General features: G+C 60.2%; 56 protein-coding genes and 1 tRNA gene (1 of these 57 only partly in view). 26 read left to right on the top strand and 31 right to left on the bottom strand.

The genetic code is table 11. The features are described from left to right. Positions 1-101: 101 nt before the first annotated feature. Positions 102-308, bottom strand: coding sequence for a cold-shock protein (locus DWA01_RS14665; RefSeq protein ID WP_114286550.1), 207 nt, complete (start codon positions 306-308; stop codon positions 102-104). A 218-nt stretch (positions 309-526) separates the two neighbouring features. Between DWA01_RS14665 and DWA01_RS14660 the strand changes: the two genes are divergently transcribed. From DWA01_RS14660 to DWA01_RS14650, 3 genes are all read left to right on the top strand, one after another. Then, positions 527-1069, top strand: coding sequence for a PhnA domain-containing protein (locus tag DWA01_RS14660; RefSeq protein ID WP_235008563.1), 543 nt, complete (start codon positions 527-529; stop codon positions 1067-1069). A gap of 236 nt (positions 1070-1305) precedes the next feature. Beyond that, positions 1306-1596, top strand: coding sequence for a hypothetical protein (locus DWA01_RS14655; protein WP_114286548.1), 291 nt, complete (start codon positions 1306-1308; stop codon positions 1594-1596). Positions 1597-2043: 447 nt separating this feature from the next. Then, complete coding sequence (locus DWA01_RS14650) at positions 2044-2565, top strand: hypothetical protein (protein WP_136057760.1); 522 nt, start codon at positions 2044-2046, stop codon at positions 2563-2565. 506 nt (positions 2566-3071) lie between these two features. On the opposite strand, the gene ettA is transcribed toward DWA01_RS14650, so the two are convergent. Further along, entirely contained in the window at positions 3072-4727 is a 1656-nt protein-coding gene (gene ettA / locus DWA01_RS14645; RefSeq protein WP_114286546.1) for an energy-dependent translational throttle protein EttA, read from the bottom strand. Positions 4728-5371: 644 nt separating this feature from the next. Between ettA and DWA01_RS14635 the strand changes: the two genes are divergently transcribed. Next, a complete protein-coding gene (locus DWA01_RS14635; protein ID WP_114286573.1) occupies positions 5372-5968 on the top strand; it encodes a nicotinate-nucleotide adenylyltransferase in 597 nt (198 codons plus the stop codon). Positions 5969-6096: 128 nt separating this feature from the next. Beyond that, positions 6097-7623, top strand: a complete 1527-nt coding sequence (gene dacB / locus DWA01_RS14630) for a D-alanyl-D-alanine carboxypeptidase/D-alanyl-D-alanine endopeptidase (protein WP_114286544.1) — start codon at positions 6097-6099, stop codon at positions 7621-7623. Positions 7624-7816: 193 nt separating this feature from the next. Here the strand turns inward: dacB and DWA01_RS14625 are convergent, their stop codons facing one another. After that, entirely contained in the window at positions 7817-8260 is a 444-nt protein-coding gene (locus DWA01_RS14625; protein ID WP_114286572.1) for a tellurite resistance TerB family protein, read from the bottom strand. Positions 8261-8353: 93 nt separating this feature from the next. Here DWA01_RS14625 and DWA01_RS14620 point away from each other — a divergent pair, with 93 nt between their 5' ends. From DWA01_RS14620 to DWA01_RS14610, 4 genes are all read left to right on the top strand, one after another. Continuing rightward, positions 8354-9931, top strand: coding sequence for a lysine--tRNA ligase (locus DWA01_RS14620; RefSeq protein WP_114286543.1), 1578 nt, complete (start codon positions 8354-8356; stop codon positions 9929-9931). 87 nt (positions 9932-10018) lie between these two features. Beyond that, positions 10019-10441, top strand: a complete 423-nt coding sequence (locus DWA01_RS14615; protein WP_114286542.1) for a DUF4864 domain-containing protein — start codon at positions 10019-10021, stop codon at positions 10439-10441. Positions 10442-10681: 240 nt separating this feature from the next. Beyond that, entirely contained in the window at positions 10682-11035 is a 354-nt protein-coding gene (locus tag DWA01_RS23965) for a hypothetical protein (protein ID WP_336470008.1), read from the top strand. Continuing rightward, positions 11036-12973 (top strand): glycosyl hydrolase family 28-related protein, encoded by a 1938-nt coding sequence (locus tag DWA01_RS14610; protein WP_336470007.1) that lies wholly within the window; start codon positions 11036-11038, stop codon positions 12971-12973. Positions 12974-13135: 162 nt separating this feature from the next. On the opposite strand, the gene DWA01_RS14605 is transcribed toward DWA01_RS14610, so the two are convergent. The 3 genes from DWA01_RS14605 to DWA01_RS14595 form a co-directional block, all read right to left on the bottom strand. Beyond that, positions 13136-13624 carry a HugZ family pyridoxamine 5'-phosphate oxidase gene (locus DWA01_RS14605; protein ID WP_114286541.1) on the bottom strand — a complete coding sequence of 163 codons (489 nt, stop codon included), beginning with the start codon at positions 13622-13624 and terminating at the stop codon, positions 13136-13138. Between the two features lie 169 nt (positions 13625-13793). Next, a complete protein-coding gene (locus DWA01_RS14600; protein ID WP_114286540.1) occupies positions 13794-14621 on the bottom strand; it encodes a hypothetical protein in 828 nt (275 codons plus the stop codon). A gap of 241 nt (positions 14622-14862) precedes the next feature. After that, complete coding sequence (locus tag DWA01_RS14595; protein ID WP_114286539.1) at positions 14863-15735, bottom strand: type IV pili methyl-accepting chemotaxis transducer N-terminal domain-containing protein; 873 nt, start codon at positions 15733-15735, stop codon at positions 14863-14865. A 426-nt stretch (positions 15736-16161) separates the two neighbouring features. Here DWA01_RS14595 and DWA01_RS14590 point away from each other — a divergent pair, with 426 nt between their 5' ends. Then, complete coding sequence (locus tag DWA01_RS14590) at positions 16162-16908, top strand: gamma-glutamyl-gamma-aminobutyrate hydrolase family protein (RefSeq protein WP_114286538.1); 747 nt, start codon at positions 16162-16164, stop codon at positions 16906-16908. 175 nt (positions 16909-17083) lie between these two features. Continuing rightward, a complete protein-coding gene (locus DWA01_RS14585) occupies positions 17084-17401 on the top strand; it encodes an antibiotic biosynthesis monooxygenase family protein (RefSeq protein ID WP_114286537.1) in 318 nt (105 codons plus the stop codon). Between the two features lie 190 nt (positions 17402-17591). Here DWA01_RS14585 and uvrB read toward each other — a convergent pair whose 3' ends face one another. Beyond that, complete coding sequence (gene uvrB, locus DWA01_RS14580) at positions 17592-19769, bottom strand: excinuclease ABC subunit UvrB (RefSeq protein WP_114286536.1); 2178 nt, start codon at positions 19767-19769, stop codon at positions 17592-17594. An 88-nt stretch (positions 19770-19857) separates the two neighbouring features. Between uvrB and DWA01_RS14575 the strand changes: the two genes are divergently transcribed. The 3 genes from DWA01_RS14575 to DWA01_RS14565 all read left to right on the top strand — a co-directional run bounded on the left by DWA01_RS14575 (position 19858) and on the right by DWA01_RS14565 (position 20919). Beyond that, positions 19858-20178, top strand: coding sequence for a DUF1801 domain-containing protein (locus DWA01_RS14575; protein ID WP_235008561.1), 321 nt, complete (start codon positions 19858-19860; stop codon positions 20176-20178). A gap of 201 nt (positions 20179-20379) precedes the next feature. Next, the gene (locus tag DWA01_RS14570) at positions 20380-20691 is read left to right on the top strand and encodes an ETC complex I subunit (RefSeq protein WP_114286534.1); all 312 of its coding nucleotides are present in this window, start codon (positions 20380-20382) and stop codon (positions 20689-20691) included. A 151-nt stretch (positions 20692-20842) separates the two neighbouring features. Continuing rightward, a tRNA-Arg gene (locus DWA01_RS14565) sits at positions 20843-20919 on the top strand. Between the two features lie 446 nt (positions 20920-21365). Here DWA01_RS14565 and aptA read toward each other — a convergent pair. Continuing rightward, the gene (aptA, locus tag DWA01_RS14560) at positions 21366-22688 is read right to left on the bottom strand and encodes an omega-aminotransferase AptA (RefSeq protein WP_114286533.1); all 1323 of its coding nucleotides are present in this window, start codon (positions 22686-22688) and stop codon (positions 21366-21368) included. Positions 22689-23013: 325 nt separating this feature from the next. On the opposite strand from aptA, the gene DWA01_RS14555 reads away from it, so the two are divergent. Beyond that, positions 23014-24084: a GlxA family transcriptional regulator gene (locus DWA01_RS14555; protein WP_160116057.1), complete on the top strand. Its 1071-nt coding sequence runs from the start codon at positions 23014-23016 to the stop codon at positions 24082-24084. A gap of 281 nt (positions 24085-24365) precedes the next feature. On the opposite strand, the gene DWA01_RS14550 is transcribed toward DWA01_RS14555, so the two are convergent. The 6 genes from DWA01_RS14550 to lipA form a co-directional block, all read right to left on the bottom strand. Further along, on the bottom strand, positions 24366-25409 hold the full coding sequence (locus tag DWA01_RS14550) for a helix-turn-helix domain-containing protein (RefSeq protein WP_136057759.1): 1044 nt from the start codon (positions 25407-25409) through the stop codon (positions 24366-24368). 145 nt (positions 25410-25554) lie between these two features. Continuing rightward, a complete protein-coding gene (gene gcvP, locus DWA01_RS14545) occupies positions 25555-28407 on the bottom strand; it encodes an aminomethyl-transferring glycine dehydrogenase (protein WP_114286530.1) in 2853 nt (950 codons plus the stop codon). A 10-nt stretch (positions 28408-28417) separates the two neighbouring features. Beyond that, positions 28418-28783: a glycine cleavage system protein GcvH gene (gene gcvH / locus DWA01_RS14540; protein ID WP_114286529.1), complete on the bottom strand. Its 366-nt coding sequence runs from the start codon at positions 28781-28783 to the stop codon at positions 28418-28420. An 18-nt stretch (positions 28784-28801) separates the two neighbouring features. Continuing rightward, positions 28802-29899 (bottom strand): glycine cleavage system aminomethyltransferase GcvT, encoded by a 1098-nt coding sequence (gene gcvT, locus DWA01_RS14535; RefSeq protein ID WP_114286528.1) that lies wholly within the window; start codon positions 29897-29899, stop codon positions 28802-28804. 79 nt (positions 29900-29978) lie between these two features. Next, positions 29979-31346 (bottom strand): alanine/glycine:cation symporter family protein, encoded by a 1368-nt coding sequence (locus DWA01_RS14530; RefSeq protein WP_114286527.1) that lies wholly within the window; start codon positions 31344-31346, stop codon positions 29979-29981. A 53-nt stretch (positions 31347-31399) separates the two neighbouring features. Continuing rightward, positions 31400-32380, bottom strand: coding sequence for a lipoyl synthase (gene lipA, locus DWA01_RS14525; protein WP_114286526.1), 981 nt, complete (start codon positions 32378-32380; stop codon positions 31400-31402). A 270-nt stretch (positions 32381-32650) separates the two neighbouring features. Between lipA and DWA01_RS14520 the strand changes: the two genes are divergently transcribed. Beyond that, positions 32651-33265, top strand: coding sequence for a helix-turn-helix domain-containing protein (locus tag DWA01_RS14520; protein WP_419187012.1), 615 nt, complete (start codon positions 32651-32653; stop codon positions 33263-33265). A gap of 243 nt (positions 33266-33508) precedes the next feature. Here DWA01_RS14520 and DWA01_RS14515 read toward each other — a convergent pair whose 3' ends face one another. From DWA01_RS14515 to fabA, 10 genes are all read right to left on the bottom strand, one after another. Beyond that, complete coding sequence (locus DWA01_RS14515) at positions 33509-34729, bottom strand: TCR/Tet family MFS transporter (protein ID WP_114286525.1); 1221 nt, start codon at positions 34727-34729, stop codon at positions 33509-33511. 69 nt (positions 34730-34798) lie between these two features. After that, positions 34799-35509, bottom strand: a complete 711-nt coding sequence (locus tag DWA01_RS14510; protein WP_114286524.1) for an alpha/beta fold hydrolase — start codon at positions 35507-35509, stop codon at positions 34799-34801. After that, positions 35502-36296 carry a 3-oxoadipate enol-lactonase gene (gene pcaD, locus DWA01_RS14505; RefSeq protein WP_114286523.1) on the bottom strand — a complete coding sequence of 265 codons (795 nt, stop codon included), beginning with the start codon at positions 36294-36296 and terminating at the stop codon, positions 35502-35504. Before pcaD ends, DWA01_RS14510 begins: the two co-directional genes overlap by 8 nt. 161 nt (positions 36297-36457) lie before the next feature. Continuing rightward, positions 36458-37441, bottom strand: a complete 984-nt coding sequence (locus DWA01_RS14495) for a threonine ammonia-lyase (protein ID WP_114286570.1) — start codon at positions 37439-37441, stop codon at positions 36458-36460. After that, positions 37434-38270, bottom strand: coding sequence for an alpha/beta fold hydrolase (locus DWA01_RS14490; protein ID WP_114286521.1), 837 nt, complete (start codon positions 38268-38270; stop codon positions 37434-37436). The genes DWA01_RS14495 and DWA01_RS14490 overlap by 8 nt, the downstream gene beginning before the upstream one ends. Beyond that, positions 38270-38956: a haloacid dehalogenase type II gene (locus DWA01_RS14485; RefSeq protein ID WP_114286520.1), complete on the bottom strand. Its 687-nt coding sequence runs from the start codon at positions 38954-38956 to the stop codon at positions 38270-38272. Before DWA01_RS14485 ends, DWA01_RS14490 begins: the two co-directional genes overlap by 1 nt. Positions 38957-39221: 265 nt before the next feature. Further along, the gene (locus DWA01_RS14480) at positions 39222-39617 is read right to left on the bottom strand and encodes a DUF1761 domain-containing protein (protein WP_114286519.1); all 396 of its coding nucleotides are present in this window, start codon (positions 39615-39617) and stop codon (positions 39222-39224) included. A 276-nt stretch (positions 39618-39893) separates the two neighbouring features. Further along, a complete protein-coding gene (locus DWA01_RS14475; RefSeq protein ID WP_114286518.1) occupies positions 39894-40682 on the bottom strand; it encodes an enoyl-ACP reductase FabI in 789 nt (262 codons plus the stop codon). A gap of 7 nt (positions 40683-40689) precedes the next feature. Next, the gene (fabB, locus tag DWA01_RS14470) at positions 40690-41919 is read right to left on the bottom strand and encodes a beta-ketoacyl-ACP synthase I (protein ID WP_114286517.1); all 1230 of its coding nucleotides are present in this window, start codon (positions 41917-41919) and stop codon (positions 40690-40692) included. A gap of 40 nt (positions 41920-41959) precedes the next feature. Beyond that, the gene (fabA, locus tag DWA01_RS14465; protein ID WP_114286516.1) at positions 41960-42469 is read right to left on the bottom strand and encodes a bifunctional 3-hydroxydecanoyl-ACP dehydratase/trans-2-decenoyl-ACP isomerase; all 510 of its coding nucleotides are present in this window, start codon (positions 42467-42469) and stop codon (positions 41960-41962) included. A 182-nt stretch (positions 42470-42651) separates the two neighbouring features. Here fabA and irrA point away from each other — a divergent pair, with 182 nt between their 5' ends. After that, positions 42652-43071: an iron response transcriptional regulator IrrA gene (gene irrA / locus DWA01_RS14460; RefSeq protein WP_114286515.1), complete on the top strand. Its 420-nt coding sequence runs from the start codon at positions 42652-42654 to the stop codon at positions 43069-43071. 760 nt (positions 43072-43831) lie between these two features. Here irrA and DWA01_RS14445 read toward each other — a convergent pair. The 3 genes from DWA01_RS14445 to DWA01_RS14435 all read right to left on the bottom strand — a co-directional run bounded on the left by DWA01_RS14445 (position 43832) and on the right by DWA01_RS14435 (position 45178). Beyond that, complete coding sequence (locus DWA01_RS14445; protein ID WP_114286569.1) at positions 43832-44038, bottom strand: cold-shock protein; 207 nt, start codon at positions 44036-44038, stop codon at positions 43832-43834. Positions 44039-44419: 381 nt separating this feature from the next. Then, complete coding sequence (locus tag DWA01_RS14440) at positions 44420-44638, bottom strand: DUF6500 family protein (RefSeq protein ID WP_114286512.1); 219 nt, start codon at positions 44636-44638, stop codon at positions 44420-44422. A 42-nt stretch (positions 44639-44680) separates the two neighbouring features. Continuing rightward, positions 44681-45178, bottom strand: coding sequence for a DUF2867 domain-containing protein (locus DWA01_RS14435; protein ID WP_235008560.1), 498 nt, complete (start codon positions 45176-45178; stop codon positions 44681-44683). A 185-nt stretch (positions 45179-45363) separates the two neighbouring features. Between DWA01_RS14435 and DWA01_RS14430 the strand changes: the two genes are divergently transcribed. Then, positions 45364-45804: a GNAT family N-acetyltransferase gene (locus DWA01_RS14430; protein WP_114286511.1), complete on the top strand. Its 441-nt coding sequence runs from the start codon at positions 45364-45366 to the stop codon at positions 45802-45804. Between the two features lie 191 nt (positions 45805-45995). Here the strand turns inward: DWA01_RS14430 and DWA01_RS14425 are convergent, their stop codons facing one another. The 3 genes from DWA01_RS14425 to DWA01_RS14415 form a co-directional block, all read right to left on the bottom strand. Continuing rightward, positions 45996-46376 (bottom strand): hypothetical protein, encoded by a 381-nt coding sequence (locus DWA01_RS14425; RefSeq protein ID WP_114286510.1) that lies wholly within the window; start codon positions 46374-46376, stop codon positions 45996-45998. A gap of 341 nt (positions 46377-46717) precedes the next feature. After that, positions 46718-47146 (bottom strand): FKBP-type peptidyl-prolyl cis-trans isomerase, encoded by a 429-nt coding sequence (locus tag DWA01_RS14420; RefSeq protein WP_114286509.1) that lies wholly within the window; start codon positions 47144-47146, stop codon positions 46718-46720. Positions 47147-47264: 118 nt separating this feature from the next. Further along, a complete protein-coding gene (locus tag DWA01_RS14415; RefSeq protein WP_114286508.1) occupies positions 47265-48131 on the bottom strand; it encodes a LysR substrate-binding domain-containing protein in 867 nt (288 codons plus the stop codon). Positions 48132-48245: 114 nt separating this feature from the next. Between DWA01_RS14415 and DWA01_RS14410 the strand changes: the two genes are divergently transcribed. Continuing rightward, on the top strand, positions 48246-48950 hold the full coding sequence (locus DWA01_RS14410) for an SDR family oxidoreductase (protein ID WP_114286507.1): 705 nt from the start codon (positions 48246-48248) through the stop codon (positions 48948-48950). 310 nt (positions 48951-49260) lie between these two features. Here the strand turns inward: DWA01_RS14410 and DWA01_RS14405 are convergent, their stop codons facing one another. Further along, positions 49261-50130, bottom strand: coding sequence for a hypothetical protein (locus DWA01_RS14405; protein WP_114286506.1), 870 nt, complete (start codon positions 50128-50130; stop codon positions 49261-49263). A gap of 134 nt (positions 50131-50264) precedes the next feature. On the opposite strand from DWA01_RS14405, the gene miaB reads away from it, so the two are divergent. From miaB to lnt, 7 genes are all read left to right on the top strand, one after another. After that, positions 50265-51587: a tRNA (N6-isopentenyl adenosine(37)-C2)-methylthiotransferase MiaB gene (gene miaB, locus DWA01_RS14400; RefSeq protein ID WP_114286505.1), complete on the top strand. Its 1323-nt coding sequence runs from the start codon at positions 50265-50267 to the stop codon at positions 51585-51587. 222 nt (positions 51588-51809) lie between these two features. Next, the gene (locus DWA01_RS14395) at positions 51810-52388 is read left to right on the top strand and encodes an OmpA family protein (protein WP_419187011.1); all 579 of its coding nucleotides are present in this window, start codon (positions 51810-51812) and stop codon (positions 52386-52388) included. 11 nt (positions 52389-52399) lie between these two features. Next, positions 52400-52708 carry a hypothetical protein gene (locus DWA01_RS14390; RefSeq protein ID WP_114286504.1) on the top strand — a complete coding sequence of 103 codons (309 nt, stop codon included), beginning with the start codon at positions 52400-52402 and terminating at the stop codon, positions 52706-52708. Positions 52709-52888: 180 nt separating this feature from the next. Further along, positions 52889-53947 (top strand): PhoH family protein, encoded by a 1059-nt coding sequence (locus tag DWA01_RS14385; RefSeq protein ID WP_235008559.1) that lies wholly within the window; start codon positions 52889-52891, stop codon positions 53945-53947. Further along, positions 53931-54434 carry an rRNA maturation RNase YbeY gene (gene ybeY / locus DWA01_RS14380; protein WP_114286503.1) on the top strand — a complete coding sequence of 168 codons (504 nt, stop codon included), beginning with the start codon at positions 53931-53933 and terminating at the stop codon, positions 54432-54434. The genes DWA01_RS14385 and ybeY overlap by 17 nt, the downstream gene beginning before the upstream one ends. A 39-nt stretch (positions 54435-54473) precedes the next feature. Next, on the top strand, positions 54474-55358 hold the full coding sequence (locus DWA01_RS14375; protein ID WP_114286502.1) for a hemolysin family protein: 885 nt from the start codon (positions 54474-54476) through the stop codon (positions 55356-55358). 1 nt (position 55359) lies between these two features. Beyond that, positions 55360-55523: the 5' portion of an apolipoprotein N-acyltransferase gene (gene lnt / locus DWA01_RS14370; protein ID WP_114286501.1), read on the top strand. It continues 1414 nt past the right edge of the window; 164 of the gene's 1578 nt are visible here — the first part of the coding sequence; it begins with the start codon at positions 55360-55362; its stop codon lies beyond the right edge, outside the window.

The following is a 55523-nucleotide window of genomic DNA, read 5'->3' as shown; positions in this document are numbered from 1 at the left end:
CCTGGTCACAGCCGGACAATACTGCGGGGAATGGGCGCCATATCGTCACCGGCAGAAAATGCCGGGGTGGGCGGGGCCCCAAGGCCCTGCCCGGAATTCGCTTATTCAACAGCCAGGTTGATCGCAGATTCACGACCGTCACGACCAGCTTCGATATCGAAGGTCACGACGGCGCCATCTGCAAGACCAGTCAGGCCGGAACGCTCGACTGCGGAGATGTGTACGAATACATCTTTGGCGCCGCCCTCAGGAGCGATGAAGCCGTAGCCTTTAGTTGTGTTAAACCATTTTACGGTGCCGTTAGCCATCCGTCTGTTCCTTATAATCATGCTGCCCACAGGGTTGCGGCAGCCTGGCAATGTCAGTGCAAGATCGAGTGCCTGGTCGCCTGTAAGGTTAGACAGAGGTCGATAGAGATAACGTCGCTGAGCCCATATGAGCAGGTAATTTTTGTTTGGCAAGGGTTTTTGGTGGCGCGAATTCCCCGTTGTCGCTAGGACAGGGCGGAATGATTTCGGAGGATATTATGGTTGATTTGGTAGCGCTTGAGACACGTGCAGGTGGCATTTGTGAACTTTGCGGCGGCACTGAAGGCCTTTCGGCGCTGGTGGTTGCCCCAAGGGAAGATGCGGCGTTTTGCTGCGCCATCTGTGCCGCACAAATCGGCGGAGAGACACCCGATCTGAACCACTGGCGTTGCTTGCAAAGCGCGATGTGGTCCGAACATGCTGCGGTTCAGGTTCTGGCCTGGCGCATGCTTACGCGTTTGAAATCAGAGGGTTGGGCGATTGAATCTCTGGATATGCTCTATCTGGAACCCGAGGTGCAGGACTGGGCCGAAGCGGCGGGCATGGAGGTGATCCACCGCGACAGCAACGGCGTGGTGCTTGCCGCCGGCGATACTGTGGTTCTGATCAAAGACCTTCCAGTAAAGGGAGGCGGCTTTACGGCAAAACGCGGCACAGCAGTGCGCGGAATCTCTCTGGTGGCTGACAATGCGGGCCATATTGAGGGCCGGGTCGAAGGTCAGCGCATCGTTATCCTGACCGAGTTTGTGAAAAAGCGCTGAGCCGCGCATATTGTAGCATTTGTACAAAACACAGGCTGGATTTGTACAAATCAGAAAAATTTGAGGAGCGCGCGGCAGTTTTCTGCTTTTGCGCTCCTTTTTTGTGAGCGAAATGCGGGGGTTCCGACGCCAGGGCCGCCGGATCGGGTCTGCAGGCGAAAAAAATAGTATTTTCGACGGAACATGGGTGGCGCACCGTATTAACTCGCATCGGCAACCCGAAACGGAGCTCCCAAATGCGCTTGACCCTTTTAGTGATTCTCTTCAGCGGCACCGCAACTTTTGCCGACGATGACCCCAACCGGCCGACCGGTCTGATCGCGGCTGACCTGGGTATAGAGCAGGCGCAGTTCATTGAATGCTTCCGCCCGGTCCGGCCTGCCGGCGACAAATTCCCCTCAGGTGAGCTGCAGCGCAGAAACAAGGATCTGTTGTTGCCCTGTCTTCAGGCCGCAAATTCCGCGATCACCAATGATGCGCTGGATCGGGTGATGGACAAATATCGCCCGGAAGGTGCCAACGGCTAAGGCCGGCGCATCAGGCTGACAAGCCGCGGAGGCTGCGCGCTGGTCGCCCGTTCGTGGGAACGTCCGGACGGGATCACCAGTGATGCATCTTTTCGGCACTGTTGTAGTCTTTGCCCGCCCCGGCTGTCGCCCGGCAGCCAAAGGACGGCACTGAACAGACCGGATCCGGGTCGGCCGCAAACTCTGTATCATACAAGTGCCTGAAACCTACCCGAACAGATGGGTCAGCCCATCCGGAAGGAGGGAGGACCTCACCGCCAGAGCCTCTGTTATTTCAGCCTGCAATCCCCAGTATAGAGCGATCAGAAACGGCACGACGGGAATGGGGACAGAACTATGATCAAACTGGCATTTGGTAGACTGGCCACCAGGATGAAGTGGCGGGTTCGTGGCTCAGGCGGGGGGCGGTTCCCGCAGGTTTCTGCGAGCAAGATATTGGAGAATACGATGGATGGCGCTGGCTTCCACGACTTAAGCAAAAGCGACAGTGGTCAACCTACAGGTCACCGGCCCTATCCTCCCGTTCAGAAGATGTTGGAAAAATATGACCGGCTGAGCGACCCGGATATTCTGATGAACCGCCCGGTTCTTCTGGTGAGCGCCTGCACTCAGGGGCATCCCGATCTGACAGGCTGGCTCGAGGCGCTGGGATCAGAAGTTGCGGCGACAACCGACCTGGATCTGGCGCTGGACGCCCTTGCCGAAAATCCCAGCGCCTGGGGTCTGCTCGTGGTGGTGATGGATCATCTGGCGTGCGAGGATGCGGTGGTCGAAACACTGCTGCTGGTGCGCACGGTGAAACGTGACCTGCCGGTGATCCTGGCCTCACAGTATTTCTCCCGCAATGATTTTTCCGTCAGTCGCAACTCGATCTGCGACGCGTCCCTGCGCACGCCGCTGAGCAAAACTGCCGTCGAACTGGCGGTCTATGCAGCGATTGAAAACAACCGGTTCCAGGGATTGCCCTAACTCCGAGTTGACCCCGGAATTTGGTTGGTCCGGCCTTCTGAAATGTGATGACAGCCAGGCTGGGGAGACTGGTTTACATCACGGATATTTTCCGTCGCACACAGGCGGAATGAGCAGAAGGCCGGGCAGGCGGCGGGTGTGTCTGGTACGCGCACAAGAAGCGGTTTGCTGAGAAAGGAATATCTGTTTTCGCACTCACGGAACAAGATATCTCCCTCCCCCGCCCCCCGTGGGAATGGAGGGAGCAAGCCACCCGCATCGCGCCAGTTGGCGCAGGATGCGGACGGCTGTTAAAATACCTGAGACCGCGGCGCGCACTTTATCGGGATGGCGCAGGCCTGAAAAATGCGTTCGCCTGGGAACCGGGCAACGTCACAGTCTTGTTGCACCCAGACAGTGACGGGCCTGCGACTATGTCTCTGGTCTCAGCTTAACAATACGAGAGCACGGCACAAAAAAAGGCGCGCAAAATTGCACGCCTTTTTCCGTTTGTCGCTGGTGGTTGCTTACCGCGAAAACTTTTTGAATTTGATGCGTTTGGGTTCCATCGCATCCAGACCAAGACGTTTTTTCTTGTCTTCTTCATAGTCTTCAAAGTTGCCTTCGAACCATTCCACGTGGGCGTCGCCTTCAAAAGCGAGGATGTGGGTGCAGATCCGGTCAAGGAAGAAACGGTCGTGGGAAATCACCACCGCGCAGCCGGCGAAATCCACCAGCGCATCTTCCAGCGCCCGCAGGGTTTCCACGTCCAGATCGTTGGTCGGCTCATCGAGCAGCAGCACGTTGCCGCCGGATTTCAGCAGCCGCGCCATATGAACCCGGTTGCGTTCACCGCCAGAGAGGATGCCGACTTTCTTCTGCTGATCACCGCCCTTGAAATTGAAGGAGGAACAATAGGCACGAGAATTCACCTCGGCGTCGCCCAAAGCGATGATTTCCTGACCTTCGCTGATCGCTTCCCAGACAGTGGCGTTGGCGCTGAGATCGTCGCGCGACTGGTCCACATAAGACAGTTTTACCGTGTCGCCGAATTCAACCGAACCGGCATCGGGCTGTTCCTGGCCGGTGAGCATTTTGAACAGGGTCGATTTGCCGGCGCCGTTGGGACCGATCACACCGACGATGCCGCCCGGCGGCAGCGAGAATTCCAGATCCTCGATCAAGAGCTTGTCGCCCATCGCCTTTTTCAACCCGGCAACTTCGATCACCTTGGAACCCAGCCGCGGCCCGTTGGGGATGACGATCTGGGCGCGGCCCACTTTGTCGCGCTCGGACTGGCCGGCAAGATCATTATAGGCGTTGATCCGGGCTTTGGATTTGGCCTGGCGCGCTTTGGCACCCTGACGCATCCATTCCAGCTCGCGCTCCAGCGTTTTCTGCTTGGATTTGTCTTCGCGCGATTCCTGGGCCAGACGTTTGGATTTCTGTTCCAGCCAGGCGGAATAGTTGCCCTCATAAGGAATGCCGGCGCCGCGGTCGAGTTCCAGAATCCAGCTGGTGATGTCATCGAGGAAATAACGGTCGTGGGTGACGATCAGAATGGTGCCTTTATAGTCCATCAGATGCTGTTGCAGCCAGGCGATGGTTTCCGCGTCCAGGTGGTTGGTCGGCTCATCGAGCAGCAGCATATCGGGCTGTTGCAGCAACAGTTTGCACAAAGCCACGCGGCGGGCTTCACCGCCGGAAAGATCATCCACCGAGGCGTCATCAGCCGGGCAGCGCAGCGCTTCCATGCTGACGTCAATCTGGGCGTCCAGATCCCACAGGTTCTGCGCGTCGATCTCATCCTGGAGCTGCGCCATTTCGTCGGCGGTCTCGTCAGAATAGTTCATCGCCAGCTCGTTGTAGCGCGCCAGAATGTCCATTTTGGCCTGCACGCCCAGCATCACATTGCCACGCACATCAAGGTTTGTATCGAGCACAGGCTCCTGCGGCAGATAGCCCACAGTGGCACCTTCGGCCGCCCAGGCTTCGCCGGTGAACTCTTTGTCGATGCCGGCCATGATGCGCATCAGAGTGGATTTACCAGTGCCGTTGACACCAACCACACCGATTTTTACCCCGGGCAGGAACGAGAGGCGGATGTTTTCAAAGGTTTTCTTGCCGCCGGGATAAGTCTTGGACACACCGTCCATGTGATAGACGTACTGATAAGCTGCCATTGGAGATGCTCCGAAAGGAATGATTTGTTGGAGGCGGTGATAAACAAAAGGCTGGCCGGGGGCAATGCGGCGATGTCTTTGGCCGGAAAAATTGATCGCCCGGATTGCAGTGGCTGCGTCCCGCGGCAGAGGGCTGCGCTCGCATCATATGCTCCGGCGCGCGCAGGGTGAGACAGCGGCCGAAAAACGCAAAGGGCAGCGGCTGGCCGCGGGTGGCAGGCAAGCGCCTGCCCGTGGGGGCGGCCAGGCGCTGCCCGGCGTGCCACCGGGCGGGGTGTTTTCCGGGTGAATCTTTCACCCAACAAATCGGCATGTGCGGGGTGGACCGTTTTTGGACTGCCAACATTGGATATTTCAGGCTCCCGGCAAAATCCCCGGCAATTGAGCGGGCCTTAGCGCCAAACGCTGAGGGCAGCGTCTGGCCGCGGGTGGGAGCAAAGCGCCCGCCCATGGGGGCGGCCAGGCGCTGCCCGGCGTAGTGCCGGGCGGATTTTTCCGGGCGCGATCTTTGCGAAGGCAGTTCGAATGCGTCGGGTTAGTTCGCAATGTTGTCGCATGTAATGATTTCTCATTTTGGGCGCAGAAGAGGCCGAACCGCATTTCTCGATTCCAATTCATCAAAACAATGCGTTATGCAGGTGCACATGCGGCACGAAATTCCATATGCACGGGCGGGGCAGGCCATTGGCCTGTTGGGCGGATCCTTTGATCCGGCGCATGAGGGGCATGTGCATATCACCCGTGAGGCCTTAAAACGGCTGGGGCTGGATCAGGTCTGGTGGCTGGTCAGCCCGCGCAACCCGCTTAAGTCCCGGGGGCCGGCGGTGCTGGGACGGCGTCTGGCGGCAGCAAAAAAACTGATGCAGCATCCAAGGGTAAAGATCAGCGATTTTGAAACGCTGATGGGCACACGCTATACGGCGGACACGCTGCGGGCCTTGCAAAAGAGCTATCCGGGCGTGCGTTTTGTCTGGTTGATGGGCGCGGATAATATGGCCGGACTGCACCGTTGGGGCAACTGGCGCGCGATCATGGAGCAAGTGCCGGTGGCGGTGATTGCACGGCCTGGAGAGCGCACCGGCGCACGCGCCTCCAAAGCGGCGGCTATCTATGCCGGGGCCCGCCTCAAGGGGCGCCGGTCCGCGCTGCTGGCGCAAAGCGACGCCCCGGCCTGGTGTTTTCTCAACATTCCGATGTCAGACTCCTCGTCAACCCGGATCCGGGCCCGCGGCGACTGGTAGCGACCGGTCGCGGCTGTTCGCGATTGACAGCGGTTTCTTGCGACTCGCAGTTCTGAGGGGCAGCGACATGCTTGCCCGCTGCCCGGCCATCCGGCTAGGCTCAGAGTGTGTATTGACGAGGGTATCTGATGGTTTCACGGCGTTCCTTTTTGTCTTCTGTTCTGGCGCTGCCACTGCTGGCCAACGCGCCGGCGGCCTGGGCTGACCTGAAGCGCGCGCCGCGGCCGGTGCTGCGGCCTGGCTCGGCGCTCCCACCCGCGATCCCTGGGCTTGATGAACTGATCCGCGCCGCCGCGCTGGGCGGAGACATCAGCTTTGCCGTGGCGGATGCCGCTACCGGCGCGGTGCTGGAATCCCACGCCGGGCAGAAAACCATGCCGCCGGCCTCGGTCGCCAAAGCGCTGACCGCGCTTTATGCGCTGGACACGCTGGGCGCGGATTTCCGTTTTACCACCCGGTTGCTGGCCACCGGGCCACTAAAAGACGGGGTGATTGAGGGCGATCTGGTGCTGGTGGGCGGCGGTGATCCGACGCTGGACACCGATGCGCTGGGCGATATGGCGGTGGCCCTGAAACGCCTGGGCGTGAACCGGATCAGCGGCCGGTTTCTGGTTGATGCGCGCGCCTTGCCCTGCGTGCATGAAATCGACCCTGATCAAAGCGATTATGCCGGTTACAATCCGGCGATCTGCGGTCTGAATCTGAATTACAATCGGGTGTATTTTGAGTGGAAAAAAACCGGCACAGACTACCGGCTGACGATGGATGCGCGCGGCGTACGTTTTAAACCGGCGGTGAAAATCGCCCGTATCCGCATCGATGAGAGGCGCACGCCGGTGTTCACATGGGCGGATCGCCAGGGCGGCGACGACTGGTCTGTGGCGCGCCGGGCGCTCGGCAAAAAGGGCGGCCGCTGGTTGCCAGTGCGCCGGCCCGAACTGTATTGCGGTGAAGTGTTCGCCAGTCTCGCCCGCGAACAGGGCATTGCTCTGAGCGAAGCGCAGGTCCGGCTTGCCCCGGTTCAGGCACAGGATACGGGCGCCGGTCAGGGGCGCGAATTGCTGGCGCACAGGTCTGAGCCGCTGGCGGTGATCCTGCGCAATATGTTGCGCTATTCTACCAATCTCACCGCCGAAGTGCTGGGGCTGACGGCGACACGCGCCCGGGGCAGAGTGGTGCGCGGATTGAAAGCGTCCTGCCGGGAAATGAACAGCTGGGCGCGGCAAAAATATGCGCTGCGCCAGATCAAATTTGTCGATCATTCAGGGTTGGGCACCGCCTCACGGATTTCGGCGCAGGACATGGTGCGGGTCCTGGCGCTGGGCGGCCCGGAAGGCGCGCTGCGCCCGATGCTGAAACCGCTGGCGTTAAAAGACGCCAAAGGACGACCGGTGAAAGATCACCCGATCCGGGTTGAAGCCAAAACCGGCACACTGGATTTTGTCTCGGCGCTGGCGGGCTATGCCCGTGGGCCGGACGGGCGGGCGCTGGCTTTTGCGATCTTCAGTGGCGATGTTGAGCGGCGGGCAGCGGCGCGGCTGATTTCCCGCGATGCAAGGCCAGAAGGGGCCAGAAGCTGGAACCGGCGCGCCCGCAAGTTGCAGCAGGCACTGATTGTACGCTGGGCCGGGCTGTATGGCGGCAATGCGGGCTGAGAGGAACGCAGACAGCGGACAACGATGGCCGGCTGCAAAACAGGAAAATAGGAAAACAGGAAAGCATGGGAACCGGCGGTCCGTAAATCAGGCAACCGCCACACAGGCGGAGGGCCGAGCGGGCGGCTGCACTCACCAGAGAAGTCACGGCGGGCGGCCGCAAAGCGCCGCAGCCGCCGTTGCACCTGGTTGCTTACAGAGTCGCGCGGCGCGCGCCGGCGGCACGTTCAATCGCGGCGGCCGCCAGCCGGTCGATTTTCAGCTCGTGGCGGATCTCTTCGAGAATACGCAGTTCTGCCACTTTCAGCTGCCCGTCCGCAGCGGCCACATCGCAGGCCAGCACATAGGCGGTTTCATACAAGTGTTCCGGCAGATTGTCCCGCACGAGGCCAAACATCGCATCCAGCCCGTCTTCTTCAGTAAACAGCGCCAGCACGTTCTGCGACACCCGTGAAATGCGGTCGATATCATACTCTGCAAACACCGGCAGGTGATTCACATTCTCATCAATGGTCAGCAGTTCGGCGGTGCGAATGTTCTCATCGGAGGCCGAAACAGCCATCATTACAGCGATCAGACAGTCTTGTGGGGTCCAGGAATGGGGAATTTCGGTCACGGGGGCGCTCCTTGGGCTCATTTCCACCGACATTATTGACCTGAAGCCGCCCCCGCAATAGGTAGCAAGACTTGTTGGGGCACGGGGCCCCGGACCAAAGCGAAAGAAACCGATATGTCTGATCTGACCGACGCCGCAATGAGCTCAAAAGCCTGGCCATTTGAGGAAGCCCGTCGTCTGCTCAAACGTTTTGAAAAACAGCCGCCCGAGAAGGGTTATGTGCTGTTTGAAACCGGTTATGGCCCCTCGGGTCTGCCCCATATCGGCACCTTTGGCGAAGTGGCGCGTACCACGATGGTGCGCCGCGCCTTTGAAGTCATTTCCGATATTCCGACCCGGTTGATCTGTTTTTCCGATGATATGGACGGCATGCGCAAAGTGCCGGGCAATGTGCCTGATTCAGACTCGCTGATGGAGCATATGCAAAAACCACTGTCAGCGGTGCCTGATCCCTTTGGCACCCACGACAGCTTTGGCGACCATAACAATGCCATGCTGCGCCGCTTCCTTGACCGGTTTGGTTTTGACTACGAATTTTATTCGGCGACCGAGTTCTATAAGTCCGGTCAGTTTGATGCGGTTCTGTTGCGCGCTGTCGAGAAATACGACGACATCATGGACGTGATGCTGAAATCCCTGCGTGAAGAACGCCGTGGCACCTATTCGATTTTCCTGCCGATCCATCCTGAAACTGGCCGGGTTCTCTATGTGCCGATGAAATCGGTCAATGCCCAGGACCACACCATTACCTTTGATGATGAAGACGGGCGCGAGTGGACGCTGCCGGTGACCGGCGGCAATGTGAAACTGCAGTGGAAGCCGGATTTTGGTGCCCGTTGGGCGGCGCTGAGTGTGGACTTTGAGATGTATGGCAAAGACCATTCCACCAATACGCCGATCTATGACAAGATCTGCCGCATCCTGGGGCAGCGCGCGCCGGAGCATTTCACCTATGAACTGTTCCTCGATGAAGGCGGCCAGAAGATCTCCAAAACTTCCGGCAACGGTATTTCGATTGATCAGTGGCTGACCTATGCCTCGGCGGAGTCGCTGAGCTATTTCATGTACCAAAAGCCCAAGACCGCGAAACGGATGCATTTTGATGTGATCCCGAAAGCAGTGGATGAGTATCACCAGCAGCTGCGCGCCTATCCAGGCCAGGATGCTAAGGCAAAGCTGAACAACCCGGTGTTCCACATCCATGGCGCAGATGTGCCCGCTTCCAACATGGTGGTGCCGTTCTCGATGCTGCTGAATCTGGCTTCTGTGGCCGGTGCAGAAGAAAAAGACCATCTCTGGGGCTTTATCCAGCGTTACGCGCCGGAGGCTTCGGCCGCGACCCACCCCGATCTCGACCAGGCCGCGGGGTTTGCAATCAGCTACTACAATGATTTCGTGAAACCGGCAAAAACCTACCGCCTCGCCACTGAGCTTGAACGTGAAGCGCTGCAGGACCTTCTGGCGCGGCTGAAAGCGTGGGAAGGTGAGGCTGACGGGGATGCGTTGCAGAGCGAAGTGTTTGCCTGTGGCCGCGAACGGTTTGACCCGATGCGCGACTGGTTCAAGGCGCTGTATGAAGTGCTGCTTGGTGCCAGCCAGGGGCCGCGTTTTGGCGGCTTCATCGCGCTTTACGGCGTGCAGGAAACCGCAGTTCTGATCGAACGTGCACTGGCGGGCGAATTGGTCGCGTAATTATCTTTCGCGACCGATCTGGCCGCGGAACATTGTCTAACTCCTTCTGCGGGCTACCTTTATGGTACGCTCACAGGAGGGGAATATATGAAACATCTGATATTATGTTTTATTCTTGCGTTGGCGCCACTCACCGCCACTGCGCAGGAGAGCACGATCACCACCGCACAAGAGGACACGATCGCTGAGGCGATTATGGGCCAGTTCAATGCGTTTGAAGCCGGAGATATCGACAGCGCCTTTGCCTATGCGTCACCGGGTATTCAGGGTTATTTTTTGACCGCTGAAAACTTTGCCCGCATGGTGCGGACCGGGTACGGGGTGATGTATGAAAATGAAACCGTGCAACTGACGGATCAACGTCAAAGTGGTATTCTGGTGATCCAAAAAGTGTTGGTGATTGACACCCATAGGGTGCCGCATGCCTTTGAATTTGAAATGATCGAAACCCGTCACGGCTGGAAAATTAACGGCGTGCACCGGCTGGCGGCGCCAGCATTCGAACTTTAGAACCGCGCCCGGCCTGACAGATGGACGGCCTGACAGATAGACGGGCTGACAGACTGGCCGGCGTACGGTCAGGTAACGGTGCTTTCAGCGCCCGTATGATAATTTTTTCCGCGTCCGGCACGTTACCGGCGAATTCCAACAGAGAAACAAAGGTTTGAAACGGGACGCCGCAGGGGTCCGGTCCCAGGAAACCGCGGGCCAGGATCAGAGCGGGGGTCCGGGGATGCGGAAAGGGATCGGATGAATAAGGCAATTACCGACGGGTTGGTGTTTATGCCGCCCGCATTTGCACTGGGGTTGACCCAGTGGTCCTCAGAGGATGGCACACCAGGTTCTGCCACATGGGACGGCGCGGGAAACGCAGCGCTTGTGCCGGCGGATACGGATTTCGCCGGGGCGCTGGAGATCCAGAAAAACGACAGTATCACCAGCCTGCGCTATATGGGGGAAACGACGGTGTTGCCGGGCTGTTACCTGCAGGTCACCGCCCGCGTGAAAGCTGTCAGCGGCAATCTGCCATCGGTGCGCATCGCCGCCTGGGCGGGGGACGTTGCCAATGCCAATGTGCCCGGCGTGGTGCAGACCGGGCCTTAGGTGGCGCTGACCACTTACGGTGAGGTGGTCGAGATCCGCGCCATTATTGGCACCGGCAGCCGGGGCGGCGTTGATATGCCCTGGGGGCTTGCGGCGGTTTACGGCCATTTCGGGCTTGATCTGACCGGGGCCAACGGCGGCGTGATCCGCATCGACGATATTGAAATTGAAGACATCACCAGCGCCTTTCTGCGCGACAGTATGGACTGGGTTGATGTGCGCGATTATGGCGCGCTGGGCGACGGCATTTTCGACTGCCACGCGGCCTTTGTTGCCGCCGACAATGAAGCGAACGGGCGCGATATCCTGGTGCCGGCGGGCACGTATCTGATCGGCGACACTATCACGCTGCAAAACCGCCCGCGATTTGAAGGCCAGCTGAGCATGGCCGACAGTGATCAGTTTCTGCTGCGCCAGTCCTATGATCTGGACACCTATATCAACGCCTTTGGGGATGAGGTCACCGGCTTTAAAAAAGCGTTCCAGGCGCTGCTGAACTTCACCGACCATGATGCGCTGGATATGAACGGGCGGCGGCTTGAGCTGGACCAGCCGCTGGACCTGTTCGCCATTGTTGGCAATAAATCCACCTTTGAAGTGCGCCGGGTGCTGCGCAACGGGCAGTTTAACCTGCAGGCGGACAGCGCCTGGGACGACGAGGTCGCCACATCTTCCGGAAGTTATTCCACCAGCAATCCGACCCAGCTGAGCAATGTCAGCAACATCGCCAATGTCCCCGTCGGGGCCCGGGTCAGCGGCACCGGCGTCGGGCGCGAAGTCTTTGTGCGCGCGGTGAATGTCGGGGCGCAGACGCTGACACTGAGCCAGCCGCTTTATGGCGCGGCCTCCTCGCAGAGCTACACGTTCACCCGCTATCAGTATGTGCTGGATTTTTCCGGTTTTGCCAAACTGTCGCAATTCCAGGTCTCAGACGTGGAATTCCTGCTGAACGGCATCGGCTCGGGTATTCTGCTCTGTCCGGACGGGCAGACCTTTCATGTCAAAGACTGCCATTTCAAGAAACCAAAGGACCGCGGCATCAGCAGCCATGGCATCGGCTGCCAGGATCTGCAGATTGACCGCAGCCATTTCACCTCTAATGAATCACCCATTGCCAGCACCGCGCGCACGACGATTGCTTTTAACGTCAACGCCAATGACGCCAAGATTCGTGACAACCGGTTTCAGCATTTTGCCCATACCGGCGTGTTAAAGGGCAATGGCAGTATCTTTGTCGGCAACCACCTGTTTCAGGGCGATGACACCCCGGACGGGCCGCGCCAGGCCGGGCTGATTTTCACCTATCCCAACGTGAATTCCATCATCACCGGCAATTACATCGACAATGCCTCAATTGAATGGACCAACGAACATGACGCCACCCCGGATTTCAGCAGCGAGTTTTCCTTTGGCGGGTTGACGGTGACGGGCAATATATTCACCGCGATTGATGTGGCGTCCTGGTTCAGCTGGCTGGTGATCAAACCCTATGGCAGCGGTCACTTCATTCACGGGCTGTCGGTAACCGGTAATACGTTCAAAGCCATCCAGGGCAATATTGCCCGGGTCGATAAGCTGGACACGGAATACGCCGATCTCGAACACGGCTCCTGCCGCAATCTGGTGTTCAGCGGCAATACGTTTAACGGCGTCGATCAGCTGACCATCAACCCGGTGACGCTGGTGTTCAGCCAAAACAGCGTGGCGCAGAACTGGACGCTGGATGTGTCGGGCTATTTGCCATTCAACGGCTGGGCGCGCACGGTGGACAGTGTCATCAGCAAAGGCGCGGTCACCAATTCAGGCGGGGCGCGGGTGGATGGCATGCCCTATTTCACCGCCAATTATGGCAGCAATAACGACCAGGTTCAGCTCAGCTGGGAAGAGGCCTGCCAGGGCACGGTGGTGGTTACGGCGCGCAGCGACAACCCGGTCTGAGCGGGCCTGCCCGCTGCATTGACCTGACGCAGGGGGGCGCTTTGGCCGGTGCAATAATCCAGCGTATGGACTTGCTGACCAGAGGAGTGGACCTGGCCGCCGCGATGGTCCTGGTGCCGGCCCTGGTCCTGCTTCCGGGCTTCGGCGCATAGAACCGGCGGTTCAGGCGCTGGACAACAGATCATTGCGTGTTAGCTCAAACGCTTTGCCAAAGCCGCCATTCAGGGCGGCTTTGAGCAGGTCAAAACGCACAAAGCTGAAATCGTCAAAGTCCACATAAAGGCGCGATTTCGGGTGCTGTGCCAGATAGAGGTCGCGCAGGCGGGCATGGGCGGGATCATCGCGCGGGATGAAACTTGCCCGCGCCGTGAGCATCAGCCGCGCAAAGGCGAGCGGATCGCCCTTTTGCGCTGGCTCCCCCAGCAAAAGAGAACAGCGCGGCTGCTGGCGCAGCGCGCCGCTGTGAAAGGCCAGTGAAGACATCAGCGACAGCATGCCCGCCTCGGTGGCGGCAAATCCAATGCGCGACACATGGGGCGCACCGCTGCCGTCCACCACGGCGAGCGCGGCGGAACGTGCCTCGCGGATCAGCTTTTGCGCCACGGCGCGGGCGTTGTCATCGGTTGGCAGAATCGTGTTTTGTTTGTCCATATTCACAGCATATCAGCTTGTACGCTGGTACAAATGCGATAATTTCCCTGCGCCCTGCGCCCTGCGCCCTGCGCCCTGCGCCCTGCGCCCTGCGCCCTGCGCCCTGCGCCCTGCGCCCTGCGCCCTGCGCCCTGCGCCCTGCGCCCTGCGCCCTGCGCCCTGCGCCGGCTCAGAGCTGGTGGTACATTTCAATCAATTCGCCCAGCCGGCGCTGCATCGGATCAATGTCTTCTGCAATCTCATTCATTTTTTGCGCAGAGGGGGAGCGGCGCATGGCGATGGCATAATGTATGCCCACCCGGATCCAGTCCTGGGTGACAAAGCGGATCCTGGCATAGATTTCCCATGTCTGCGGATGCGGGATGCCGCTGGATTCCTGGCCAAAGACCAGCACGGTTGAATCGCGCTGAAACGCTTCTGTGGTGCGGCGCAGCGCGTCCTGGTTGGCGCTGCGCTCAATATCTGCGCGGATCAGGCAGGATTGCGTTGCCGCCTGTTCCAGCCGGGCCGACTGGGTCAGCACCAGCGCCACCAGGTTCAGATGTTCCTGCAGTGTCGGCGGCAGGTCATTGCCATGGGTGCTGCTGGTGAAAAAGGCGTTGGTGGCCGCCGTGAGGCGCGCGGCGGTGGCGGTGGCCTCATTCACATCGCCGTTGCTGGCGTTGCCGGCGGCGCTGATCCGGAGCACAAGTGGCTGCATGTCTTGCCAGACCGCGGCGATGCGTTCTGTGGCAGGTTTCTGATCCGGGCTGATGCGCTGCAGCTGCGCAAGTGTGCTGTCAAATTCGGCCCGGGCGCGGACCAGCATGTTCTGATGCTGCTCTGCAAAACTGTCGATGGCCATAAAACAGATCGCCCGGGTCAGGCGGTGGGACAGCGCGTTTTGTCTGCCGGCGAGCTCGGCGCGGGCCAGCCGGGTGTTTGCGTCTTCATTTGCGGTGGCGGCGCCTGGCAGGGCCAGCAGGCCGCACAGGGCGAGTATCAGGTGATGTTTCATTCTGCCGTTCCCTGTCTGAGTTGAAATTCGTCTCATGACCGGCGTGTATCCGTCTGACCGCGCGCAGCATGGGCAAAGTGGGGCTGCTTATCTTAACACATATTGCGTGTATATTCCCGTTTGCACGGGTAGCCCGGTTCTGAGGGCAGGGGCGCAGGGCCTGAAAACGCGGATCAGCCGGGCGCGGGCATAAAAAAACCGGCGCAGACTCTGCACCGGCCGGGATAATGTGTGACCGGGCTTACCGGGCGCGGTACATGGCGATCAGCGCCCGCAGATCCTTCAGCACCGGTTCGGTGTCCTCGGAGATGGAGGCCATCGTTTCCAGGTCCTGGGTGCCGCGCTGCGCCTTGGCAAAATAAATGCCCATCCGCACCCAGTCCTGCGATACTTCGCGCGACAGGGAGGCGATATCAGGGTCGCGCAACAGCGGCACACCCTGGGACTTTTTGCCATAGACCAGCAGATTGGCACCGGTCTGGAAGGCCTTGGCGGTTTCTTTCAGCCCGGTCTGGTTGGTGGTGACATCAATGCCAGCCTGAATCAGACAGGCTTCTTTGGCGGAGCGCTGCAACAACATGGCCTGATTGGTGGCAACCGCGATCAGTTTCAGCACCCCCTTCGCGTCCTCTGCAAGCCCCTCTGCCAGCGCCGGCGAATTGGCCATCGCATCGGAGGCCCGGGCCAGAGACCGGCCGAGCAGCGCCATTTCTGCGATATCGCTTGTGGTCGCATAGCCTTCAATGAGCACCCGGTCGATAATGGGGATCAGCGTGTCCCAGGAGCCGAACATTTCGTCCAGCGCATCCAGTTCATCCAGATCGGTGGCGGCCAGAATGCCAAGGCTGGGATCGCCGACGCTCAGAGTGTCCAGGTTTTCACTGAATTCCAATTTCGCCTGTTTCAGCATCTCAAGATGTTCCTGAGTGTAGCTTTCAATCGAGACAAAACACATGGCGCGGGACATGCGCTGGCTCAAGGCGTTTTGCATTCCGGTAAAGGCGGCCTTCGCATATCGCGACTGAGCTTCCTGTGCCTGTAATGAGCCGGCAAAGATCACGCCGGAAACCAGTGCGCTCAGCCCGGCACGCATGCATATTGAATGTAATTTCATTGTTTGCTTCCCGTTTTCATTCCCGCTGTCAGTCTCAGAGCCAGGGGTTACCAATTGTTTGACGGGGCGGAAGGCCGGTTCAGATCGCGGCTGTGTTTCTTTGTATAATTTAAATGGTTTTCCAATTTTGCATTGATTTTACGGCCTTTTTTCACTGTTCATTCCGACGCCTGATCCCACGGTGAATCCTGTGCCACAGCTGGCGATACGGTGTTTTTTGCCGCTGCGGGCGCTGTCCGGGCCTGGCGGGCGGCAAAAATCACCTCTCTGGCCGGCGTCCATGCACACCCGGCCGGAGTGATTCGCCGCAGGGAACCGGGTGGCTCGCTGGTCTCCGTAGAGTGTTTGCCCCGGCTACAAAATTGCGCTTGTCAGCGGAGGGGTGGCACGTTTAGATCCGGCTCAGCAACAGGGAAGGGCGACCCCATGGCCGCGATCATTGGCATCACCACACATGGCCGCGTTGAAAAAACGCTGCGCTGCGATCACTACGACGAATATTTCACCACCCCGGCGCAATATGTCGATGCGGTGCGCCGCGCCGGTGGTATTCCGGTGTTGCTGCCGCCGGGTGGCGAGGACCAGGACTGGGGTCCGGTGCTGGATATGCTGTCGGGGCTGATTGTCACTGGCGGTGCGGATGTGGACCCGGCGCGCTATGGCGGTGATGGGGATCACCCGGCGCTCTGGCCGCTGGACCTGGAACGTGAAAGAGCTGAATTCGTGCTGCTGCCCCAGGTGCTGGCGCGGCCGGAACTGCCGTCGCTGTGGATCTGTCGTGGCATGCAGGTGCTGAACGTCTCGGCGGGCGGCACGCTGTATGAACATATCCCGGATGTGCGCGATGCGTTTATCCATCAGGACGCCCGCGGCCTCTGGGTGCTGCAAGCAGTGGACGTCTGCCAGGAAAGCCGCATTGCCGGGATTATGGGCAGCCGTCAGATCAGCCCGACATCTGGTCACCATCAGGGACTGCGCGACATCGGGGCAGGGCTGCGCGTCGCGGCCCTGGCACCCGACGGGATTGTTGAAGCCATTGAGCATACAGAGCACCCGTTTTGCATCGGCGTGCAATGGCACCCTGAAGTCACCGCCGCGGGTGATCCGCAGCAACAGGCGTTGTTTGACGCGCTGGTTGCGGCCGCAGGCGGGGGCGACGACCAGCTGACCTGAAGCGCAGGTGTGTAACGGGCGGCGCGCCGGTTCAGACCATTGCTTGGGCGCGCCGAGCGACCAGCTCGCCCGGGCGCATGCCGGCCAGGGGTGGGAAAAATGGCGCAAGCGTTTCACCGGGCGCTGATTTCCGTGTTAGGCTGGGCATATAGCCAGCCGAAATCCGGAGGAGCCCATGTTGAAAATTACCCAGAACGCAGAGTGCCAGACTGTCATAACCACCTTTGAAACCAGCCCCGGCACCGCCCAGGATCTGATGGACGCGCTGCAGGACGCCTATGAGATGTTTGTCTCAAAACAGGCGGGTTTTATCGCCGCCGGGCTGCATATCAACGACGCCCAGACCCGGATCGCCAATTACAGCCAATGGGAGAAGCGCGAAGACTTTCTTGCCATGTTGCGCAGCGACGAGATGCGGGACCGCAACCGCCATATCAACACGCTGTGCAAAAGCTTTGAGCCGGTGATGTATGAGGTCGCCGGGGTGTACTGAGGCCGGGGCCTGGCGGAACGGGCGGGCCGCGGACAGCCTTCTTGTCGCCCGTGCGCTTTGCGCCCACCCTGGGGCAGGCGCAGATATACTTCTTACTGGCCCGCGCACTTGCACGGGCCACGCCCGACCTCCCCCACAAACGACACTGTGGAGGGCGCATCCGCTTCCTCCTGAGGCCGGCAGACAGTCCCTAAAACTTCTTCTCTGACTGCCCCCTGCGCGCCCGCGTGCCGCCTTTGCCTGCGGTGGAGCGCCCGCGTTTCACCGCCGATTTGACCACTGCTTCCACCGCGTATTGCCGCGCCATCGGGTCATCTGAAATCGCCAGATCCACCGCCTCCAGCCGTTTGACTTCGTCACGCAGACGCGCGGCCTCTTCAAATTCCAGGTTCTCCGCCGCTTTGAACATGTCCAGCCGCAGCCCCTCGAGATGCGCGGCCAGGTTGGCGCCGTGCAGCGGTTTCTCGATGGTGGCGGTGACCCGCGCCATATCCACATCGCCTTTGTAGAAGCCGCCCATCACGTCTTCGACGTTCTTTTTCACCGTTGCCGGGGTGATGCCATGTTCCAGATTGTAGGCGTGTTGTTTTTCCCGTCGCCGGTCGGTTTCGCCGATGGCGCGTTCCATCGAGCCGGTGATACGGTCGGCATACATGATCACCTTGCCCTCGGCATTGCGCGCGGCGCGGCCGATGGTCTGGATCAGTGAGGTTTCGGAGCGCAGAAAACCCTCTTTATCCGCATCCAGAATGGCGACCAGGCCACATTCCGGGATATCCAAGCCTTCGCGCAGCAGGTTGATGCCGATCAGCACGTCAAAGGCGCCCAGCCGCAGGTCGCGCAGGATTTCAATGCGTTCCAGCGTGTCGATGTCGCTGTGCATATAGCGCACTTTGATGCCCTGCTCGTGCAGGTACTCGGTCAGATCTTCGGCCATGCGTTTGGTCAGGGTGGTGACAAGCGTGCGGAAACCCAGGGCAGTGACCTTGCGGATTTCATCCATCACATCGTCGACCTGGCTGTCCACCGGGCGGATTTCGATCATCGGATCCAGCAGACCCGTGGGGCGGATCACCTGCTCAGTAAACACACCGCCAGCCTGTTCCAGCTCCCAGGCCGAAGGGGTCGCCGAGACAAACACCGACTGCGACCGCATAGCATCCCATTCTTCAAACTTCAGTGGCCGGTTGTCCATGCAGGACGGCAGCCGGAAGCCGTGCTCGGCCAGCGTGGATTTGCGCCGGTAATCGCCCCGGTACATGCCGCCGATCTGCGGGACGGAGACGTGGCTTTCATCAGCAAATACGATGGCATTATCGGGGATAAATTCAAACAATGTGGGGGGCGGCTCGCCCGGCAAGCGCCCGGTCAGGTAACGCGAATAGTTTTCAATACCGTTGCAGAACCCCTGGGCGTCCATCATTTCCAGGTCAAAATTACAGCGCTGCTCCAGCCGCTGCGCCTCCAGCAGTTTGCCCTCACCGTTCAGCTGCTCCAGCCGCAGGCGCAGCTCCTGGCGGATCGAAATAATCGCCTGCTGCAGGGTGGGTTTTGGCGTCACATAGTGCGAGTTGGCGTAGACCCGGATCTGTTCAAACGTATCGGTTTTTTCGCCCGTAAGTGGGTCGATCTCAGTGATCGCCTCCAGTTCATCACCAAAGAACGACATGCGCCAGGCCCGGTCCTCCAGGTGGGCGGGCCAGAGCTCGACCACATCGCCGCGCACCCGGAAGGTGCCACGCTGGAAGGCCGCGTCATTGCGCTTGTATTGCTGCGCCACCAGGTCGGCGATGATCTGGCGTTGGTTATAATCGCCGCCCACCTTCAGATCCTGGGTCATCGCGCCATATGTTTCCACTGAGCCGATGCCATAGATACAGGACACCGAGGCGATGATGATCACATCGTCGCGCTCCAGCAGTGAGCGGGTGGCCGAATGGCGCATCCGGTCGATCTGCTCGTTGATCTGGCTTTCTTTCTCGATGAATGTATCGGAACGCGCCACATAGGCTTCGGGCTGATAGTAGTCATAGAAAGAAACGAAATATTCGACGGCGTTCTCCGGGAAAAAGCTTTTGAATTCGCCAAAAAGCTGCGCCGCCAGGGTCTTGTTGGGCGCCAGAATGATCGCTGGGCGCTGGGTCTGTTCAATCAGCTTGGCCATGGTGAAGGTCTTGCCGGTGCCGGTGGCGCCCAGCAGAACCTGGTCGCGCTCGCCGGCTTCAATCCCCGCCGTCAGTTCCTTGATCGCGCGCGGCTGATCGCCGGCGGCGGTAAATTCGGTGTGCATCACGAACCGCTTGCCGCCCTCGAGTTTGACACGGGTGGCGACGTCCGGGGCAGGGGCGCTGAGGAAGGGCTGGTCCATTAGATCTCCGATTCTGCTGTATGATGTGTCCCCTTTTTGTTCTAATGCAAGGGCCCATCTGCCGTGGCCGTCAGAGATAGGATAAATGATGGAAATTTCAACCGCTCAGGCGTTGACGCTGCTGATTGAAGAGCTGGTTTGCGACCTGTATCCGGATGCGGCGCGGGTGGATAAATATGGTGGTGTGTTATTTGAAGCCGTCGCTGGCGATGCCAGCACTCAGGTCGGCGGCTATTTCATCTATTCCGCGCATATGTCGGTGGAGTTTTCCCATGGTGCAGGTTTTGACGACCCCGCGGGCGTGCTCGAGGGCAAGGGCAAATACCGCCGCCACATTAAGCTGCGCGAGATCGCAGATTTCCACTCCAAACAGCTGCCATACTACCTGAAACAGGCCTTCGGGAGCTGAGATGCGCGTGGGCGCTGCGTTGCTGCAGCCGTCGGTTCGGGCGGCATTGAACGCAATACGTGCTGGCAGGTGCCCGCTGGCGCGATATTTCCGCGATTTCTGCCCACTTAGCCGGCACAACCGCATGTCACGGTGTCTTTGCCACTTGCGCAACGCGCGCCGATTTCAGATAAACCGCATAGTGATAACAGGAGACAGCCGATGCGCGCCCGTATCTATCAGCCCTCTCGCAATGCGATGCAGTCCGGTGTGGCCAAGACCAAAACATGGATTCTGGATTATGGCCAGGCTTCGTCGCGTGACATTGACCCGCTGATGGGCTGGACCGCGTCCGGCGACACCCAGTCCCAGGTGCGCCTGAGCTTTGACAGCAAAGAAGCCGCACTGGCCTACGCCGAGGCCCATGGCATTGAGGTCACGGTGAGTGAGCCCAACAGCCGCAAGCCCATTGTCCGCGCAGGCGGCTATGGTGAAAACTTCGCCACCAACCGTCGGGTGCCCTGGACCCACTGATCCGCAGGCCTCTGGTTGCAGCGCTATGTCAGTGCTGCCTTCCGTTTTCTGAATGCGCCCGTTGCGCCAACCGGCCCCCGGGCGGTTTCAGCCGCAAGATTTATTTCGCCCTTGATCCCCGCGCTGCTATGGCGCAGAACCGGGGCCAAGCGGTCCCATAGCTCAACTGGATAGAGCACCTGCCTTCTAAGCAGGGGGTTTCAGGTTCGAGTCCTGATGGGATCACCAATTCACTCCTGACATCGCTGGCCGGCCCCGGGCGAACCTGCGCTGCTTTGCGGGATATATGACGTTGTCCGGTATATTGTGGGGTTATGGTAAGTCCGCGGCTGTGTCGCTGTGGTTTTTCTGCAGGAGACAGCGGGGATTTTCCGCTACACCAACGCCTTCAATGCTTTTCTTTTAATGTTAAAATTCCTGAACACACCAAGAGGAGTGCCGCGTACAGCTGATTTTCTGCGCCACGGGCGGGCGCGCCAGAATGTTGGAAAAAGACAATGTCGAAACGGTGGATTGCCGGGTCTCAGGCGCGATCCGGACAGCGCGATGGTGAACAACGGAGGTGATAAACGGGTCTCAAAACCCGCCGCAGTGGAGCTTGTGGGAGGCGCCCTGTCACAGCCGCGCCGGCCCGGTGTGGGGGCCGGCGCGGATCGTAAAGTCTGGCCGCAGGATCAGGCCAGGGTTTTCAGCACATCACCAAGAATACCAAACAGTTTGTCGATGTCGTCTTTGTTGATGATCAGCGGTGGCGACAGCGCGATGGTATCGCCGGTGGTGCGGATCAGCAGACCTTTTTCATAACACTCCAGGAAGGCCTGGAAGGCACGTTTGGTCGGCGCGCCCTCGATGGGAGACAGCTCAATCGCGCCAATCAGCCCCATGTTGCGGATGTCGATCACATTGGGCATGTCGCGCAGCGAATGCAGCGCGTCTTCCCAATAGGATGCCAGACCGGCGGCGTTTTCAAACAACCCGTCCTGTTGATAGGTCTCCAGCGTCGCCAGACCGGCAGCGGCCGCAATCGGGTTGCCGGAATAGGTATAACCGTGGAACAGCTCGATCATGTTTTCCGGGCCCTGCATGAACGCGTCATGGATCGCGGCGGTGGCCAGCACAGCCCCCATCGGAATGACACCGTTGGTCAGGCCTTTGGCGGTGGTGATCATGTCTGGCATCACGTTGAAATGCGCGGCAGCAAAGCTGGAGCCCAGACGGCCAAAGCCGGTGATGACCTCATCAAAGATCAGCAGAATACCGTGTTTGGTGCAAATTTCGCGCAGACGTTCCAGATAACCTTTGGGCGGCATCAGCACGCCGGTGGAGCCGGCCATCGGCTCGACAATCACCGCCGCAATGGTATCGCCGCCATGCAGCGCCACCAGCCGTTCCAGATCTTCGGCCAGATACGCCCCATGTTCGGGCTGACCGCGGGTAAAGGCGTTCTGATCGGGCAAGTGGGTGTGGGGCAGGTGATCGACCCCGGCCAGCAGGGTGCCGAAGTTCTTGCGGTTGGTGACAATGCCGCCGACCGAAATGCCGCCAAAGTTCACCCCGTGATAACCGCGTTCGCGACCAATCAGCCGGGTGCGCTGCCCGTCGCCCCGGGCCCGGTGATAGGCCAGCGCGATTTTCAGCGCGGTTTCGACCGCTTCAGAACCGGAGTTGGTGTAGAACACATGTTCCATCGGTTCCGGCGCCATATCCACCAGACGGTTGGCCAGTTCGAACGCTTTGGGATGGCCCATCTGGAAGGCGGGCGCGTAATCGAGCTCAGCCGCCTGTTTCTGGATCGCTTCTACAATGCGCGGCGAATTGTGGCCGGCATTGCAGCACCACAGCCCGGCGGTGCCGTCCAGCACATCGCGCCCGTCTGAGGTTTTATAATACATGCCGTCCGCCGCCACGAACATACGCGGGTTGGCCTTGAACTGGCGGTTGGCAGTGAATGGCATCCAGAATGCCGACAGATCGTTGGGCGCAGTATGTGCGTTCATGGTTTCACCCCTGGGGTCGTGTGCCGTGTGGCAGTTGTATGTTGATTTCGCCGGATGAATATCCGGCCCCGGAAGCTGCCAGGCGCGCGTGCCCCTGCCGGATCAAACCGCTCCGTTGCTCGGATGATAGCGCCGGTCAGAGGGCGTTGACCCTGCCGAAATCACCCCCATTTACGATCATTCGCGACAGCAGCAGTAATATTGCGACAGGTGCGGGCAGGAAATTTGCTGGACCAGCCGCGTATTAGCTGCGATTGACGGCGGCATGGGTTCATTTGCGACCGAAATGGCGCGAATGAATGGGGTCATCGTACAGGGGGCTGCAATGGGGAAAGTCAAAAAAAACGAGGCAGGTCACGGCGACGTTGCCCCCTATGTGCCGCGCGGCATCGCTCATATCGCTGTCGATTTTGACGGCACAGCCCATGTGTTCATCTTCGCGCTGGCACCGCATTTTTCGATGTTGTCTTTTGTCGCCGCGGTCGAGCCGCTGCGCATGGCAAATCAGCTCTCCGGCAAATCGCTGTTTCGCTGGGAAACCCGCTCCGAGGACGGCGAGGCGGTGAAAAGCTCCAACGGGCTGTCGGTGTCCTCAGACGGGGTTTTTGACGCGGTGCCTGCGGGGGCGACCGTGCTGGCCTGCTCCGGCAATTACCCGGATGAAATGATCACCATGGGGCTCGCCGGATTTCTGCGCGAAAAGTGGCGCAAAGGCCATCAGGTCGGCAGCCTCTGCACCGGGGCCTATGCTTTGGCCAAAGCCGGCATTCTCAAAGGTCATGAATTCACCATGCATTGGGAAAACCAAAAGACTTTTATCGAGGATCAGCCGGGCTTCCGGCCCAGTGACAGGATCTATGTGATTGACCGGCGTATCATGTCCTGCGGCGGCGGCGCGGCCTCGACGGATATGATGCTGGATCTGATCCGCAGCCGGTTTGGCGCCACCCTGGCGCGCGGGGTGGCGGATATGTGTCTGCATCTGGGCTCGCGCAGCTCAGAACAGCGCCAACGCACCCCCGCCAGCCTGATCTACGGCACCCATAACAAGACGCTGCTGGCGGTGCTGGACTATATCGCCGACAACCTGGCCGAAGAGATTGATCTGGAACAGCTGGCAGCAACGCACCAGGTGTCGCGCCGCCATGTGGAGCGGCTGTTTTCCAAACATGTGGGTACCCCGCCAAACCGCTATATCAACGAGCTGCGGCTGGAGCACGGCCGGGCGTTGCTGACCGAGACCGCGCTGAAGGTGACAGATGTGGCGCTGGCGTCGGGTTTTGCCTCGCCCAACCATTTCTCCAAATTGTTCCGGCGGCGCTACGGCATGTCGCCACAGCACTATCAAAGCGGCGCGGGCGGTTCGGGCAAAGACCCTCTGAAACCATTCGGATAAACGGAGAGCCAAATTTGGGTTGAGCTGCCCGGTCCGGTCGACCGGCCTGAGCCCGTTCTGGCCTGAAACAGTCCACCGGACCGGTCCCTGGACGGCGCTCACCTCTCACCCCACGGTGCTCACCCCATTGCTTACCTCACCGGGCGGGCGCAATCGCACCAACCCCGGGACGGGCACAGCGCTTTGTCAGGGGACATTGCAACAAAAGCGTCCGCCTTGATATCAGCTCAAAACGCGGTAACGCGTCCCGGCCCGGGGTGCAGGAGTAACAGGTCCCGACCCTAAGAGGGCTGGCGGCCAAAAGCGGCGCTGCGCGACTGGCTTGGGGTCTGGCCGTATTGATGACGGTACCAGCGCGAGAAATTGGACAGGGTGGCAAACCCGCTGGCGACGCAGATCTCGACAATGCTCATATTAGTCTGCCGGATCAGCTGGTGCGCATGTTCCAGCCGCAGGCCCCGGTAAACCGTGCTTGGGGTGGTGGACAGCTTGTCGCGGAAGCGCCGCTCCAGCTGGCGCGCCGAGACGCCACTGGCCTGGGCCAGGGTTCCAACCGGCACCGGGCTGTCGATATGTTCCGCCATCGCCCCCATGGCGCTGGCAATAAGCGCATCGCCCCTGGACTGGCGCAGCACCTTGCTGAGGAACCGCGACGCCGGTCCGCGCTCGGTGCCGGTCGAAAGCCCCAGATAACCTGCAGTGGCGCGGGCGGTATAATCGCCATGGTCCTGGCCGATCAGATCGCGCAGCAGCTGCAGCGCCGCGAGTCCGCTGATGGCACTGCTGAGACTGTCGCCTCTCTGGTGTGTGTTTCCGGCGCCGCTGCAGGGCAGGTGGCTTTCGCCGGCGCTGGCGGCGAGATTGGGGTGGATCGCCATTTTGGTGTCACAGCGCAGCCGCAGCTGCTGCGGCAGAAACACCGCACCACCGGCCAGAACCACCCGGCCGGCCTGGTGCCAGGCGGCAGCCAGCGCGGCGCGCTCAGTACCGTCAATGCTCCAGGGCGCATCAATGCTGCCGATCATCACCAGGGTCTGGCGGTCGCGCAGCCCGGGGCTGAGACGCAGATCGGCGGTGTCGCGGTGCACTGACCAGTCATACCAGGCATTGTCGTCGACAATTGCATTGGCGGCGCGCAACATGTCGATGCAAATCTCGATCACCGGCAGGCAGGAGACATCCTGGGCAAGAAAGTCAAAGCGGCGGCCCTGGCGGGGGGCCACCAGCGCGGCCGCGTCACAAAACGCTGATGCGGGCGCCGTGGAGGGCGGCGTGGCGGCAGCGACCGGCATGACGGTGCCGGGGTAAAAATATCCATCATGCATGTGCAGGTCCTTTCCAGTGGCAGCCATTCCGGCGGGCGGGCGTCACCTGCTTTGCACAGGGCGCACCCCGCCGGGCCGCATTGGTCGGAAGATGTGGCGGCCCGCGCAAACAGGGGGCCGCCACCGTGGTCTTTGCGCTCAGCGCTTAGGCGTCATCCTCGGCATAGTCTTCCATCGGAGGACAGGTGCAGACCAGGTGACGGTCGCCGTAAACGTTGTCGACCCGGTTGACCGGTGACCAGTATTTGTCGACGCGGAACGCGCCGGCCGGATAACAGGCCACTTCGCGGGAATAAGGACGATCCCAGTCCCCAACCAGGTCTTCCACCGTATGAGGCGCGTTTTTGAGCGGATTGTTCTCCGGATCAACCTTGCCGTCCTCAATGTCCTGGGCTTCCTGACGGATCGACAGCATCGCTTTGATGAAGCGGTCGATCTCAGCTTTGGGCTCAGATTCGGTCGGCTCCACCATCAGCGTTCCGGCCACAGGCCAGCTCATGGTCGGCGCGTGGAAACCATTGTCGATCAGACGTTTGGCAATGTCATCCACTGATACATGGGCGCTGACATCCAGCGGCCGCGTGTCAAGGATACACTCATGCGCAACCCGACCCGTCTCAGACGTGTAGAGGATGTCATAAGCGCCGCTGAGGCTGGTGGCGATATAGTTGGCGTTCAGGATTGCCACTTTGGTCGCCTGGGTCAGACCCGCACCACCCATCAGCAGGATATAGGCCCAGCTGACCGGTAGAATGCTTGGCGAACCAAAAGGCGCAGCCGAAACCGGACCCACATCCGTGCCAAATTCAGGGTGCCCAGGCAGGAACTCTATCAGATGCGCTTTGACACCGATCGGACCCATGCCGGGGCCGCCCCCACCATGGGGAATGCAGAAGGTCTTGTGCAGGTTCAGGTGGCTGACGTCACCGCCTACATCGCCCGGACGGGCCAGACCCACCATCGCATTCATGTTGGCACCGTCAATATAGACCTGGCCGCCATGGGCGTGGGTGATGTCGCAGAGCTCCTGTACCGATTCCTCAAACACACCATGTGTCGAAGGATAGGTGATCATACAGGCGGCCAGCGCGTCGGAATGTTTTTCGGCTTTGGCGCGGAAATCTTCCACGTCGATATTGCCTTTTTCATCCGCTTTCACCGGAACCACTTTCCAGCCGACCATCTGCGCAGAGGCCGGGTTGGTGCCATGCGCCGATGTTGGGATCAGACAGACGTTCCGAGCCCCTTCGCCGCGCGAAATGTGGTAGTTGCGGATGGTCAGAAGACCGGCATATTCGCCCTGTGCCCCGGAGTTTGGCTGCTGGCTGATCGCATCATAACCGGTGATCTGACAAAGCTTGTCGTTCAGATCATCGATCATCTGGTGATAACCGGCCGCCTGATCCAGCGGCACAAACGGGTGCAGGTTGGAAAACTCAGGCCAGGTCACCGGGATCATTTCGATGGTGGCGTTCAGCTTCATGGTGCAGGAGCCCAGCGGAATCATCGCCCGGTCCAGCGCCAGATCGCGGTCAGCCAGACGGCGCATATAGCGGGTGATCTCGGCTTCGGCCCGGTTCTTGTGGAAGATCGGATGGGTCAGATATTCGCTGGTCCGCAGCAGCGCATCTGGCAGCCGGTATTCGCGGTTGGCCTTGCTGTCGTCCTGCTTGTCGATGCCAAAGGCAGCCCAGACCGCTTCAATGGTTTCCGGACGGGTCTGCTCATCAAGCGAAATACCAATGCGGTCGTCACCGACTTTGCGCAGGTTGATACCATGCTCAACAGCGGATTTCATCACCACGTTCTGCATCAGGCCGACGTCGACGGTGATGGTGTCAAAGAACACTGCGGGAGAGACGGTAAAACCGGCTTCTTCCAGGCCTTTGGCCAGGCGTGAGGTTTTACGATGCACCGACTGGGCGATGGCTTTGATGCCGTCAGGCCCGTGATAAACCGCATACATCGACGCGATAACCGCCAGCAAGGCCTGCGCGGTACAGACGTTGGAGTTGGCTTTTTCACGACGGATATGCTGTTCGCGGGTCTGCAGCGACAGGCGGTAGGCTTTGTTGCCACGGGTGTCGATGGACACACCGATGATCCGGCCTGGCATGGAGCGTTTGAACGCGTCGCGTGTCGCCATATAGGCGGCGTGCGGACCACCGTAGCCCATAGGAACACCAAAGCGCTGGGTCGAGCCAATCGCAATGTCGGCGCCCATTTCACCGGGGCTTTTGAGCAGCGCCAGCGCCAGCGGATCAGCCGCCACAACGGCGAGCGCTTTGTTGTCGTGCAGTGCCGTGATCTCAGCGGTGAAATCGCGCACATGGCCGTGGGTGCCGGGGTACTGGAAGATCGCCCCAAACACCGCGGTGGCGTCCAGATCGTCGGGGTTGGCGACGATGACTTCAATGCCCAGAGGCTCGGCCCGGGTCTGAATCAAGGCGATGTTCTGCGGGTGGCAGTTTTCATCAACAAAGAACCCGTTGGCTTTGGATTTAGCTGAGCGTTTCGCCATGGTCATCGCTTCCGCCGCAGCCGTGGACTCATCCAGCAGCGAGGCGTTGGCAATCTCCAGACCGGTCAGGTCTGACACCATGGTCTGGAAGTTCAAAAGCGCTTCCAGACGGCCCTGGGAAATCTCGGGCTGATACGGCGTATAGGCGGTGTACCAGGCGGGATTTTCCAGAATGTTGCGCAGGATCGGCGCCGGGGTGGTGGTGCCGTTATAGCCCTGGCCGATCAGCGAGGTCAGCACTTTGTTTTTGCTGGCAATTTCCTTCATGTGATACAGCGCATCACGTTCGGTCATCGCCGGGCCCCAGTCCAGCGCCGCTTTCTGGCGGATGGAGGCGGGCACAGTGGCGTCGATCAGGTCGTCGAGTGTTTTAAAACCAATCACTTTCAACATGTCGCGCATTTCAACGGGCGAAGGCCCGATGTGGCGACGGTTGGCGAAGTCATAGGCCTCATAATCAGTCAGTTTAAAAGACATAGGAGGATCCTTACGCGATAAAGGCTTTGTAACCGTCTGCATCCATCAGATCATCGAGCTGGCTGGCGTCGGTGATTTTGATTTTGTAGATCCAGGCGTCGGCCTCAGGGCTTTCGTTCAGCTTGGCGGGCTCATCAGTCAGAATGCCGTTCACCTCGGTGATTTCACCGTCCACAGGCGCATACAGTTCAGAAGCGGCTTTCACCGATTCAATCACGCCGATTTCGTCACCCTTGTCGAATGTTTCGCCGGCGTCCTGCTGCTCGATAAAGACAACTTCACCCAGCGCTTCAGCGGCATGTGTGGTGATGCCGATGGTGGCGATGTCACCTTCAACAGAAACCCATTCGTGCTCTTCGGAAAAATAAATAGTCATAGTCAAAGTCTCCCTGACTCAGCGTTTGTAGTTTTGCTGCACAAAAGGCAGCTTGATGATCTCGGCAGGCTGGGCCTTGCCGCGGACGATAAGATTAACTTTTTCACCAGGAACGGCGTTGGCGGTGGTGACATAACCCATGGCAACCGGGCCGCCGACGGTGGGGCCAAAGCCGCCTGAAGTGATGGAGCCGATGGTGGTGCCGTCTTCCGACTGCACTTCTACACCGCCCCGGGCCGGGGCGCGGCCCAGAGGTTTGATGCCGACCAGCTTGCGGCCAGTGCCGTCAGCGAAATCTTTCAGAATGCGCGTGTCGCCGGGGAAACCGCCGTCTTCGCGACGACGCTTCTGGATCGCCCAGTTCAGCGAGGCTTCAACCGGGCTGGTGTCGTTGTCGATGTCATTGCCATAGAGGCAGAGACCGGCTTCAAGACGCAGGCTGTCGCGTGCACCCAGACCGGCAGGCTCACAGTCGTCATGGCCGAGGAAGGCGCGGGAAATCTCATCGGCCTTGTCTTCGGGGATCGAAATCTCATAACCATCTTCGCCGGTATATCCCAGGCGCGAGATGCGGCATTCGGTGCCCAGGATGTCGGCGACAATGGTTTCCATGAATTTCATCTCAACAGCTGCGGGGCAGAGTGCGCCCACAACATCTACGGCTTTTGGCCCCTGGACTGCAACCAGGGCACGGTCAAAAATCTCGGTGACTTCAACGCCTTCCAGGTTGGCCGTCATATGCGGGATGTCCTGGTGGCGCATTGAAGCGTTGACCACAACAAACAGATGGTCGCCGGCGTTGGAGACGATCAGATCGTCCATGATGCCGCCGTTCTCGTTGGTAAAAAATGTATAGCGCGCTTTGCCAGCGGGCAGGGCGGTCAGCGCGGAGGGCACCAGCGCTTCCAGTTTTTCGGCGACGTTTTCGCCGCGCAGGATCACCTGACCCATGTGGCTGACATCAAACAGCGCGGCTTTTTCGCGGCAATGTTTGTGTTCGCCCATGATGCCCATGGGATATTGCACCGGCATTTCCCAACCAGCGAAATCAACCATTTTACCGCCAAGTTCGACGTGCAGATCATAAAGCGGGGTACGTTTAGGCATATCTGACATGGGTCGCATGCTCCTGAAAATTCGTGAAGTGTTGGTATAGTGTCAGAGGCCCGGCGCAACACCGGGCCCCCGGTTAAATTTATTCAGCCGCCGAGGATTTTTCGGTGGCCCCGTCAGAGGCGAAGAATTCGCGTGTCACTTTGAACACAACCGGGCTGAGCAGAGCCAGAGCGATCAGGTTCGGGATTGCCATCATGGCGTTCAGCGTATCCGCCAGCAGCCAGACAAAACCCAGATCCGCAGCTGCGCCCAGAGGAATGGCCAGGCACCACAGGATCCGGAACGGCACCAGCGATTTGACACCAAAGAAGAATTCGACACATTTCTCACCATAGAAACTCCAACCGAGGATCGTGGTAAAGGCGAAAACAGACAATGATATCGCGATGATATAACCGCCAAGCCCTGGCAGAGCGGTTTCAAATGCCAGCGACGTCAATGCCGCGCCGCTTTCACCCGAAGACCAAACGCCCGAGGAAATGATCGCCAGCCCCGTGATCGAACACACGATGATCGTGTCGATGAATGTGCCCAGCATCGCAATCAGACCCTGGTTGACAGGACCGGCAGTGGACGCAGCAGCATGCGCGATTGGTGCCGAACCCAGACCAGCTTCATTTGAGAACACACCACGTGCCACACCAAAGCGGATCGCCGCCATCACAGCCGCACCAGCAAAACCACCAGTGGCAGCAACAGGGGTGAAGGCATAGGTGAACACCATCGAGATGGCGTTGCCCAGTTCCGAGATGTTGATCAGCAGCACAACCAGACCGGCAACGATATAAGCGATGGCCATGAACGGCACCAGTTTACCAGCAACGTCACCGATGCGCTTAATGCCGCCCAGGATTACACCTGCGGTCAGCACCATCAGCACCAGACCGGTGACGATGTTAGGCACACCAAAGCTGGTGTTGATCACATTGGCCACCGAGTTGGCCTGTACCCCGTTGCCGATGCCGAAGCCAGCAATGGCACCAAAACCAGCAAACAGCGGCGCAAGCCAGTACCATTTTTTGTCCAGGCCGTTTTTGATGTAATACATCGGACCACCGACGAAATTACCCAGCTCGTCCTGCTCACGGTATTTCACCGCCAGAACAGCTTCGGCATATTTGGTGGCCATGCCGACCAGCGCGGTCATCCACATCCAGAACAAAGCACCCGGTCCCCCAAGGAACACGGCGGTTGCCACACCGGCGATGTTGCCGGTCCCGATGGTTGCTGACAGCGATGTCATCAACGCATTAAACGGCGTGATCTGACCTTCGCCTTTACTTTTACGACCCTGCCACAGCAGCCGGAACCCGGTGCCAATGCGCAGCAGCGGCATGAATTTCAGCCCGGCCTGCAAAAAGAACCCGACGCCCAGAATGAGCAGCAGCATTAGCGGCCCCCAGACTATCGAGTTAATTGCACCTACAAAACTTGATAACGCTTCCATTTCTCTCTCCCTGAAATCGGCGTTTCTGCAATTGGCGCGCTAAGCGCCCTGGCTCAAAGGGTTCTCCCTTTGGCCAATTCGGATTGCCGTGCTGCTTGCAGCTTAGCAAAATCTTCGTCCGCGTGGAATGAGGACCGGGTCAGCGGCGTGGCTGACACTCCCAGAAATCCTTTGGCCCGCGCGGCGCGTTCCAGTTTTTCAAACTCTTCCGGGGTCCAGAACCGGTCAATCGCATGGTGATGCGCGGTCGGTTGCAAATATTGCCCCACGGTGAGGAAATCGACATTGGCGGCGCGCAGATCATCCATCACCTGGCGCACCTCTTCCAGTGTCTCGCCCAGACCGACCATCAGGCCGGATTTGGTGAACAGGTTCGGATTGGCGCGTTTGGCGTCATCCAGCAGCCGCAGCGAGGCATAATAACGTGCGCCCGGGCGCACGGTGGCATAGAGCCGCGGCACTGTTTCCAGATTGTGGTTGAACACGTCCGGCGCGGCGTCAAACACCGCCTGCGCCGCATCGCCCTTGCCAAGAAAGTCGGGGGTCAGCACTTCTACCGTGGTGCCTTTGGCCTGGTGGCGCACCGCACGGATGGTCTGGGCGATATGCTCCGCCCCACCGTCAGCCAGATCGTCGCGATCCACCGAGGTGATCACCACATGGCGCAGCCCCAGCTTTTTCACCGCCTGAGCGACGCGGCCCGGCTCAAACGCATCCAGCGCGTCCGGGCGGCCGGTGGCCACATTGCAGAAAGAACAGCCCCGGGTGCAGACTTCGCCCATGATCATCATAGTGGCGTGGCGCTTGGACCAGCATTCACCAATATTGGGGCAGGCGGCCTCTTCGCAGACCGTTGAGAGATCATTGTCGCGCATGATGCGCCGGGTCTCATAATATTCGCCGGAACTGATGGGCTTCTTGCGAATCCATTTGGGTTTGCGCGGCACTTCGGTGCGGGCTTTATGCGCTTTTTCCGGATGGCGCAGACGGGGGATATCCACGGGTGCAACATTGGGGCCTGCCCCTCTGTGCATGACTTGTGTTTCCGTCATTCCAAAGCTCCCTGTACCGTCCCCAAAACGCGCTGCGGCTGCGAGCCGCTGTCAGGATGAGGTGTGTGGCATATGGCCGCAGCCGCGCCGTAACCTGATCCGCAGCCCCTCCCGGAGACGCGCTGAGTTTCCTTGGTGTTTCCAATAGGGGAATTTTCCGCCTCATGCAACAAAAAGTGCCGATTAGGAGAATTTGACCTGTTGCGGCGTTGTGTTAGTTTCAAGGGAAACGCACATTGAAAGAGCCGACAAATGGAAATCGAACATCCCGAAGACACCGGGCGCGACAGCGAACCGCAGTCACCCCCGGCAATGGCCGCACTGGGGCAAATGGTGCGCGAAGCACGCAAGAAAAAAGGCTGGACGCTGGAAGAAGCCGCCGGGCGCGCTGGTATCGGCCGCTCAACCCTTTCAAAAATCGAAAATAATCAGACCCGGCCCAGTTTTGATATTGTGCGGCGCCTGACGGAGGCTTTGAGTCTGAAAACCCCGAATCTGTTTCTGCAATCGGGGCAAAGCGACATTTCCGGGCGCCGGGATGTGACCCGGGCGGGGCAGGGCGAGCCCAAGTCTACCAGCACCTATGCCCATGAATTGCTCTGCACAGAACTGACCAGCAAATCGATGGTGCCCTATATTTCCCGCATCACCGCCCGGGATATTTCCGAGTTCCCCGACTGGATACGCCACCAGGGCGAGGAATTTATGTATGTCATCTCGGGCACGGTGATTCTCCATACCGAACATTACCGGCCGCTGGAAATGGCCCAGGGGGACAGCGTCTACTACGACAGCGGCATGGGCCATTGCTGTATCTCAAGCAGCGCTGAGGATGCGGTGGTGCTCTGGGTTTCGCTGGAGCGCTGATCCGGTCCGGTCGCCACAGCGGGGACCGCCACAACGCCCGTCCAATGCCCTTCGCAGCACCCGTCGCGTCGACCGTAACAGGGCCAGTAGCGAGAGAGGGGCGTTGCAAGGCCGGCTACGTGACCAGGGGCCGGGCCGGCTTTGGTGCCAGCTACAGCGCCAGCTGCGAGGTCAGCGACATGCCTGCCACAATGACCGCTACGGGGCTTGATCCCGGACGCAGCGTTGCGGCAGTCGGTTCGCTCAGGCCTGGGGCTGCAGCGTGCGGGCGCGCAACCGCTGCGCCAACACCAGGCACAGCAGGGTCAGAACGGCGGCGACCATAAACGGCGCCCCGGGCTGATAGATTTCTTCAGGTGCGCGGGTAAAGCGGGCAAACACCCAGGTCATCGCCAGCGGCGACAGGATGGTGGCCAGCGCCGCGGCACTGCTGATGGCGCCTTGCAGCGCGCCCTGCTGATCATCCGGTGTGGCGCGCGACATCACCCCCTGCATCGCCGGGCTCGCCATCGAACCCAGCGCGGTCAGCGGTGTCAAAGCCATCGCAATCCAGCCATTGCTCACCACCGCCATCAGCAGGAAAGCGACCAGGTTGAACAACAGCGCCACATACATGGTGCGCATTTCGCCGAGTCGTTTCACCACCGGCCGCATCAGTACCCCTTGCACCAGTGCCATTGAGAGGCCAAAGGCACCCAGCGACAGGCCGATCATGCCCTCACTCCAGCCAAAACGGGCAATTGTGAAATAGGACCAGATCGCCGGATAGACAAAAAACGCCACCTGGTTGATGAAATACAACAGCATCAGACGCGACACCCCGGTCAGTTCGCGGATCATCTGCAAGGCCCCAAACGGGTTGGCACGCGACCACTTGAATGGACGCCGCATCGCGTCGGTCACGGTTTCCGGCAGTACCAGATAGCCAAACACCGCATTGCCGCCTGCCAGCGCGGCCGCCGCATAAAACGGTGCCCTTGTGCCGAACTCTCCCAGCACACCGCCCAGCACCGGACCAAGAATAAACCCGATGCCAAACGCGGCGCCGATCAGCCCGAAATTGGCGGCTTTGTCCTCCGGCGCGGAGATATCGGCCATAAACGCGTTTGCGGTGGAATGGGTCGCGGCGGTGATGCCGCCGATAAAGCGCATCAGCAGCAACAGCAGGATCGAGCCGGTCACCGCCATCACCAGATAATCCAGTGCCATCACTACAAGGGACAGCAACAGCACCGGCCGCCGCCCGAACCGGTCCGACAGATTGCCGATCAGCGGGCCAAACAGGAACTGATTGACCGCAAATACCATACTCATGACGCCGCCCCAAATCGCGGCGTCCGCCAGGCTGGCGCCTTCGATCTCGCGCAGCAGAGAGGGCATCACCGGCATGATCAGCCCGATGCCCATCGCATCAAGCACCACGGTCATCATGATAAAGGTTCTGGCAGGACCAAGGGACTTCATAGCGGCTCCGGGCTGAGGGACTGTCTTTAAATCGGGTGCCCGCCGCCCGTCGTCAAGTTCCTTGCTGCGTTACGTCGCGGCCAAATTGTGCAGGTGGCGTGCCACACCTTCAGGGTCGGCAAAAAACGGCGAATGGGAACACTCCATCTCCACCACATCCGAAGCAGCCAGCCCGGCGCTCATCTGGCGCTGGTACTCTGGCGGGATGGTGCGGTCATCCGTACAGACCACATAGGATTTTGCCACGCTGTCAAATGCCGCCCCCAGCCGGATCTCTGTCGCCTGGGGCGCGATCACCTGGGCACACAGCCTGGCGCGGGCAAACGCCAGCGTGTCCTCGGGGCAGTCGTGGTAAAACACCTCGCGCAGGCAGTCATCACGTATGGTGAAACTCTTGCCGTCTGCTGATTTGTCGATCGCATGCATCAGCGGCTGATAAGGGGCTTCGCGGCGCATCTCCACCAGGCTCACCCCGTCGCGCGGCAGGTAGGCGCAGAGAAACACCAGGCGCGCGATCTTCTCCGGTGCTTTTTCCGCCGCCGCCGCGATGGCAAACCCGGCCATGGAATGCCCCACCAACACCACAGGCGTCTCAATTGCGGCCAGGATCGCATCGGCCCAGGCCTCCAGCGTCACTTGATCCGCAGGCGTGGTGTCGTCGCCATGGCCCGGCAGATCAATTGCCCGCACCCCGTGGCCATGCGCCCGTAGCGCCGGCAGCACATCACGCCAACACCAGGCGCCGTGGCAGGAGCCGTGAATAAGCAGGAACTCAGCCATGCGCCGTCTCTATATGACCAATGTCGCGCAGAAATCCGGTCAGCTGGCCGGTCCAGACTTCAGGGGCTTCCACCGGCGCCATATGACCCACCCGGCGCAGCATATGGAACTGCGCGCCGGGCACCAGCATCACCGTTTCGCGCATCAGATCCGGCGGGGTGGAGCGGTCCTCAGTGCCTGCCAACCCCAGAACCGGCAACCGCAGCCCCGAGGTAGGAGTGTAAAAATCGGTGCCGCCAATCGCGGCGCAGGTGGCGGTGTAGCCATCCACCGGGCAGGCGGCCAGGCGATCCGTCCAAAGCTCCACATCGCCGCTCTTGCGGAAATCGCGGCCAAACCACAGCCCGGCAATGCCCTCAGTGAAATGCGCCAGCCCCTGCGCGGCAACCGCCTCGGCCCGCTTTTGCCAAAGCGCCGGCGTGCCCAGTTTGGCAGCCGTGTTGGACAGCACCAGGGCCCGGATCTGATCCAGCCGTTTCACCGCCAGACCCTGCGCCACCATGCCGCCCAGCGACAGACCGCAGAACACTGCGTCCTGCACATTCAGCGCCTCCAGCAGACGTTCTGCATCCCGCACCAGACCGCCCATCCGATAGGGGCCCTCCGGCACATCGGACTGCCCGTGGCCGCGGGCATCATAGCGGATCACCCTGAGCCCGGCAGGCAGAAGCGGCAAAACCGCGTCCCAGATCCGCAGGTCCATGCCCAGCCCGTGCGCCAGCACCAGCGGCGCGCCCTGGCCACTCACTTCGACATGTAATTCATGGCCGCCAACATCAATGCGCATGCACTGCGCGGCCGCTGATGCGCCAGCCGCGCCCGATAAAACTGGTGCCGCTGATGCGCCCGGTGCCCCCGCTGTTGTTGGTGCGGTTGATACTGTTGGCTCTGCTGATGTGCCCGATGTGTCTTGTGCCCCGGGCTTGCCGTTTTTCGGAGGCGTGGCGCTCAAGAGCCGTCTCCAAAGCGGCTGATCGCCTCGGCAAAAACGGCGCTGTCCACATTGCCGCCGGTGGCGATGCAGATCACCGCGTCGCCCTGAAATTCATCCGGATGATAGAGCGCCGCCGCCAGCGCCACCGCACCGCCAGGCTCCAGCACCAGCCGCAACCGGGAAAACGCCGCCGCCATCGCGCGCATGGCTTCCTCATCCGTGACCACCAGACCGGGCCCGCCCAGCCGCGAGATCACCGGCAAGGTCAGCATGCCGGGCGCGGGAGTCAGGATCGCGTCACAGACCGATCCGCCCATGCGGGGGTTTCTTTCGCGCTGTCCCGAGGCCAGGGAGCGGGCGAAATCGTCAAAGCCGGCGGGCTCGGCTGTGCGCACCCGTAGGTCCGGCGCGTCCGCCTCCAGCGCCAGCGCCACGCCGGTGGCCAGACCACCACCGCCTGAGCAAATGGCGACATCGGCATTGCGGATGCGTTCGCAGCGCGCCTGAAACGCGATCTCCAGCCCGGTGCTGCCCTGGCCCGCAATCACCTCGGGATCGTCATAAGGTTTGATAAGTGTCAGCCCGCGTGCCTCAGCAAGGGGTGCGGCGATGGCATCTCGGTCCTCTCGCTCGCGGTCATAAAGCACCACTTCAGCCCCCAGCGCGCGGGTGTTTTCGATTTTCACGGCTGGCGCGTCTGACGGCATCACGATCACCGCCGGCACCTGATGCTGGCTTGCGGCCAGCGCGATGCCCTGGGCGTGATTGCCGGAGGAAAACGCCAGCACGCCCCGGGTGCGGATCGCCGGATCCAGTGCCGACACTGCCGCCCAGGCGCCGCGATATTTGAACGACCCGGTGTGCTGCAGGCATTCCGCTTTGACATAGACCCGGCGTCCGGCAATGCGGTCCAGAAACGGCGACTGCAGCATGGGAGTGAGGCGCGCATGCCCGATCAGGCGGGTCGCTGCGGCGCGGATCATCGAAATATCAACCATCAAGTACATCCAGGAAACGGGTCAGAACATCATGCGCTTCCGGCTCATCCAGAAACGGCACATGGCCTCGGTTAGCCACTGTGCTGTAAATCATATCCGGCCGCAGTGCTTGCATTTTTGCTGCAGTTTTTAAGGAAAGAATGTTGGAGTTCGCGCCGCGCAACAGCGCCAGGGGCACGCCGTCGAGGGCCATAAACATCGGCCAGAGATCCGGCACAGGGCCTGCCGAAGCCTGGGTCTCAACCGCCTGGCGCAGCGCCGGGTCATAGCGCAGCTCCAGCCCCCGGTCGCCCTCACGCCACAGCCGGCGCGCATAGTGCTGCCAGCCGTCCTGTGAAAACCCGGGGAAATCACGCCCCATCAGCGCCGGCAGGCCCGCGGCCGCCTCCTCAAGCGTCTGGAAACGCGGCGCGCGGCCCAGGTAACTCATGATCGCCGCAAGACCAGCGCTGTCGATCTCGGGACCAATATCGTTCAGCATCACACCGGCCAGCCGCTCCGGATGGCTTACCGCCAGCATCATCGCCAACAGTCCACCGCGCGAAGTCCCCAGCACTGCAACGCGCTCCAACCCCAGATGGTCCAGCAGCTCCACCACATCCATGGATTCGCGCATAATGTTGTAATTGTGGTAGTCCGGATCATGCTCTGAAGCGCCGCGCCCGCGTGCATCAAGCCGGATCACCCGGGCGCGGTCACTGGCAAAGGCCACCACTGGTTCAAAATCATCCATATTGCGGGTCAGCCCCGCCAGGCACAAAAGAACCGGTCCCGTGCCATGATCCGCATAACTCAGGCGTCGCCCGTCGCCGGTGGTGAACACCTTCATTACATTTCTTTCACTAATTCCGTCACGCTGCGCAGGTCATAATGTTCCCAGCGCGGCTCCCAGGGCAGGCGCTCGCGCGGCAGTCCGGCGCGGTTGACCCACAGTGTCTGAAAGCCAAAGCCGCTGGCGCCGGCGGCGTCCCAGCCGTTGGAGGACACAAAAAACACCTCTTCAGGCGTACAGTCAAACCGGTCGCAGACCATCTGATAGACTTTGGCGTCGGGTTTGAACACACCGACATCTTCCACCGATATGGCGGCGTCGAGGTACAGCTCAATGCCGGCGGAGTAGACCGCACCCGCCAGCATATCCGGCGCCCCGTTGGACAGGATTGCGGTGGACAGCCCGTCCTGTTTCAACTGCGCCAGCATTGCCGGCACCTCGTCAAACGCCGCCAGTTCCCAATAGAGCGACAACAGCCGCTGACGCAGATCGTCATCCTCAAGCTTTGACGCCTCCAGGGCCCAGTCAAGCGCCTCCTGGGTGACGGTCCAGAAATCCGTATGTGCCCCGGTGATGGCGCGCAACCAGCTGTATTGCAGCTGCCGTTCGCGCCAGTTGGCCGACAGGGTCTCCCAGCAGGCGGCAAACGCTTCGCGCCCGGGTTCTGAGGCCGCCCGCCGCGCGGCGGAGGCCACGTCGAACAACGTGCCATAAGCATCAAATACCGCGACTTTTGCAGCCATAAAGCAACTCCTTTGCAACATGGTGGCATGATGTGCCGGGATTTGAAAGGGTTTGAAAGGCTTTGGCATGAGACAGCCGGGGCCGTCTGGCCAGCCGCGCCCGTCAGGCGTGCAGCCCGGACGCGTTTCTAAACCTGCGACGAGAGGGCGGCCCGGGTTTGCGGGCAATCTGTGATGCTGCACGTCGCTCCCACAGGGGCCAGAAAAGCAAGTGCGACAGAACGGAGCAGGGTGGCGCCGGAGGCTGTTCCGGCGCCGTCAGATCTTACATGCCGCGGAAAATGCCCTGGCTGATGATCATGATCACCAGGCTGACGATCCAGTATCCGGCTTCCGTGCCGCGGGCATATTTCGATTTTTGGCTGAACATTCCGCCGGAATAGGCCAGCACGGTAAAGGCCACCGTGGCCAGAGTCACTGTCAGCAGTGCGCTGGACACTGCGGTCACACCGACAAACCAGCTCATCAGCAACAGGCCGATGATCTGGAGCGCCATGGCGCCGGCAGGCATTTCATTGGCATCGCCCAGCTTGACGCCAGAGCCTTCGGCCCATTTGGTGCCAAACAGCTTTTGTGAAAACCACAGCCAGCCGACCAGAAACGAGGCCCCCGCACCGACGAACACGGCCAGCCAGCTCACGCCCATTGTCAATTCTGTCATTTTGAGTTCTCCACGTTACCCAAACGCCGCGAACCGGACAGTTCCGGCCGCGTGCGTGTTATTTTCCCATTGTGTTAATTAACATAACCGGCAAATGATGCATTGAAAAGAGATTTATTGCGCGGCGCTGCACCAGGGGGGCCGGGGCACGCGCCGCCGGTGCGCGCTATGGTCGCAGCGCAGTTGCAAAACGCGCCCGCGGATCTCTCCGGGGCGCGTTTTGCGATGTTCAGAACGGCGACGGGCGGCAGGCGGCGGCCCGGCCAGTTGCCTGGCTCAGATATTGTCCGGTTGCGGCATGCCGAGCACGTGGAAGCCACCGTCCACCCGGATCACTTCGCCGCTGGTGCACTTGCCATAATCAGAGGCCAGGTAAACCGCGGTGCCGCCAATCGCTTCCAGCGTCGCATTGGCGCGCAGCGGCGCATTGGCCTCGGTGTGGCGGAAGGTTTTGCGACCCGAGCCGATCGCGGCCCCCGCCAGCGTCTTCATCGGGCCGGGCGAGATCGCATTGACCCGGATGCCTTCGGGGCCGAGGTCATTGGCCAGATAGCGCACGGCACTTTCCAGCGCCGCTTTGGCCACGCCCATAACGTTGTAATTCGGTGCCACCCGGTTGGAGCCTTCAAAGGTCAGCGTCAGCAGCGTGCCGCCTTCTTTCATCAGAGGCGCTGCGCGCCGCGCCACGTCGATGAAGGAATAACAGGAGATTGCCAGCGAGTTTTTGAAATTCTCGACAGATGTATTGATAAACCGCCCGGTCAGCTCGCTCTTGTCAGAGTAAGCGATGGCATGCACCACAAAATCCAGCTGGCCCCAGCGGTCTTCCAACTGTTTGAAACAGCGGTCCATTGCCTCCGGGTCGGTCACATCGACATCGACCAGAAAGTCGGAGCCGACGCTGGCCGCCAGGGGTTCAAGCCGTTTGCCAAAGGCTTCGCCCTGGTAGGAAAACGCCAGTTCCGCGCCCTCATTGGCCAGCTCCTGGGCAATGCCCCAGGCAATGGAACGTGCATTTGCGACACCCATGACAAGCCCGCGCTTGCCTTTCATCAGATCAGCCATGTTCAATTCACCCGTTGTATTTCGAAAGCAGCATAGAGCCATTGGTACCACCAAAGCCAAAGCTGTTGGTCATCACCGTGTCCAGACCCGCATCCGCAACAAATTCCGTGGCAATCTCACCCGGATTGATCGCCGGATCAAGTGTCTCGACATTGATCGACGGGGCGATGAAATCATCCTGCAACATCAGCAGACAGAAAATTGCCTCCAGCGCGCCGGCGGCGCCCTGGGCGTGACCGGTCATCGATTTGGTCGAGCTGACCGGCGGGGTGGAGCCTTCGCCAAACACCCGGCGCACCGCGTCGATTTCGCCAACGTCCCCGACCGGGGTCGAGGTGCCATGGGCGTTGATATAGCTGACCTTGCGGCCCTCTGGCAGGGTTTCAAGCGCCAGGCGCATCGCCCGCTCGCCGCCCTCACCCGATGGTGCCACCATGTCATGGCCGTCAGACGTTGCGGCAAAGCCGGTCACTTCCGCATAGATCTTTGCGCCGCGTGCCAGCGCATGTTCCAGCTCTTCCAGCACCACAATGCCGCCACCGCCGGAAATCACGAACCCGTCGCGGTCGGCGTCAAAAGCGCGCGAAGCTTTGGACGGATCATCGTTCTTCTTGCTCGACATCGCGCCCATGGCGTCAAACAGGCAGGACAGGGTCCAGTCAAGTTCCTCACCGCCACCGGCAAACATCACATCCTGCTTGCCCATCATGATCTGCTCGGACGCATTGCCGATACAATGCAGCGAGGTGGAACAGGCCGAGGTGATGGAATAGTTGACGCCCTTGATCTTGAACGCCGTCGCCAGGTTGGCGGAGATGGTCGAGGACATGCATTTTGGCACCGCGAACGGGCCGATGCGTTTGGTGGCGCCTTTTTCCAGCACCGTCTGATGTGCCACCAGCATTGCCGAAGTCGAGGCGCCGCCGGAGCCGGCAACCAGGCCGGTGCGCGGGTTGACCACGTCATCCTCACCCAGGCCGGAATCCGCGATGGCCTGGCTCATAGCGATATGGGCATAAGCGGCGCCATCGCCCATGAAGCGCAGGGTGCGCTTGTCCACCAGCGCTTTGGTGTCCACATTCAGTGCGCCGGCAACCCGGCTGCGAAAGCCGTGCTCCGTCATGCTTTCGCTGGCAACGATGCCCGATTTGCCCGCTTTCAGTGCGGCGGTGACTTCTTCGGCTGAATTGCCGATAGAGGAAACGATCCCCAGACCTGTGACGACGACGCGGCGCATATGCCTACTCCTGTACCCTGTAATTCCGTGGTGGCAGCTGTCAGCTTGCAGACAGCGCCACTTTCATGTCTTTGACCAGATAAATCACTTCACCGTCGGCCTCGACGCGGCCATCGGCCACCCCCATGGTCAACCGGCGGTTCTGAATGGCTTTGGTGAAATCAACATAGTATTTAAGCATCTTGCGTTCCGGGCGCACCATGCCGGTCAGCTTGACCTCACCGACACCCAGCGCGTAGCCACGCCCCTGCCAGCCGCGCCAGCCCAGATTGAACCCGGTCAGCTGCCACAGACCGTCCAGCCCGAGACAGCCGGGCATGATTGGATTGCCGGGGAAATGGCAGCCAAAGAACCACAGGTCCGGGTTGATGTCGAACTCAGCCACGATATGGCCTTTGCCATGGGCGCCGCCGTCCGAGCTGACCTCAGTGATCCGGTCCATCATCAGCATCGGCGGTTCCGGCAGCTGTGCGTTTCCCGGGCCGAACAGCTCACCGCGCGCACATTTCAGCAATTCTTCTTTGTCAAAACTTGTCGGATATTGTGCCATTCAGCCGGTCCCTTGAATTTAGTCTGTTTTCTTACCTCTCCCTCTAGCATCCGCAGGGAAGCGGGGGCAAGAGGCGCGGCCGGGGCCACAGAGCTGTCAGACAGTGTTTTCTGTTTGATTCACAACGCCAGCGCACCCTATAGTAAGTGCGAAACCAGAAGCGGACGATAAGTGGCAACAACATGACCGATCTCAGTGTGATCCGGGGGCAGCAATGGCTGGCCCAGGCAGACCTTCGTCCCACCAAACAGCGGCTCGCACTTGCAGCGCTGATGGTCGGCGACGGCCAGGACCGCCATGTCACCGCCGAAGGCCTGTTTGCCTCGGTCCGTGCCAGCGGCTTACAGGTGTCTCTGGCGACGGTCTACAACACACTGCGGGTCTTCTGCGAAGTGGGGCTGGTGCAGGAGATCACCATCGAGGGCGCCAAAAGCTATTTTGACACCCGCGTTGATGACCACCCGCATTTCTATTTTGAAGACAGCTCTGAGCTGACCGACGCGCCCAAAGAGCATCTGGAATTTGCCCGGTTGCCCGACGCGCCTGACGGCACCGAAATCTACAAGGTCGATGTGGTGATCCGGGTGCGCAAAAAACGCTGACCTGTGTCCGCCGCGCTGAAATGCAGGTCTCAACACAGCTGAAGCCGGCGCCTGGCCCGGATCGCGGCCCGAATCGTGCCCTGAATCCTGGCCTGATGTCATTGACCGCTCTGCAGCCGTCTTTCCGCCTGCTATCCACCGTCCGGCGCGACCAGGTGGGGCAGGGGCAGTTTGCAGGCAGCTCAGTTTCGCATCAGATGGGTAATGCCCGCCAGCCTTCCGCCCGGATGTGTGCCAGCGGTGGCGGCAGCAAGGTCCAAACCCCGCCATTGATGCGCCCCTTTTGAAACACCTGGTCTGCATACCCGCTCCGCTGACTTGCCAGCCCTCTGAAATGACACAGGTAAAGGCACGTCCCCTGTTCTGTGATTCCCCGTCAAAGCGAGGGCACGCCGGCATGCTGGGAAAAAAGCGCTGGGCCGGTGCGGCTGATTCTTTTCGTCAAACCTGTGCAATCACAGATTCGCCCCGAATCTCATCAGTGCACTGAGTTGTTGCGCGAACCGCAATATATCCTGCTGCCGGTCCGGGCGTTACGCTTTGTCACCGGCTCCCGCTGACAGGCGCGTCCGGCGCGTCGCGACCATTGCGATTGTGGCGGCGGCGATCAGGAACGACACGACTTTGCAGGGTACGATATTGCGCCCGCTGCACGCCGGTCGGGAAAGTCATCTCAAGCCGGGACACACCCGGGTCCGGAAACGCAAAACGCGGCCCCCGTGAAGGGGCCGCGTCTCAAAAACTATGCGCTCGTAAAGGCTTAGGCCAGTTCGAGGTTGATAGCGGACTCACGACCGTCACGGCCGGATTCGATGTCGAAAGTTACTTTCTGGTTGTCGGCCAGGCCGGTGAGGCCGGAACGCTCAACTGCAGAAATGTGTACGAACACATCTTTGCCGCCATTGTCGGGTGCGATAAAGCCGAAGCCTTTAGTAGTGTTGAACCATTTTACGGTGCCATTGGCCATATCCGTAGTCTCCTGATTTGTGATGCCCGCATCGTGCGGCAACCTGGCGTGGTCGGTCTGGATCGAAAGACTGAACGCCGGAAACCGGGAGACAGTGGGTCGAAAAAGAAAAACGTTAGCCAGGGTCATTTAGGTCGATGCGGCATCCTTTGCAAGGATTTCTTTGACAATTGACAAAATGACGCAGTTTCGATGCGTCGGTGCCACGTCACCAGCATGTGCCCGCCGCCGTGATTGGCCGGGAAAAGGGGGGGTGCGCGCACATCTGAGGCGAAAACCGGCTCTCCCTGCCGCCAAAGTCACTTTATGCGCTGCGGCCAGGCGCGGCCTGTGGCGTACAGCGGCGAATTTCCCGGCAGCGCCTGCGCCCGAACGCGCCTGTTACACCCCCTGCAGCACCATATCCCGTATCTTCACCGCTTTTTCGAAATGATCCAGCTTATGGCGCTCGATCCACCAACTGGCTGCCTCCATCAACAGGGCAGGGTCGTCGTTCTTATTGGCAAAAAACGCATAAAACGACAGGCCCACACCCGGTCCTTTTTGTGCGATTTTACGGTCACAGGTCTCAATAATCTTTTGGCGTAATGTGTCGCGCATGTCTCGTCTCGATTCTTGGGGGGCGTTGGAAATATTTGAAACTCAGGAAAGCGCCCGGCGCAGACGCTTCAGATCACTGCGCACAAGAAGCCTGTGAACCGGCGCTACGGGCAACATATAGAACCGCCCGAATCTGTTATGGGTTTTGACGGAAGAGGTGATGGTCAACACCTGCCGGCTGAGCGAAATACAGGTCATGACATCCAGGTGCCGGTCCCGCGCGGTCAGGGTCAGAACATCCGGAGAGACATGCTCAACCAGAAAAAAGTCGAGCTTGTCTCCCACTTTGACGGTTTCCGGATATTGGCCGGTAAACCCGCCAATACGTTTTACCCCAAACAGGGCCGATACCGCGTCCCGGATAGAAAACGCCATTTTCAGAAGGGGCGCCGGACGGGATATGATGTTGATCCACGCATCAGTGGCGCTCAGGTTTTTTGGCAGGCGCACCGACTGTTGATCAAAGAAATCAAGCTCGGCGGCGGGTGCCAGCATCTGAATATGGGTGTTCGGAAGACCGAAAGAATTGTCCAGGGTCACGGCATTCCACTCCTCGGAAATTTTGCCGGACCATTGCACATCTGACACGGACCGACAACGTCGCCGGGGCACGCCTTTGGCGGCATCTCTTTGGTCGTATCTCCGCCAGCGTGCCCCCTGTGCCGCCCTGCGCTGCGGTCAGCGCTGCAGTTGCCAAACGCAGCAACCTGGGCTCAAATCGATCCATGCAGGACAAAATACAAATCCGTCATCTCGGAGCTGAAAATGCCTGGCTGCTGGAGGGGGCCGATGTCTTTGATCACCCGGTTGACCTGGTGCAACTTGCGGCATTTATCGCGGATCCAGGGCATGAAATGATCATAGCCGTGGTCGCCGGTAAAATTGTCGGTATGGCGTCAGGCAGCGTGCTGCTGCATCCCGACAAGCCACCGGCATTCCTGATCAGTGAAGTCGGCGTCAGCAAAGACATGCGCCTGCGCGGCATCGGAACGGCGCTGCTTCGGCGGCTGTTGCAACTGGCGCGGGCGCGGGGATGCCGGGGCATCTGGCTGGCGACTGAAGCCAATAATGCTGCAGCAAGGGCGCTGTACCGCAAACTGGGTGCCCGTGAAACGCAGGATGTTGTCGTCTGTGACTGGGACGGAGCCATGGATGAGGGCGTATAGCCCCCAATGCAGGGGGGATCTCACCGGCCCGGAAACGATAAAACCCGTCGCAAGAAACGCAGGGCCCCGTCGCACAGAGTGTCTTGCCCCGGTCCGCACAGCGCTCTGCCGCCAGCCCGCCTGGCAATCAGGCAGCAAAAGGACGCCCGGAGGCGCCCTTTCGGTGTGTTCGCTGAAACTTTCGTCCCGCTCTATGCCGACTTGACGCAGGAATAGAATATTGTACGGATCTGCCTGGCAGGGCGACCGGGAATTGTCCGGGTGCCATAGCCGATATCCCTTTCGATCACAGCCTGGCCGGTCAGGCGTGGGCTGTTCTGCCGTGCGCAAAACGACGCCGCCCGCCGTCTGACTTCAGGCTCACTGACCTCCTGGGTGAAATATGAGATCTGCAGCGTCGGGTAGATGCCCGCAGATTCCAGCGGTATGAACAGATCCAGCCCGCGCTGGTCGGCAGGGTTTGGAAACGCCTTCTGAATAAAGGCGTTTCTGCGCACCTCTGCTTTTTGCGGATTGACGGTGCACGCCGTAAGCACAACGGCGGCGGCAAGGGACGACAATAATATCTTCATCTGAAATACTCTCATGCTGGTTTAATTGTGATTGATGTACGGGCGTTGAAATAGTCGTTCTGTGGCTGAAATTGCCAGCACCACTAGCCAGCCGAACCTGTCAATAATGTGGTCAGGGGGCGTTCAGATTTCGTCGGGACCCCGGCCGGGGAATCGCAAGCAGGGCAAAGACCTGTCATAAATGTCCAGCCGGGCCCGTGACTGCCCGGGGGGGCATCATGAAACTGCCGCAATCGGCATCCAGCCACGATCTTCCATGCGCAAGCCTGCCAGCCCGCATGACCGGCAGGCACAAAAAAGGACGCCCGCAGGCGCCCTTTCTCAATCATTTCTGGCGCGGCTCAGTTGATCGAGACGATCTCAAAATCAAAGGTCAGCTCTTTGCCGGCCAGCGCGTGATTGGCGTCCAGCGTCACCGTCTCCTCCGAGACCTCCACGATGGTCACCGGGATCACCCGGCCCTCGGGGCTCTGCATCTGCAGCTGCAACCCAATCTCAACCGGGATATCGTCCGGAATCTGGGCGCGCGGCAGGGCCTGGCGCGCGGCGGGGTCGATATGGCCATAGGCCTCGCCCGGCGCAATCACCACTTTTTTCCGCTCGCCCACCACCATGCCGGGCAACGCTTTGTCGAGCCCGGTGATAATCATGCCGGAGCCGACTTCGAATTCCAGCGGGTCGCGCCCTTCCGAGCTGTCGAACACGGCGCCGTCAGACAGTGTGCCGGTGTAATGGATGCGAACAGTGTCGCCGGATTTGATCTCGGTCATCTTTGGGTCTTTCAATTGGAACGGGCGATCCGCCCTGTAAACCGGGCGGGTCCGGTGTGGTGGCTCTCATACATAAGTGCGCTTTCCGCAAAGTAAAGCAGGGGCAACGATGTGGTCGTCACGCTCCGGCCTCAGCCAGAAGCCAGCCTGTCAGCCTTTTTTGCGCTGTTTTGTCACCGGCATCATCCGGGCACACCACGTAAAAACCAGAGGCATCCTGCACCGGCAATTGCCACAGCTGTACCAGCCGGCCACTGGCCAGATCGGTCTCCACAAGAATGCGCGGCGCAATCGCCACACCCTGGCCATTTGCGGCGGCCTCCAGTGCCAGAGCGGTCTGGTTGAACTGCAAAATACGCTGCTCCGGCCAGTGGGGCAGGTGGTGAAACAGCCGGTCCCAGTGGCGGTGACCGTCCTGGACCGGCAGATGACGCAGCAGATCACCGGCGGCGTGCACTGCCGGGCTTTCCGTCGCATAACCCTCACTGCAGACGGCGCAGAGATCCAGCGGCGCCAGCAGATCCACCCGCAGCCCGGCACCAAAAGGCGGGCAGCCCTGGCGGATGGCAATATCGACGCCGTCGTTGCGGAAACTGGCGATGGATTCGCTGGCCACGGTCTGCAGATCGATATCCGGGTGCTGGCGGGCAAACTCTGCCAGCCGTGGCACCAGCCATTTGGCGGCAAAAGACGGCGGCACGCTGAGCGTCACCTGCAGCACCTGCGGGTGCAGCGCACGGGTCGCACCGTCAATCAGGGCCAGCGCCCGGCGCACCGGCAGGTGATAGCTGCGCCCCTGATCCGTCAGCGCCAGCCCCCGCGCCTGGCGGTGAAACAGCACCACCCCGAGATCTGCCTCCAGCCGGCGCACCTGCTGGGCCACCGCGCCCTGGCTCAGGTGCAGCTCTTCGGCGGCCAGCCGGAAGTTCAGATGCCGGGCGGCGGCATCAAACATCCGCAAGCTGTTCAGATTGGGTATGCGCATCGTTGCCTCATGTCAGCCAGTAGATTTTCTACAGCCTGAAGCGATGAGACATGATTAGTCAAGCCGCCAGAACCGGATCAGACTGGCGCAAGCTTTAGCAAAAGGAATGTTGTTATGGATACGCAGAAAGTTGCTCTTATCACCGCCGGCGGCAGCGGGCTTGGCGCTGCCGCCGCGCGCCGGCTGGCGGCGGACGGCCACCGGATCGCGGTGCTGTCCTCTTCGGGCAAAGGCCAGGCGCTGGCAGAAGAGCTTGGCGGTGTGGGTGTCACCGGCTCCAACCAGTCGCCTGACGATCTTCAGGCGCTGGTGGATCTGGCGACAGAGCGCTGGGGGCGTATCGATGTGCTGGTCAACTCAGCGGGCCATGGACCCAAAGGCGAAGTGCTGGAGATTTCGGATGACGACTGGCATCTGGGCATGGAGTTCTATCTGCTCAATGTCATCCGGCCCACGCGCATGGTCGCCCCGCTGATGGCAGCCCGGGGCGGCGGCAGCATCATCAACATCTCGACCTTCGCTACCTTTGAACCCGACCCGCTGTTCCCGACCTCCGGCGTATTTCGCGCTGCGCTGGCCAGTTTCACCAAACTGTTTACGGACCGCTACGCGGCGGACAATCTGCGCATGAACAATGTGCTGCCCGGTTTCATCGACAGCCTGCCAGAGACCGATGAGCGCAAGGCGCGCATTCCGATGGGACGCTATGGCACCTCTGATGAGGTCGCCGGGCTGATCTCCTACCTGGCCTCAGACGTGGCGGCCTATGTCACCGGCCAGAATATCCGCATCGACGGCGGGCTGACCCGCTCGGTGTGACAGGACTATAACTGGTTCCGGGGCAGGGGCAGGGGCGCGGTTTTGGCCAGTAGCGTGGGCGCCGGTCATGACCACTGGCACCTGCAACAGTGGCAGGGCCCGGTCATGGCCTGAAACGGAGGCACCGGTCATCTGGAGTCCTTGCCCTTGCCCTTGCCCCTGCACCAGGGCCAGAGGCGGCCCGGCTCTGCGAGCGGAAACACCGCCCTGAACCTCAGACCGGAATGACCGCCTGAGACACTCCCGCGAGACACTTCAGCGAGACGCTGCCGGGAGGCACAGCCCGGTACCACTACCCGGCCTCACCAAGCTAAAACCATTGCCCCGGTTCCATCAGCCCCAGATCCAGTAATTGCTGGGAATGCCAGTCAAACGGCACCGAATTATGCCATTTGAACGTGTCGATGGCAGCGCGCGATCCGCTGTTGCTGCGCAGCGCCTTTGCGGTGCGGAACGAGGCCACTGCCGCAGTCAGATTGTGATGCCAGCGGCAGGCGTAGGTGTTGTATTCCTCGTCGCTGAACACATGACCCGGCAGCAGGGTCACGCTGTCTTGAGCCCGGAACAGCGACACCCGGTCAATGCGGCGGCGCGGCGCCGGGACATGTTCTTCAAAGCGCCAGCGCAGCCCGCCATAAAAATCCAGCTGGCGTTCTTTCATATCGTGGTGATTTCCGGCCACATGGCGCCCCAGCGCATAATAACCCGACCGGTCCAGATGCGCGTCTTCCAGCGTCACCGCGTCGGGGAATTCGCCGAGATCCCCGGCGTAAAGATCGACCACATAGGTCAGCATCGCGTCTCGCCGTTCCTCAGTGTGGAAACTCAGCATCTCGCCGATGCTGCGCGTTTCGCAATAAGGGAAAAACAGATATTCTGCGTTGTAACAGTAGAAAAACCACAGCCCCGGCGCCGCAGCGCAGATCGCATTGACCGCTTTGAGCATCGCGGCTTCTTCATTGACTGCGCAGGTGACACGGTGCACCTGACTTTCGGTCAGTTCCACCAGCTCCAGCTCTTCGGGCGCCAGCACGATCACCGATTTAAAGCCGAGATGCAGGTGATGGCGGATGGTGGTCTCAACCTCAATCAGATCCTCGACCAGGATGATTGCGACCGGCCCCTCGCGCAGGGCGTCTCCCCCATCGCTTAAAAAGGATTTCAGACTATAATATCGCATGTTACGCCCTGTATCGCGCGCAATGCCGCGCCGGGCTCAAACTCCCATGAACCGCGGCACAAATGCAAGCGTTGCGATCTGCCCCTGTTGGGTGTAGGACACAGCGCTTAATTCAGGTGGCAAAGGGCGAAACCATGGCGGACGCAAAGAAGCTTTTCATCAAGACCTACGGTTGTCAGATGAACGTCTATGACAGCGAACGCATGGCCGAAGCGCTGGGCACTTCGGGCTATGTTACCACCGACAGGCCTGATGATGCGGATATGATCCTGCTCAACACCTGTCACATCCGCGAAAAAGCCGCCGAAAAAGTCTATTCCGAGCTGGGGCGGATGAAAGCGTTCAAAGCGGCCAGGCCTGAAGTGAAAATCGCGGTTGCCGGCTGTGTTGCCCAGGCTGAAGGCGCGGAAATCATGCGCCGTCAGCCCGCCGTGGACCTGGTGGTGGGGCCGCAGTCCTATCACCGCCTGCCTGCGCTTGAGGCAGAGACCGCCAAAGGCAACACGGCGCTGGACACCGATTTTCCCGAAGAAGACAAGTTTGAGCATATGCCGGCGCGGCCCAAAGCCCGCCGCGCCCCCGCCGCTTTCCTGACGGTACAGGAGGGCTGCGACAAGTTCTGTGCCTTCTGTGTGGTGCCCTATACCCGCGGCGCCGAAGTCAGCCGCCCGGTGGACCGGGTCCTGCGCGAAGCCCGCGATCTGGTTGAACGTGGTGTGCGCGAAATCACTCTGCTGGGCCAGAACGTCAACGCCTATCATGGGGTTGGCGAGGACGGCAAAGACTGGGGCCTGGCGCGTCTGATCCGCAAGCTGGCGGAAATTGACGGGCTGGCGCGCATCCGTTTCACCACCTCTCATACCAATGACATGGAAGACGACCTGATTGCCGCCCATGGCGATTGTGACAAGCTGATGCCCTATCTGCATCTGCCGGTTCAGTCGGGCAGCGACAAGATCCTCAAGCTGATGAACCGCAAGCACACTGCAGCGGAATACCTGTCGGTGATCGCACGTATCAGAGCGGCGCGCCCCGATATTCTGCTGTCGGGCGACTTCATCGTCGGCTTTCCCGGCGAGACCGAAGAAGACTTCCAGGACACGCTCGCCCTGGTGCGCGCCGTTAACTATGGCCAGGCTTATTCCTTTAAGTACTCCTCGCGCCCCGGCACCCCGGCGGCCGAACGCGCCCTGGTCGACCCGTCTGAAGCGGACGACCGGCTGCAGCGTCTGCAGGCGTTGCTGAGCGAACAGCAGAAGGCGGCGCAACTTGCCATGGTGGGCCGTATTGTTAATGTTTTGTTCGAGAAACCCGGCCGTCTCGAGGGTCAGATGGTGGGCAAATCCGACCACCTTCACGCAGTGCATGTCTATGCGCCAGAGGTGTCCCGCGGCGAGATTCGCCAGGTGAGAATCACCTCCAGCTCAAGCAATTCCCTCGCCGGAGAACTGATATAACTGGTTAACGAGGCTTCAGAATTGTGACCAGGGTCTGAATTGGTAGGCTTTTGGGAAACAGTGTGCCTGCAATCGCATCTATGTCGCCGCCCCGGCGACATCACCCTTGTTTTTGCTTCACTTGTCGCCAGATTTTGTTAAATTTTTTCGGTGAAACTCGGTGCCGGGCGATTTCTCCGGAACTTCGGCCGGGACAAGTAATTTTTATCAAGGGGTGCTACGGTGTCTAACATAATTTTGAAGGTCAGCCGCCAGCTGGCCGCCTTTGTATCGGTCGGGGCAATTATCCTGACATTCGTGACCTCCGCGGTCTTCGCACAAGAGACAAACCGCGTTGTGCGGGGCGAAAATTACACGCCCGCGATCTGGGTTGACCCCGATGGTTGTGAGCACTGGGTGATGGACGACGGCTGGGAAGGTTACATGGACAACCGCCTCGACCGCGAGGGCAGGCCGGTGTGCCGGCGCAGCAACATCTGCGCGGTGTTGCCGTCGGATCAGCTTTTTGCCACCGACAAATATTCGATCTCCGCCAGCGGGCGCCGCTCTCTCACCGACTTTTTCAATAAAGAGCAGGCCGTGGCCTTCCGCATCGTCGGCCACACCGATTCCCGCGCCTCGGACGCCTACAATATGCGCCTGTCGGAAAACCGCGCCAATGCGGTGGCCAATATCGCCCGTGCCGCCGGCGCCCGGGTCGCTGAAGTGCGCGGCCTTGGCGAACGTCAGCCCAAAGCCACCAACAGCACCGTCGCGGGCATGGCCCAGAATCGCCGTGTTGAAATCATCTGCATTCGCTGAGGAGCAAGATCATGATCCTGTTTAAACCTGCACTTTTGCTTCCCGCCACGCTGTTCCTGTCCGCCTGTGTCGGCGGGATGCAGTCCAAACTGGACAAATCGGTCGACCTCTTTGTCGATTCCAAAGACCTCTCTGAGCTCAAAGCCGGGATCTGGATTGATTCTGATGGCTGTGACCACTGGATCATTGATGATGGCACCGAAGGCTATCTGACCTCCCGGCTTGACCCCGACGGCCGCCCGGTCTGCTCGGGCATCGCGCCGCCCAACACTGCCGTTGGCAATTTTCGCCTCGGCACCGCGGTGGGCGACCCGATCTGATCAAATCGCTGAGATTGATCACAATCTGCACTCTTTCGCGGCCTCCGGAACACTCCGGGGGCCGTTTCTTTTGACCCCTCACGTAAGCTGATATCTGCTGACTATGTTGTGTTCTGTCTTGCGCCCGCCGCAATATCTTGGCACCATGATTGAAACACACCTCTGCAAGCGGAGAGATTTTTGGGCACCGGCACACTTACACATCGACCTGAAGACCTGGCTGACCTCCAGAACGCCACGCTGGAATTTCCTGACAACCGACTGTTGATCGACCTCTGCGGCGAATTTGACAGTAATCTTGCCCGGATAGAGCAGAAACTTTCCGTTCAGATCATACGGCGCGGCAATGCGCTGGCCGTCTATGGCGACACCGCCGGTGTCGAGGCCGCCACCCATGTGCTGGAGGATCTCTACGCCAAACTGGAATCAGGCCGCGGCGATGGTATTGATCAGGGCGAGATTGACGGTCAGATCCGCATGGGCGACAGCGTGAAGGGCACCGGCATCCGGGCCGGCGACCAGATTGAGATGTTCAAAGGCGGCAACGTCGAGATCAAGACCCGCAAAAAACAGGTCGAGCCGCGCACAGAAGCGCAAAAAGCCTATGTAGAGAGCCTGTTTAATAACGAACTCGCCTTTGGCATTGGCCCTGCTGGCACCGGCAAAACCTATCTCGCGGTTGCGGTTGCGGTCTCGATGTTCCTGTCGGGCCAGGTCGACCGCATTATCCTGTCGCGCCCTGCCGTGGAGGCCGGCGAACGGCTTGGGTTCCTGCCCGGCGACATGAAAGACAAAATCGACCCCTATATGCAGCCGCTTTATGACGCGCTGAACGACTTTTTGCCCTCCAAACAGGTGGCCAAACTGATCGAGGATAAAAAGATCGAGATCGCGCCGCTGGCCTTTATGCGCGGCCGCACCCTGTCCAACGCCTTTGTGGTGCTGGATGAGGCGCAGAACGCCACCACCATGCAGATGAAAATGTTCCTGACCCGGCTGGGCGAAGGTTCGCGCATGGTGATCACCGGCGACCGCACCCAGATCGACCTGCCACGCGGCACCCATTCTGGTCTGCGCGACGCGGAACGTCTGCTCAAGGGCATCCACAAGATCAGTTTCAACTATTTCACCGTCAAAGACGTGGTCCGCCACCCCCTTGTGGCGCGGATCATCGAAGCTTATGACGCCGACAGCGAACACGCAGCGGCGCAGAGGCAAGGACATGGACGAACTGGTTGATACGATCTGTGAAGATCCCCGGTGGGACGCGGCAGATCTGGACACACTTGCCGCGCAGGCAGCAAATGCGACTCTGAGCCACCTGGGCTTTGGGGCAGACGGGTTTGAAATCGCGCTGCTGGGCTGTGATGACACCCGTATCGCGGTCCTGAACACCGAGTTCCGCGACAAAGAAACGCCGACAAACGTGCTGTCCTGGCCCTCTGATGAGCGCGCCGCATCCACCCCGGGCGGCACCCCGCAGCGCCCGGAGCCCGGCACGGTGATGGCCGAAGAACTGGGCGATATCGCGATCTCGTATGACACCTGCGCCCGCGAAGCAGATGCGGCCGGCAAGCCGTTTAAGGCGCATGTAACCCATCTTATGGTACACGGGGTCTTGCATCTGTTGGGTTATGATCACATCTGTGAAGAAGACGCGGCCCTGATGGAGGGGTTAGAGGTGGAAATCCTTGCAACCCTGGGCCTGTCTGACCCATATTCGTAATGCGTCCCCACCCGGGGGCATAAACACTGGAAAGGTTCAATGGACGACACCGACGGATCCTCTACTGCAGCGCTGGGCGCGCAGGGATCAAACCACGCTCCGGAACGCGGCTTTTTTGCCCGTCTCGCGGATGCATTCTCATCTGAAGATACCTCCGGCCCTGTCAGCAGTGGCGCCAGTGCCAATGGCGCCTCTGTGAGTGCCACCATGCCTCTGGGCATGGCCAGCTTGCGCAGCCTGCGGCTGGAAGATGTGGCCCTGCCGCGTGCGGACATCGTGTCTGTGTCTGAGGATATCTCGCCTGAAGAACTGCTGGCGGTGTTTCGCGGCAGCGGGTTGTCGCGGCTGCCAGTCTATGCCGATACGCTGGACACGCCCGTGGGCATGATTCACCTGAAAGATTTCGCCCTGCGTTACGGCTTTAACGGCGAAGACAAGGATTTCAACATCAACCGGCTGGTGCGGCCCTTGCTGTTTGCGCCACCCTCGATGCCAATCGGTGTTCTGCTGCAGAAAATGCAGAGCGAACGCATGCATATGGCACTGGTGATCGATGAATATGGCGGTGTCGACGGCCTGGTGACCATTGAAGACCTGATCGAACAGGTTCTGGGCGCCATCGAAGACGAGCATGATGTCGAAGAAGACACGCTCTGGACCGAGGAAAAACCGGGTGTCTACCTGGCTCAGGCCAAAACCCCGCTGGAAGAATTTGAATCTGTGCTGGGGCTGGATCTGGCCACAGATGCGGAAGATGACGAAATTGATACGCTCGGAGGCCTGGTCTCTATGCTCGCCGGCCGGCTGCCGGTGCGTGGCGAAGTGATCCCGCATTATTCGGGGCTTGAATTTGAAATTGTGGATGCGGATCCACGCCGGATCAAACGCATCCGGGTGCGCTGTCCCAACATTAAAAAGAACTGATATGAACCGAAAAATCCTGGCCCTCGCTTTTGCAGCGGGGGCGCTGGCCGCATTGGGCCAGGCGCCGTTTTCTCTTTGGCCCGCAACCCTGCTGGGCCTCGCCGTACTCGCCTTTCTCCATCACCGCAGCACCACCGCGCGCCGCGCCGCCTGGAGCGGCTGGTT

The organism is Candidatus Halocynthiibacter alkanivorans, from assembly GCF_003333265.1.
Taxonomy (GTDB): domain Bacteria; phylum Pseudomonadota; class Alphaproteobacteria; order Rhodobacterales; family Rhodobacteraceae; genus Halocyntiibacter_A; species Halocyntiibacter_A alkanivorans.
Note: the sequence above shows the minus strand (reverse complement) of the source record. Positions and strands in the feature narration are given on the sequence as shown.

Bases quoted from the DNA above. Each gene is read 5' to 3' on its own strand.
- DWA01_RS14440 (WP_114286512.1), bottom strand. From the start codon at position 44,638: ATGCGCGACACATTACGCCAAAAGATTATTGAGACCTGTGACCGTAAA.
- ettA (WP_114286546.1), bottom strand. From the start codon at position 4,727: ATGGCAGCTTATCAGTACGTCTATCACATGGACGGTGTGTCCAAGACT.
- DWA01_RS14420 (WP_114286509.1), bottom strand. From the start codon at position 47,146: ATGACCGAGATCAAATCCGGCGACACTGTTCGCATCCATTACACCGGC.
- dacB (WP_114286544.1), top strand. From the start codon at position 6,097: ATGGTTTCACGGCGTTCCTTTTTGTCTTCTGTTCTGGCGCTGCCACTG.
- DWA01_RS14375 (WP_114286502.1), top strand. From the start codon at position 54,474: ATGGACGACACCGACGGATCCTCTACTGCAGCGCTGGGCGCGCAGGGA.
- DWA01_RS14650 (WP_136057760.1), top strand. From the start codon at position 2,044: ATGGATGGCGCTGGCTTCCACGACTTAAGCAAAAGCGACAGTGGTCAA.
- DWA01_RS14595 (WP_114286539.1), bottom strand. From the start codon at position 15,735: ATGAAATTACATTCAATATGCATGCGTGCCGGGCTGAGCGCACTGGTT.
- fabB (WP_114286517.1), bottom strand. From the start codon at position 41,919: ATGCGCCGCGTCGTCGTCACAGGTCTGGGGATCGTTTCCTCTATCGGC.
- DWA01_RS14655 (WP_114286548.1), top strand. From the start codon at position 1,306: ATGCGCTTGACCCTTTTAGTGATTCTCTTCAGCGGCACCGCAACTTTT.
- DWA01_RS14620 (WP_114286543.1), top strand. From the start codon at position 8,354: ATGTCTGATCTGACCGACGCCGCAATGAGCTCAAAAGCCTGGCCATTT.
- DWA01_RS14635 (WP_114286573.1), top strand. From the start codon at position 5,372: ATGCGGCACGAAATTCCATATGCACGGGCGGGGCAGGCCATTGGCCTG.
- DWA01_RS14495 (WP_114286570.1), bottom strand. From the start codon at position 37,441: ATGGTTGATATTTCGATGATCCGCGCCGCAGCGACCCGCCTGATCGGG.
- ybeY (WP_114286503.1), top strand. From the start codon at position 53,931: ATGGACGAACTGGTTGATACGATCTGTGAAGATCCCCGGTGGGACGCG.
- DWA01_RS14550 (WP_136057759.1), bottom strand. From the start codon at position 25,409: ATGCATGATGGATATTTTTACCCCGGCACCGTCATGCCGGTCGCTGCC.
- DWA01_RS14590 (WP_114286538.1), top strand. From the start codon at position 16,162: ATGGCCGCGATCATTGGCATCACCACACATGGCCGCGTTGAAAAAACG.
- DWA01_RS14390 (WP_114286504.1), top strand. From the start codon at position 52,400: ATGATCCTGTTTAAACCTGCACTTTTGCTTCCCGCCACGCTGTTCCTG.
- DWA01_RS14405 (WP_114286506.1), bottom strand. From the start codon at position 50,130: ATGCGATATTATAGTCTGAAATCCTTTTTAAGCGATGGGGGAGACGCC.
- DWA01_RS14490 (WP_114286521.1), bottom strand. From the start codon at position 38,270: ATGAAGGTGTTCACCACCGGCGACGGGCGACGCCTGAGTTATGCGGAT.
- DWA01_RS14445 (WP_114286569.1), bottom strand. From the start codon at position 44,038: ATGGCCAATGGCACCGTAAAATGGTTCAACACTACTAAAGGCTTCGGC.
- miaB (WP_114286505.1), top strand. From the start codon at position 50,265: ATGGCGGACGCAAAGAAGCTTTTCATCAAGACCTACGGTTGTCAGATG.
- DWA01_RS14425 (WP_114286510.1), bottom strand. From the start codon at position 46,376: ATGAAGATATTATTGTCGTCCCTTGCCGCCGCCGTTGTGCTTACGGCG.
- aptA (WP_114286533.1), bottom strand. From the start codon at position 22,688: ATGAACGCACATACTGCGCCCAACGATCTGTCGGCATTCTGGATGCCA.
- DWA01_RS14485 (WP_114286520.1), bottom strand. From the start codon at position 38,956: ATGGCTGCAAAAGTCGCGGTATTTGATGCTTATGGCACGTTGTTCGAC.
- DWA01_RS14665 (WP_114286550.1), bottom strand. From the start codon at position 308: ATGGCTAACGGCACCGTAAAATGGTTTAACACAACTAAAGGCTACGGC.
- gcvP (WP_114286530.1), bottom strand. From the start codon at position 28,407: ATGTCTTTTAAACTGACTGATTATGAGGCCTATGACTTCGCCAACCGT.
- lipA (WP_114286526.1), bottom strand. From the start codon at position 32,380: ATGCACAGAGGGGCAGGCCCCAATGTTGCACCCGTGGATATCCCCCGT.
- DWA01_RS14475 (WP_114286518.1), bottom strand. From the start codon at position 40,682: ATGGCTGATCTGATGAAAGGCAAGCGCGGGCTTGTCATGGGTGTCGCA.
- DWA01_RS14415 (WP_114286508.1), bottom strand. From the start codon at position 48,131: ATGCGCATACCCAATCTGAACAGCTTGCGGATGTTTGATGCCGCCGCC.
- fabA (WP_114286516.1), bottom strand. From the start codon at position 42,469: ATGGCACAATATCCGACAAGTTTTGACAAAGAAGAATTGCTGAAATGT.
- gcvT (WP_114286528.1), bottom strand. From the start codon at position 29,899: ATGTCAGATATGCCTAAACGTACCCCGCTTTATGATCTGCACGTCGAA.
- DWA01_RS14660 (WP_235008563.1), top strand. From the start codon at position 527: ATGGTTGATTTGGTAGCGCTTGAGACACGTGCAGGTGGCATTTGTGAA.
- DWA01_RS14480 (WP_114286519.1), bottom strand. From the start codon at position 39,617: ATGACAGAATTGACAATGGGCGTGAGCTGGCTGGCCGTGTTCGTCGGT.
- DWA01_RS14515 (WP_114286525.1), bottom strand. From the start codon at position 34,729: ATGAAGTCCCTTGGTCCTGCCAGAACCTTTATCATGATGACCGTGGTG.
- DWA01_RS14585 (WP_114286537.1), top strand. From the start codon at position 17,084: ATGTTGAAAATTACCCAGAACGCAGAGTGCCAGACTGTCATAACCACC.
- DWA01_RS14530 (WP_114286527.1), bottom strand. From the start codon at position 31,346: ATGGAAGCGTTATCAAGTTTTGTAGGTGCAATTAACTCGATAGTCTGG.
- DWA01_RS14605 (WP_114286541.1), bottom strand. From the start codon at position 13,624: ATGGACAAACAAAACACGATTCTGCCAACCGATGACAACGCCCGCGCC.
- gcvH (WP_114286529.1), bottom strand. From the start codon at position 28,783: ATGACTATTTATTTTTCCGAAGAGCACGAATGGGTTTCTGTTGAAGGT.
- DWA01_RS14625 (WP_114286572.1), bottom strand. From the start codon at position 8,260: ATGAGCCCAAGGAGCGCCCCCGTGACCGAAATTCCCCATTCCTGGACC.
- uvrB (WP_114286536.1), bottom strand. From the start codon at position 19,769: ATGGACCAGCCCTTCCTCAGCGCCCCTGCCCCGGACGTCGCCACCCGT.
- DWA01_RS23965 (WP_336470008.1), top strand. From the start codon at position 10,682: ATGAATAAGGCAATTACCGACGGGTTGGTGTTTATGCCGCCCGCATTT.
- DWA01_RS14510 (WP_114286524.1), bottom strand. From the start codon at position 35,509: ATGGCTGAGTTCCTGCTTATTCACGGCTCCTGCCACGGCGCCTGGTGT.
- irrA (WP_114286515.1), top strand. From the start codon at position 42,652: ATGACCGATCTCAGTGTGATCCGGGGGCAGCAATGGCTGGCCCAGGCA.
- DWA01_RS14570 (WP_114286534.1), top strand. From the start codon at position 20,380: ATGCGCGCCCGTATCTATCAGCCCTCTCGCAATGCGATGCAGTCCGGT.
- DWA01_RS14520 (WP_419187012.1), top strand. From the start codon at position 32,651: ATGGAAATCGAACATCCCGAAGACACCGGGCGCGACAGCGAACCGCAG.
- DWA01_RS14410 (WP_114286507.1), top strand. From the start codon at position 48,246: ATGGATACGCAGAAAGTTGCTCTTATCACCGCCGGCGGCAGCGGGCTT.
- DWA01_RS14600 (WP_114286540.1), bottom strand. From the start codon at position 14,621: ATGAAACATCACCTGATACTCGCCCTGTGCGGCCTGCTGGCCCTGCCA.
- DWA01_RS14615 (WP_114286542.1), top strand. From the start codon at position 10,019: ATGAAACATCTGATATTATGTTTTATTCTTGCGTTGGCGCCACTCACC.
- DWA01_RS14430 (WP_114286511.1), top strand. From the start codon at position 45,364: ATGCAGGACAAAATACAAATCCGTCATCTCGGAGCTGAAAATGCCTGG.
- DWA01_RS14555 (WP_160116057.1), top strand. From the start codon at position 23,014: ATGGGGAAAGTCAAAAAAAACGAGGCAGGTCACGGCGACGTTGCCCCC.
- DWA01_RS14575 (WP_235008561.1), top strand. From the start codon at position 19,858: ATGGAAATTTCAACCGCTCAGGCGTTGACGCTGCTGATTGAAGAGCTG.
- pcaD (WP_114286523.1), bottom strand. From the start codon at position 36,296: ATGCGCATTGATGTTGGCGGCCATGAATTACATGTCGAAGTGAGTGGC.